General features: G+C 72.0%; 50 protein-coding genes, 1 tRNA gene and 2 pseudogenes (1 of these 53 running past the window's edge). 37 read left to right on the top strand and 16 right to left on the bottom strand.

What is annotated here, in order from left to right; all coding sequences use genetic code 11:
* From KM933_RS40370 to KM933_RS28500, 3 genes are all read right to left on the bottom strand, one after another.
* On the bottom strand, positions 1-1,208 hold the 5' portion of the coding sequence (locus tag KM933_RS40370) for an acyl-CoA dehydrogenase family protein (protein ID WP_308013569.1). It extends 571 nt beyond the left edge of the window; 1,208 of the gene's 1,779 nt are visible here — the first part of the coding sequence; it begins with the start codon at positions 1,206-1,208; its stop codon lies beyond the left edge, outside the window.
* Positions 1,209-1,437: 229 nt separating this feature from the next.
* Complete coding sequence (locus KM933_RS28505; RefSeq protein ID WP_221357427.1) at positions 1,438-1,869, bottom strand: cupin domain-containing protein; 432 nt, start codon at positions 1,867-1,869, stop codon at positions 1,438-1,440.
* Positions 1,870-1,935: 66 nt separating this feature from the next.
* Positions 1,936-3,303 carry an MFS transporter gene (locus KM933_RS28500; protein ID WP_221357426.1) on the bottom strand — a complete coding sequence of 456 codons (1,368 nt, stop codon included), beginning with the start codon at positions 3,301-3,303 and terminating at the stop codon, positions 1,936-1,938.
* An 83-nt stretch (positions 3,304-3,386) separates the two neighbouring features.
* Between KM933_RS28500 and KM933_RS28495 the strand changes: the two genes are divergently transcribed.
* The 6 genes from KM933_RS28495 to KM933_RS28470 all read left to right on the top strand — a co-directional run bounded on the left by KM933_RS28495 (position 3,387) and on the right by KM933_RS28470 (position 11,553).
* Positions 3,387-4,358 carry a LysR family transcriptional regulator gene (locus KM933_RS28495; RefSeq protein WP_221357424.1) on the top strand — a complete coding sequence of 324 codons (972 nt, stop codon included), beginning with the start codon at positions 3,387-3,389 and terminating at the stop codon, positions 4,356-4,358.
* 501 nt (positions 4,359-4,859) lie between these two features.
* Entirely contained in the window at positions 4,860-6,035 is a 1,176-nt protein-coding gene (locus KM933_RS28490; RefSeq protein ID WP_221357422.1) for a hypothetical protein, read from the top strand.
* Positions 6,035-8,221 (top strand): bifunctional polysaccharide deacetylase/glycosyltransferase family 2 protein, encoded by a 2,187-nt coding sequence (locus KM933_RS28485; RefSeq protein WP_221357419.1) that lies wholly within the window; start codon positions 6,035-6,037, stop codon positions 8,219-8,221. The genes KM933_RS28490 and KM933_RS28485 overlap by 1 nt, the downstream gene beginning before the upstream one ends.
* Positions 8,218-9,645 (top strand): acyltransferase family protein, encoded by a 1,428-nt coding sequence (locus tag KM933_RS28480; protein ID WP_260334271.1) that lies wholly within the window; start codon positions 8,218-8,220, stop codon positions 9,643-9,645. The genes KM933_RS28485 and KM933_RS28480 overlap by 4 nt, the downstream gene beginning before the upstream one ends.
* A gap of 208 nt (positions 9,646-9,853) precedes the next feature.
* Entirely contained in the window at positions 9,854-10,516 is a 663-nt protein-coding gene (locus KM933_RS28475) for a hypothetical protein (RefSeq protein WP_221357418.1), read from the top strand.
* Entirely contained in the window at positions 10,504-11,553 is a 1,050-nt protein-coding gene (locus KM933_RS28470; protein ID WP_221357417.1) for a hypothetical protein, read from the top strand. The genes KM933_RS28475 and KM933_RS28470 overlap by 13 nt, the downstream gene beginning before the upstream one ends.
* A gap of 106 nt (positions 11,554-11,659) precedes the next feature.
* Here KM933_RS28470 and KM933_RS28465 read toward each other — a convergent pair whose 3' ends face one another.
* A complete protein-coding gene (locus KM933_RS28465; protein ID WP_221357416.1) occupies positions 11,660-12,481 on the bottom strand; it encodes a MerR family transcriptional regulator in 822 nt (273 codons plus the stop codon).
* Between the two features lie 229 nt (positions 12,482-12,710).
* On the opposite strand from KM933_RS28465, the gene KM933_RS28460 reads away from it, so the two are divergent.
* Positions 12,711-13,376: a hypothetical protein gene (locus tag KM933_RS28460; RefSeq protein WP_221357415.1), complete on the top strand. Its 666-nt coding sequence runs from the start codon at positions 12,711-12,713 to the stop codon at positions 13,374-13,376.
* Complete coding sequence (locus KM933_RS28455; protein WP_221357413.1) at positions 13,364-14,404, top strand: hypothetical protein; 1,041 nt, start codon at positions 13,364-13,366, stop codon at positions 14,402-14,404. Before KM933_RS28460 ends, KM933_RS28455 begins: the two co-directional genes overlap by 13 nt.
* 125 nt (positions 14,405-14,529) lie before the next feature.
* Here KM933_RS28455 and KM933_RS28450 read toward each other — a convergent pair whose 3' ends face one another.
* Positions 14,530-14,898, bottom strand: coding sequence for a VOC family protein (locus tag KM933_RS28450; protein ID WP_221357411.1), 369 nt, complete (start codon positions 14,896-14,898; stop codon positions 14,530-14,532).
* Positions 14,899-14,961: 63 nt separating this feature from the next.
* On the opposite strand from KM933_RS28450, the gene KM933_RS28445 reads away from it, so the two are divergent.
* Positions 14,962-15,420 carry a MarR family winged helix-turn-helix transcriptional regulator gene (locus KM933_RS28445; protein ID WP_221357404.1) on the top strand — a complete coding sequence of 153 codons (459 nt, stop codon included), beginning with the start codon at positions 14,962-14,964 and terminating at the stop codon, positions 15,418-15,420.
* Between the two features lie 97 nt (positions 15,421-15,517).
* Positions 15,518-15,952, top strand: coding sequence for a VOC family protein (locus tag KM933_RS28440; RefSeq protein ID WP_221357402.1), 435 nt, complete (start codon positions 15,518-15,520; stop codon positions 15,950-15,952).
* A gap of 83 nt (positions 15,953-16,035) precedes the next feature.
* Here the strand turns inward: KM933_RS28440 and KM933_RS28435 are convergent.
* From KM933_RS28435 to KM933_RS28425, 3 genes and pseudogenes are all read right to left on the bottom strand, one after another.
* Positions 16,036-16,554 (bottom strand): annotated as a pseudogene (locus KM933_RS28435) (pyridoxamine 5'-phosphate oxidase family protein).
* Positions 16,555-16,670: 116 nt separating this feature from the next.
* Positions 16,671-16,865 carry a DUF397 domain-containing protein gene (locus tag KM933_RS28430; protein ID WP_221357400.1) on the bottom strand — a complete coding sequence of 65 codons (195 nt, stop codon included), beginning with the start codon at positions 16,863-16,865 and terminating at the stop codon, positions 16,671-16,673.
* 12 nt (positions 16,866-16,877) lie between these two features.
* A pseudogene (locus tag KM933_RS28425) lies at positions 16,878-17,102 on the bottom strand (Scr1 family TA system antitoxin-like transcriptional regulator); the annotation flags it as partial.
* An 18-nt stretch (positions 17,103-17,120) separates the two neighbouring features.
* On the opposite strand from KM933_RS28425, the gene KM933_RS28420 reads away from it, so the two are divergent.
* From KM933_RS28420 to KM933_RS28380, 9 genes are all read left to right on the top strand, one after another.
* A complete protein-coding gene (locus KM933_RS28420; RefSeq protein WP_221357399.1) occupies positions 17,121-17,474 on the top strand; it encodes an ATP-binding protein in 354 nt (117 codons plus the stop codon).
* Positions 17,475-17,620: 146 nt separating this feature from the next.
* Entirely contained in the window at positions 17,621-19,003 is a 1,383-nt protein-coding gene (locus KM933_RS28415; protein WP_221357397.1) for a nitrate/nitrite transporter, read from the top strand.
* Positions 19,004-19,209: 206 nt separating this feature from the next.
* On the top strand, positions 19,210-20,469 hold the full coding sequence (locus tag KM933_RS28410) for a uroporphyrinogen-III synthase (protein ID WP_221357387.1): 1,260 nt from the start codon (positions 19,210-19,212) through the stop codon (positions 20,467-20,469).
* A 435-nt stretch (positions 20,470-20,904) separates the two neighbouring features.
* Positions 20,905-21,498 carry a CGNR zinc finger domain-containing protein gene (locus KM933_RS28405; RefSeq protein ID WP_221357384.1) on the top strand — a complete coding sequence of 198 codons (594 nt, stop codon included), beginning with the start codon at positions 20,905-20,907 and terminating at the stop codon, positions 21,496-21,498.
* Between the two features lie 217 nt (positions 21,499-21,715).
* A complete protein-coding gene (locus KM933_RS28400) occupies positions 21,716-22,237 on the top strand; it encodes a sigma-70 family RNA polymerase sigma factor (protein ID WP_221357382.1) in 522 nt (173 codons plus the stop codon).
* Between the two features lie 38 nt (positions 22,238-22,275).
* Positions 22,276-23,046: a zf-HC2 domain-containing protein gene (locus KM933_RS28395; RefSeq protein ID WP_221357380.1), complete on the top strand. Its 771-nt coding sequence runs from the start codon at positions 22,276-22,278 to the stop codon at positions 23,044-23,046.
* Positions 23,047-23,162: 116 nt separating this feature from the next.
* The gene (locus KM933_RS28390) at positions 23,163-25,688 is read left to right on the top strand and encodes a HelD family protein (RefSeq protein WP_221357378.1); all 2,526 of its coding nucleotides are present in this window, start codon (positions 23,163-23,165) and stop codon (positions 25,686-25,688) included.
* A 458-nt stretch (positions 25,689-26,146) separates the two neighbouring features.
* On the top strand, positions 26,147-27,562 hold the full coding sequence (locus KM933_RS28385) for an NAD-dependent malic enzyme (protein WP_221357376.1): 1,416 nt from the start codon (positions 26,147-26,149) through the stop codon (positions 27,560-27,562).
* Positions 27,563-28,087: 525 nt separating this feature from the next.
* The gene (locus KM933_RS28380; RefSeq protein WP_007382399.1) at positions 28,088-28,369 is read left to right on the top strand and encodes an HU family DNA-binding protein; all 282 of its coding nucleotides are present in this window, start codon (positions 28,088-28,090) and stop codon (positions 28,367-28,369) included.
* A gap of 190 nt (positions 28,370-28,559) precedes the next feature.
* Here the strand turns inward: KM933_RS28380 and murA are convergent, their stop codons facing one another.
* Complete coding sequence (murA, locus tag KM933_RS28375) at positions 28,560-29,906, bottom strand: UDP-N-acetylglucosamine 1-carboxyvinyltransferase (RefSeq protein WP_221357374.1); 1,347 nt, start codon at positions 29,904-29,906, stop codon at positions 28,560-28,562.
* A gap of 253 nt (positions 29,907-30,159) precedes the next feature.
* On the opposite strand from murA, the gene KM933_RS28370 reads away from it, so the two are divergent.
* The 11 genes from KM933_RS28370 to KM933_RS28320 all read left to right on the top strand — a co-directional run bounded on the left by KM933_RS28370 (position 30,160) and on the right by KM933_RS28320 (position 43,898).
* Positions 30,160-30,732, top strand: coding sequence for a YqgE/AlgH family protein (locus KM933_RS28370; RefSeq protein WP_221357457.1), 573 nt, complete (start codon positions 30,160-30,162; stop codon positions 30,730-30,732).
* 29 nt (positions 30,733-30,761) lie between these two features.
* On the top strand, positions 30,762-31,058 hold the full coding sequence (locus KM933_RS28365; protein ID WP_221357372.1) for a DUF3039 domain-containing protein: 297 nt from the start codon (positions 30,762-30,764) through the stop codon (positions 31,056-31,058).
* A 345-nt stretch (positions 31,059-31,403) separates the two neighbouring features.
* On the top strand, positions 31,404-32,717 hold the full coding sequence (locus tag KM933_RS28360) for an extracellular solute-binding protein (protein ID WP_221357370.1): 1,314 nt from the start codon (positions 31,404-31,406) through the stop codon (positions 32,715-32,717).
* A 5-nt stretch (positions 32,718-32,722) separates the two neighbouring features.
* On the top strand, positions 32,723-33,874 hold the full coding sequence (locus KM933_RS28355) for a carbohydrate ABC transporter permease (RefSeq protein ID WP_260334270.1): 1,152 nt from the start codon (positions 32,723-32,725) through the stop codon (positions 33,872-33,874).
* Positions 33,875-33,975: 101 nt separating this feature from the next.
* Positions 33,976-34,824: a carbohydrate ABC transporter permease gene (locus tag KM933_RS28350; RefSeq protein WP_221357368.1), complete on the top strand. Its 849-nt coding sequence runs from the start codon at positions 33,976-33,978 to the stop codon at positions 34,822-34,824.
* An 82-nt stretch (positions 34,825-34,906) separates the two neighbouring features.
* A complete protein-coding gene (locus KM933_RS28345; RefSeq protein WP_221357455.1) occupies positions 34,907-36,595 on the top strand; it encodes a beta-N-acetylhexosaminidase in 1,689 nt (562 codons plus the stop codon).
* A 287-nt stretch (positions 36,596-36,882) separates the two neighbouring features.
* Positions 36,883-37,776 (top strand): FAD binding domain-containing protein, encoded by an 894-nt coding sequence (locus tag KM933_RS28340; RefSeq protein ID WP_221357365.1) that lies wholly within the window; start codon positions 36,883-36,885, stop codon positions 37,774-37,776.
* Entirely contained in the window at positions 37,773-39,524 is a 1,752-nt protein-coding gene (locus KM933_RS28335) for a 2Fe-2S iron-sulfur cluster-binding protein (protein WP_221357363.1), read from the top strand. The genes KM933_RS28340 and KM933_RS28335 overlap by 4 nt, the downstream gene beginning before the upstream one ends.
* Positions 39,521-41,830: a xanthine dehydrogenase family protein molybdopterin-binding subunit gene (locus KM933_RS28330; protein ID WP_221357362.1), complete on the top strand. Its 2,310-nt coding sequence runs from the start codon at positions 39,521-39,523 to the stop codon at positions 41,828-41,830. Before KM933_RS28335 ends, KM933_RS28330 begins: the two co-directional genes overlap by 4 nt.
* A gap of 52 nt (positions 41,831-41,882) precedes the next feature.
* Positions 41,883-42,416 (top strand): AAA family ATPase, encoded by a 534-nt coding sequence (locus KM933_RS28325; protein ID WP_221357360.1) that lies wholly within the window; start codon positions 41,883-41,885, stop codon positions 42,414-42,416.
* A 291-nt stretch (positions 42,417-42,707) separates the two neighbouring features.
* A complete protein-coding gene (locus KM933_RS28320) occupies positions 42,708-43,898 on the top strand; it encodes an SUKH-4 family immunity protein (protein ID WP_221357453.1) in 1,191 nt (396 codons plus the stop codon).
* Between the two features lie 86 nt (positions 43,899-43,984).
* Here the strand turns inward: KM933_RS28320 and KM933_RS28315 are convergent.
* A tRNA-Cys gene (locus KM933_RS28315) sits at positions 43,985-44,056 on the bottom strand.
* A 166-nt stretch (positions 44,057-44,222) separates the two neighbouring features.
* On the opposite strand from KM933_RS28315, the gene KM933_RS28310 reads away from it, so the two are divergent.
* From KM933_RS28310 to KM933_RS28285, 6 genes are all read left to right on the top strand, one after another.
* On the top strand, positions 44,223-45,686 hold the full coding sequence (locus tag KM933_RS28310) for an MFS transporter (RefSeq protein WP_221357358.1): 1,464 nt from the start codon (positions 44,223-44,225) through the stop codon (positions 45,684-45,686).
* Positions 45,687-45,727: 41 nt separating this feature from the next.
* Positions 45,728-45,925, top strand: coding sequence for an Arc family DNA-binding protein (locus KM933_RS28305; RefSeq protein WP_221357451.1), 198 nt, complete (start codon positions 45,728-45,730; stop codon positions 45,923-45,925).
* Positions 45,926-46,312, top strand: coding sequence for a type II toxin-antitoxin system death-on-curing family toxin (locus KM933_RS28300; RefSeq protein WP_221357357.1), 387 nt, complete (start codon positions 45,926-45,928; stop codon positions 46,310-46,312). It abuts the gene before it with no gap.
* Between the two features lie 217 nt (positions 46,313-46,529).
* Positions 46,530-48,332 (top strand): DEAD/DEAH box helicase, encoded by a 1,803-nt coding sequence (locus tag KM933_RS28295; RefSeq protein ID WP_221357339.1) that lies wholly within the window; start codon positions 46,530-46,532, stop codon positions 48,330-48,332.
* 443 nt (positions 48,333-48,775) lie between these two features.
* The gene (locus KM933_RS28290) at positions 48,776-49,417 is read left to right on the top strand and encodes an IclR family transcriptional regulator (RefSeq protein ID WP_173894883.1); all 642 of its coding nucleotides are present in this window, start codon (positions 48,776-48,778) and stop codon (positions 49,415-49,417) included.
* A 418-nt stretch (positions 49,418-49,835) separates the two neighbouring features.
* A complete protein-coding gene (locus KM933_RS28285; protein WP_221357338.1) occupies positions 49,836-50,636 on the top strand; it encodes a S16 family serine protease in 801 nt (266 codons plus the stop codon).
* Positions 50,637-50,700: 64 nt separating this feature from the next.
* Here the strand turns inward: KM933_RS28285 and KM933_RS28280 are convergent, their stop codons facing one another.
* The 5 genes from KM933_RS28280 to KM933_RS28260 are packed head-to-tail and all read right to left on the bottom strand — an operon-like array spanning position 50,701 to position 55,010.
* Positions 50,701-51,702: a glycine betaine ABC transporter substrate-binding protein gene (locus KM933_RS28280; RefSeq protein WP_221357337.1), complete on the bottom strand. Its 1,002-nt coding sequence runs from the start codon at positions 51,700-51,702 to the stop codon at positions 50,701-50,703.
* Positions 51,699-52,559 (bottom strand): ABC transporter permease, encoded by an 861-nt coding sequence (locus tag KM933_RS28275; protein ID WP_221357336.1) that lies wholly within the window; start codon positions 52,557-52,559, stop codon positions 51,699-51,701. The genes KM933_RS28280 and KM933_RS28275 overlap by 4 nt, the downstream gene beginning before the upstream one ends.
* Entirely contained in the window at positions 52,556-53,854 is a 1,299-nt protein-coding gene (locus tag KM933_RS28270; protein ID WP_221357330.1) for a betaine/proline/choline family ABC transporter ATP-binding protein, read from the bottom strand. The genes KM933_RS28275 and KM933_RS28270 overlap by 4 nt, the downstream gene beginning before the upstream one ends.
* On the bottom strand, positions 53,847-54,494 hold the full coding sequence (locus KM933_RS28265; RefSeq protein WP_221357329.1) for an ABC transporter permease: 648 nt from the start codon (positions 54,492-54,494) through the stop codon (positions 53,847-53,849). Before KM933_RS28265 ends, KM933_RS28270 begins: the two co-directional genes overlap by 8 nt.
* Positions 54,495-54,509: 15 nt before the next feature.
* Positions 54,510-55,010, bottom strand: coding sequence for an Lrp/AsnC family transcriptional regulator (locus KM933_RS28260; protein ID WP_221357328.1), 501 nt, complete (start codon positions 55,008-55,010; stop codon positions 54,510-54,512).
* A gap of 121 nt (positions 55,011-55,131) precedes the next feature.
* On the opposite strand from KM933_RS28260, the gene hppD reads away from it, so the two are divergent.
* The gene (gene hppD, locus KM933_RS28255) at positions 55,132-56,277 is read left to right on the top strand and encodes a 4-hydroxyphenylpyruvate dioxygenase (RefSeq protein ID WP_221357327.1); all 1,146 of its coding nucleotides are present in this window, start codon (positions 55,132-55,134) and stop codon (positions 56,275-56,277) included.
* A 63-nt stretch (positions 56,278-56,340) separates the two neighbouring features.
* Here the strand turns inward: hppD and KM933_RS28250 are convergent.
* Positions 56,341-57,671 (bottom strand): tetratricopeptide repeat protein (locus tag KM933_RS28250; protein WP_221357326.1); only part of this gene is annotated, 1,331 nt, incomplete at its 5' end.

Genomic DNA, 57,671 nt, shown 5'->3' with positions numbered 1-57,671 from the left:
GCGGGGTACTCGGCCAGTCCGTTGACCGGGAACAGGGCACGGGCGCCGCAGCGTTCGCGGCACTCGATCGTGATCTCCCGTGCCTGCCAGGTGATCCAGCCTTTGGCGAGGGCCACGAGACGCTCGCTCGCCGCACGTTCCGCGGGCTCGTGGGTGATCCAGTGTTCGGTGACCGCCCGGTGGAGGAAGGTCATGGCGTAGGCGGTGGCCACTCGTTCCAGCAGGGGGGCGTGGTGGCTGCGGTGTGCGGCCAGGGGGACGCGTCGGCCGGCCACCGGGCCGGAGATGTGCCGGGTGTGCGCGTAGCGGACCGCGACCGCCAGTGCCGCCCGGCAGCCGCCCAGGGTGCTGGCGCTCATGCACAGCTTGCCGACCGTCACCCGGGCGATCGCGTGCAGGAACCTCCTGCGCGTGCTGCCCATGGTGCTGGTGAAGCTGCCGTCCGGCAGGAGCTGTCCGTGATCGCCCTGGACGAGTGCGGTCCGTGGCAGACGCACGTGGTCGAAGCCGGTGACGCAGTGGTCCACCGGGCTGCCCACGCGTTCGGGCAACACCGTCACGGTGATGCCCGGCAGGGTTCCGCGACGGTCGCTCAGCGGTACGAGGAACAGGAAGACACCCTGGTCCTGGTCGTCGACCAGCAGCCGGGCCGCCACCACCGCGCTTTTCGGCCCGCCGGCCGCACTGGTGTTGGGCATGTACTTCTGCGCACCCTCGTGCGGGGTGTGCAGCACGAACTCCTCGCGTTCACGGTCGTACCGGGCGCGGGTCTCCAGTGCGGAGGCGTCGTTGCCGTGAGCACGCTCGGTGCACAGGAACGTCCCCGTCCGGGCGAGCTTGCCGAAAGCGCTGAGGTCGCGCGGCGGTGAGAGGCGGTCGTCGAGCAGGCTTCCGAGGAAGAGGTTGTAGTGGATGCCGGCCACGGTCGCCGTCGCACCGTCCACCACAGCGCTCCACTCGTGCAGGGCGGCCAGCGCCCGCGGATCCTGCGCCAGACCCTCGGGCGAGAGGACTTCCTCGTTCAGGGCCCGCAGACGGTCGTAGGAGAGCTGCCGGCGCTCTTCGGTGCCGGCGTCGCCGGGGTGTCGGAACAGGTCGGTCGAGACCGCCTCGCGCCATACGGCGTGGACCTCGGCGCCCTCCGGGCCGTCAGCGAAGAGGGCTTCGGTGAGCTCGGCGCTGTCGGGACCCGGGTGAGGGCCGCTCACGGGACTGGTGTCGATCATCACGCCTGGAGCAACGACCCGGGGCAGCGAGCGGAAACCGCCCGGGAAACAGGAACCGATCAAGAACGACAGGTGGGGGACCGGACTCGCGCCACAGCAGGCACTGGCCACAGGAGGCACCGCTACGGGGACGGTTCACTGACGAAGGCGACCCGGGCGAGACCGCGCCGCACGCCGGGGCCGGAGCCGGTCCCTGGCGGAGGGGCGTCCCTCAGCCGTTCCCGACCGGCAGGGGGCCGATGCGCGTGGCCAGCCAGGCGGGCAGGTCCAGGAGGCGCACGCCTTCCTGTTCCTGGGGGTCGGTGCGGGCGACCAGGCAGGTCATGTCCTGCTCGCCCGTGTTGACCGGCAGGTGGGGGGTGTCGGCGGGGATGTGGATGTAGTCGCCGGCGCGTAGGAGGACGTGTTCGGTCAGGTCCTGGCCGTGCCAGACCTCGACCTGCCCGGACTGGATGAAGATGGCCGACTCGTGTGCCTCGTGCAGGTGCGGGCGGCCCCTGCTGCCGGCGGGCATCACCAGTTGGTGAAGGCACAGGGCCCGGGCGCCGGCGGACTGGGCGCTGATGCCGGTGGCGAAGGAGCCGCCCTGAACGCCTTGGTAGTGGCCGGTTCGTACGACGGTGCACTGTTTCTGATCTGTCACGTCCGCAGTACAGCAGCCGGCCCGCGGTGTTCGAGCGGTTCACGCCAGCCGCGCGGACCCGCGGGCTCACGACGACGCGCCGCCGCGAGACGATCGGCCGAGGCCGAGGCCGCGACCGCGCGGCGGCGGCGTTGTCGTCGCCGTCGCCGTCGTCGCCAGAGCGATCAGCAGAGCCATCGCGGCCGCAGCCGCGGGAACGGCGTAGCCCGCGGCAGCCGCCCCCCGCTCCACCACCCACCCGCCCAGCGCGGAACCGCAGGCGATCCCGCCCAGCAGCCCCGTCACCGCCAGTGTCATGCCCTCGTTCAGCCGCCCCTCGGGAGTCCGGTGCTGGAGCAGCGTCATGGCCGTGACCATCGTCGGCGCGGTGGCCATCCCGGCGAGCAGCAACGCCAGGCCGAGCGGCACGAGGGCGACCGGCACGAGGGCGCCGCCCAGCGTGGCGGCCAGGAGGGGCAGCCACATCAGGAGCGCCATCGCCGCGACGCTGACGAGGTACCTCCGGCCGACGGGCGCCGCCGGCCGCAGCGCCCCGTAGACGAGCCCCGCCGCACACGAGCCGGCCGCCTGGAGGCCGAGGACCACCCCGGCCGCCGCACGGTGTCCCTGCGCGTCCGCGAACGCGATCGTCACCACCTCCGTCGAACCGAACACCGCACCCGTGGCGAGGAACCCGACCAGCAGCGGCGGGATGCCGGGCGCCCGGAGCGGGGACGGGGCGCCGGCACCCGTACGGCCCCGGGCGGGCGGTTCCGTGGAGCGCTGGGCGCTGAACACCAGGACACCGGTCAGCAGCAGGACGACCGCGACGAGCGTGCCCGCCTCGGGGAAGAGCGTCGAGCACAGCAGCGCGGCCAGCACCGGACCGAACATGAAGCAGAACTCGTCCGCGGCCTGCTCGAAGGAGTTCGCGGTGTGCAGCCGGGCCGGGTCGCCCTTGAGGAGATGGGCCCAGCGCGCCCGCGACATGCCCCCGGTGTTGGGCGTGGTCGCCGTGGCGGCGTACGCGGCGAACAGCGTCCAGTCGGGCGCCCCCCGACGGACGCAGAGCAGCAGCGCGAGGGAGCCGAGCGCCGCGACCGCGGTCGCGGGGACGGCGATCCGGGCCTGTCCGTGACGGTCGACGAGCCGCGCGGTCCAGGGCGCGACGACCGCCGTCGCCGCGAGCCCGGCGGCGGTGACGGCGCCGGCGAGCGCGTACGAGCCCCGGGTCTGCGCGATCATGACGACGGCGCTCACGCTGAACATGCCCATGGGCAGCCGGGCGATCAGGTTCCCCGCGGTGAACGCTCTCGTGCCGGGTATCGCGAAGAGCTGCCGGTAGGGATTGCGCGACGGTGCCCGGACCTGTGACCGGACCTGTGCCCGGGGGTACGGCCGGGCACGCGGACGGGACGGCGGGCGGAAGCGCGGGCGACGGGTCAGGGGCGGCATCGGTCAACGTTCGCCCGGCGTCCCGCCAGGGGTCCAACACCTTCTCGGCGCCGATTCACGCGCCACCGTTGTAGGTTCACCCGGTGTCCGCCCACCTCGAACCCCGACTGCTGCGCGCCTTCCTCGCCGTCGCCGAGGACCTGCACTTCACCCGTGCGGCAGCCCGGCTGTACGTCGCCCAGCAGGCACTCAGCCGTGACATCCGGCGCCTGGAACGGGAACTGGGCGCCGAACTCTTCGTACGCACCACCCGGCAGGTGGCGCTCACCCCCGACGGGCAGCGGCTGCTGCCGTACGCGCGCCGGGCGCTGGAGGCGCAGGACGAGCTGCTCGCCGCCTTCGGGCGGGCGGACGCCGCGCGCCCCCTGCTGGTGGACGTGAACAGCCCGGGGCTAGCCTGCGGGCGGGTCCTGGCGCTGGCCCGCGAACTCGCTCCCGACTGCGAGTTGATGACCCGTTTCGAGAGTGGCCTCACCGGCGCGGCGGGCGAACTGCTCGCCGGCCGGCTCGACGCGTCCTTCGGGCGGTTCGCGGGCCTCGACCCGGCGGTGCGGGCCCGCCTGGAGCAGCAGCCCGTGCGGTACGAGCCGATGGCCGTCGTGCTGCCCGAGGGCCACCGGCTGGCCGCGCTGGACGCCGTACCGCTCGACGCGCTGGCGGGGGAACGGGTGTACGCCGGCGCGGGGAACCCCCGGACGCTCGAATGGACCGGGCTGGCCCGTCAGCTCTTCGAGGGACGCGGGATCGAGGTGGCGGCACCCGCGCCGCTCGCCGTCGGCACCGAGGAGTTCCGGAGGATCATGGCCAAGACGCGGACCCCCGTGCTCGCCGTAATAGATTTTCCGGCCATGCCCGGCTCGACACTCCACCCCCTCGTCGACCCGATTCCGCTGTCACCCGTGTCACTGGTGTGGCGGAAGGGTCTGGTGCATCGAGGAGTTGACGCCCTGAGGGAAGCAGCGGCACGGTTGGCGGCGGACGAGGGGTGGCTGGAGCGGCCTGCCGGAGGATGGATTCCGGCCATGGATGCGCTCGTCATGAAGAGCCAGATCTGACACGGAACCCTCACGCATGGCTACGTGCGCTACATTCGTGGCCCGGGTGAAGTGTGCTAAGGGGGGCGCTCGGACCGGATGGGGGTCCGGTCCGGACGACGACGTGCGAGTACTCGGGTCGCACGCGCCACCCAGAACGAGTCCCGTGGGGGGATGTACGTGCGCGCGAAAGATTGGCCAGAAGACGCCCAACCCGGACGGAATGATTCCGGTCAGGTCGGCGAGGGCGGAGTCGACCGGCCGACCCGCGACGAAGTGAACCGGTCGGTTCGAAACAGGCTTGATCGGCCCTTCCGTAAAGGTTCAGACGGTGTTGGTGATCCGGACGCGCCCGATGCCACCTCCGTCCTCGAAAGGCCCGACATGAACGACTCCTCCGGCGGTCCGGATGATTCCGGCGATTCTGGTTGTTCCGGCAGTGGTCCCACATCCGACGCGTCCGCTTCAGCCGGGGCGTCCGGCCCGTCCGACGGATGGTTCCGCCGGGAGGCCGCCGCGGCCGTGCCCCGGCGGAAGGACGCCCGCCCGACCGCCGAGCCGGATGACGAACGACCGGGCGGGGGGTCGCCGCACGGCGGTCCCCCGCCCGGCGGCTCTTCGCCCGGCGGTCCTTCGCGCGGCGGTCCTTCGCACGGCGGTCCGTTCGGCGGCAGCCGGAGGAACGACCACCGGCGAAGCGACGACCGGGCCGCGACCGGATTCGAAACCGGGCGAATAGTCTGGGGCACCACCGCGGCCACCGACTCCGCCCGTTCCGCCCGGCCCGCCCGTCCCGCACGTTCCACTCCGTCCGGAAACCCCTCGGGTGCCGCGGCCCCTTCCGGATTCGCCGGTAGCACAGGCAGCTCCGCCGCACGCGACGACGCCAGGCGTGACCCGGGGCACGACGCCGCAGACGGCTCCTGGAACGAGTCCGAGCACCCCGAGCACAGCCACGACCCGCACGAGGTCACGGTCCAGCTCGACGGCGTCGGACGGCAGACGGAGGACTGGCTCGTCCAGCAGGCCAAGGGAGCCCCCGGCGCCCGTACCCAGGAGGCCGCGGACCGCCCGGTCTTCGTCGACGAGACGGGTCGCCGCAGCCGCAGGTACCGCAGGATAGGCATGGCGGTCGGCCTCGCCTGCGCGGTCTACGCGATGGTCGTCCTCGCCACGCTCGTGTCGGGCAACTCCAGCGCGCCCTGGCTCCCCGAACTGGGGCAGAAGGGCGACACGCCGGCCGGTGAGGTCGACGCCCCGCCCCTGACGGCCGAGTCCGCGGAGCCGTCCGGCGAGGAGGTGAGCCCCACGGTGGGGACCACCCCGTCGGTCGAGGTCCCGCCGAGCCAGTTCCCGGGAGCGGGCGTCTCCTCCGTCCCGTCGGCGACCGCCACCGCCCCCGTGCAGAGCGCCGACCCCGAGCCCTCGGCCGACACCACCGAGCCGGCCGCCCCCGAGCCGACCGAGTCCGACACCCCCGACCCGGTCACCTCGTCCCCGGCCGCCCCGGAGCCGAGCGCCACCGAGACCGCGACGGAACCCTCGGACCCCTTGGACCCCCCGGCCGAGGACGACACCGGCACCGTCGCCGGCGGACCGCTCACCCCCGACCCGGTCCTTCAGCCACCGGGCCCGACCACCGCTCCCTCGTCTTCCCCGTACTCCTCGTCCCCGTCGTTCCCGGAGAACGTTCTCTGATGGCACCCCGCACCAACCGCCGTGGTGCAGAGCGGGGCGCCCTCCGGCGCCGGCGCCTGCCCATGCGCTACCTGCTGCCCCTGCTCGTCCTCGTCGCCCTGATGGCGATGCTGATGCTGCGCGGCTTCGTCCACAGCGAGATACTCGCCGACCACCGCGTCCAGTCACCGGCGGCGTCCGACCGCGTACCCGAGGAGATCCTGGAGGGCGGCCCGGTGATCGACACCCGGGACGGCCGCACCGACAGCCTGGAGATACCGGACCGCGAGCTGGTCCTGACCTTCGACGACGGCCCGGACCCCGAGTGGACGCCCAAGGTGCTGGAGGTCCTGAAGCGCTACGACGCGCACGGCGTCTTCTTCATCACCGGCTCCATGGCCTCGCGCCACCCGGACCTCGTCCGGCGCATGGTCGACGAGGGCCACGAGATCGGCCTGCACACCTTCAACCACCCCGACCTCTCGCTCCAGTCCAAGAGCCGCATCGACTGGGAGCTGTCCCAGAACCAGCTGGCGCTGGCGGGCGCGGCCGGTATCCGGACCTCGCTGTTCCGGCCGCCGTACTCGTCGTTCGCCCGCGAGATGGACAACAAGTCGTGGCCGGTGACCGAGTACGTCGGCAGCCGCGGCTACATCACGGTCGTCAACAACACCGACAGCCAGGACTGGCGCAGGCCCGGCGTCGAGCAGATCATCCGCAACGCCATGCCCAAGGACGGCAAGGGCGCCGTCGTGCTCATGCACGACTCCGGCGGCGACCGCTCGCAGACCGTGGCCGCGCTCGACCGTTTCATCTCCGGCCTCAAGGACGACGGCTACGACTTCGACACCCTCACCGCGGCCCTGAAGGCGCCCAGCGCCCACACCGAGGTCTCCGGCCTCGACCTGTGGAAGGGCAAGGCGTGGGTCCTCGCGGTCCGGGCGTCGGAGAACACGACGTCCGTCCTGGTCGTCGGCCTGGCCGTCGTCGGCGGCCTGGTCATCGCCCGCTTCGGGCTGATGCTGCTCCTCTCCGTCCTGCACGCCCGCAGGGTCCGCCGCCGCGGCTTCAGCTGGGGCAGGCCCATCACCGAACCGGTGTCGGTCCTCGTGCCCGCCTACAACGAGGCCAAGTGCATCGAGCAGACGGTCCACTCGCTCGTGGCGAGCGATCACCCCATCGAGGTGATCGTCGTCGACGACGGGTCGAGCGACGGCACCGCCCGCATCGTCGAGAACCTGAACCTGCCGAACGTACGCGTCGTGCGCCAGCTCAACGCCGGCAAGCCCGCCGCCCTCAACAGGGGCGTGGCCAACGCCCGGTACGACCTCATCGTGATGATGGACGGCGACACCGTCTTCGAACCGTCCACCGTGCGCGAGCTGGTCCAGCCCTTCGGCGACCCCCGCGTCGGCGCGGTCGCGGGCAACGCGAAGGTCGGCAACCGCGACTCGCTGATCGGCGCCTGGCAGCACATCGAGTACGTGATGGGCTTCAACCTCGACCGCCGTATGTACGACATGCTGAACTGCATGCCGACCATCCCGGGCGCGGTCGGCGCGTTCCGGCGCTCCGCGCTCAAGCGCGTGGGCGGCATGAGCGACGACACGCTCGCCGAGGACACCGACATCACCATCGCCATGCACCGCGACGGCTGGCGGGTCGTGTACGCGGAGAACGCGCGCGCGTGGACCGAGGCCCCGGAGTCCGTCCAGCAGCTGTGGTCCCAGCGCTACCGCTGGTCGTACGGCACGATGCAGGCCATCTGGAAGCACCGCAGGGCGGTGATCGAACGGGGCCCGTCGGGCCGCTTCGGCCGGGTCGGCATGCCCCTGGTCTCCCTCTTCATGATCCTGGCCCCGCTCCTGGCCCCCCTGATCGACGTGTTCCTGCTCTACGGGCTGGTGTTCGGCCCCACCGCGCAGACGATCGCCGCCTGGTTCGGCGTCCTGGTGGTCCAGGCGGTGTGCGCCGCGTACGCGTTCCGGCTCGACAAGGAACGCATGACGCACCTCGTCTCCCTCCCGCTCCAGCAGATCCTGTACCGCCAGCTCATGTACGTCGTCCTGCTCCAGTCCTGGATCACCGCCCTGACCGGCGGCCGGCTGCGCTGGCAGAAACTCCGCCGCACGGGTGCGGTGGGGCTTCCCGGCGCCGGGGGCCCGCCCGCGCAGCAGCCGGAGAGGGACCGGAGGCCCGTCGGATGAGCACATGGCCTCCCACCGGGCAGGACACCCCGATGCACGACTCGTACGGCGGGAACGCCCCCCTTCGGCCCCCGGTCCCGGGAGCGGCACCGATCGCGGCACCGGGCTTCGGACTCGGCCCGACGGCGACGGCGACGGCGGCGACCGGGGATCTCCCGGCGCCCGGGACCGCGGCGCCCTCGGGGACGGGGGCGCCCTCGGGGACAGAGGCACCGGTCAGGCGCGGCGGCCCGGTCCGCGACCGCTACTTCGATCTCCTCCGTGCGATCGCCCTCTTCCGGGTCGTCCTCTACCACCTCACCGGCTGGGCGTGGCTGCCCCTGGTGTTCCCGTCCATGGGCGTGATGTTCGCGCTGGCCGGCAACCTCATGGCGCGCTCGCTGAAGCGCCCGGCGCCCCAGGTCATCCGCAGCCGCGTCCGCCGTCTGGTCCCGCCGATCTGGCTCCTGGGCGCGATCGGCGTCACCGGCATGGTCCTCCAGGGCTGGGGACCCGACGAGGACGGCCACCCGGGCTGGTGGCTGCTCCACCTCACGTTCTGGATCCTCCCGGTCAGCGACCCGCCGTACGCGGAGGGACTGCCCGGCATCCACGGCTTCATCGGCGACAACTGGGCCTCGGACCTCGCGGGCCCGCTCTGGTACGTCCGCGCGTACCTCTGGTACGTCCTGCTGTCGCCCTTCCTGCTGCGGGCCCTGCGCGCGCTGCCGCTGGCGACGATCGCGGCGCCGATCCTGCTGTCGGCGGCGTTCCAGCTGGAGTACCTCTCCCTCCCGGGGGAGCGGATCCCCTCGGCGCTCACGGACTTCAGCACCTTCGGCGCCTGCTGGATCATCGGCATGGCCCACCAGGAGGGCATCCTGCAGCGCCTCCCGCGCTACGTGGTCCCCTCGGTGGCGCCGGCGATCGCACTGGTCGGCCTCTGGTACGCCACGAACCAGAACTTCTCCGAGGGTCACGACCTGGACAGCATCCCGCTGGCCCAGGCCCTCTGGTCCTGCGGAACCGTGCTGCTCCTGCTGCACTTCAGCCCGTCGTGGTCGGAATGGCCGCGCCGGCTGCGCCGCTGGGACAAGCCGGTCACGCTGCTCAACTCCCGTGCCGTGACGATCTACCTCTGGCACAACACGTGCATCCTCGTCGCGGCGACGCAGTGGGACCGGCTGTGGAGCATCGACGCGCTGTCGGAGAACCACGCCTGGCTGCTGGAGAGCCCCTGGCCGGTCCTGGTCCTCACCTGGATCCTGATCGCGGCCTGCGTCCTCGCCTTCGGCTGGGCGGAGGACCTGGCGGCGAAGCGGCGTCCACAACTGTGGCCGACGGGTGCGAGGAAGCGCCCTCGTCCGGGCGCCGACACGGACCGGGGTTCCAGCTCGGGCCCCGGCTCCGGCACTCGCTCCCGACCACGGGCCAGGGCGCGGTAGTTCCGCGGAGGTTGACTGTGTTCGCGCGGGCCAGGTCGATGACCCGGCCCGCGCTCTGCCACGCCCGTTCCGACGACCGGGCGTACGGCCCCGTGGGTTTCGGTGACCGTTTCGTCGTCACCCTGCGACAATTCGCCCTGGTGTCGTCCCCCGCCCTCTCGGTAGCGTGGCTGCGCTCATGACCCCCTCGCCCCACCGGGAGCCGTCCGTGAACCGCCGCCCCACTCTCCTCGCAGCGATCACGCTGACCGCCGCTGCGGCCCTGACGCTGTCCGCCTGCGGTGGCGGCGACAGCACGAAGGACAGGAACAAGGACAGCGACAAGATCGCGGGCGCTGACACGGGCACGGAGAAGCCGGCTTCGCCGAGCGCGCCGGAGGCGGCTGCGGGTCGACCGAAGATCGAGCTTCCGTCGGATCTCACGTACACCTTCGAGTGGCCCAAGACGGGCGACAAGGAGAAGGACGCGGTCCTGGCCGACAGCCAGCAATTCATCAAAGCCGTGGATATGGCCATCGCTGAACAGGATCCGCTGCACAAGGCATACCTTTTCTACTCCGAGGGAGAGGCGGCGGCAGGCAGCGAGAACTTCATCCGGGAATTCGTTGAGTACAAAGACCGCATTACTGGGGCCAAGCGGTACTACAACTCCAATGTGAAGATCAGTGATGACGGGACGGCTGGATTCGCTTACTGTGAAGATCAAAACAAAGCGTACAACAAGAGTCTGAAGTCCGGTAAAGTCGCTGTGACCGAGAAAACGAAAGACAACTACGTTCTTTACAACAGTCGGCTTCGGGTCAACGAAGAAGGCATCTGGGTCACCGAGAAGCTGACGTCGCAGCGTGGGAGCGCCGCATGCCAGTCCTGAAGTTCAGAAGTCCAGCAGTAGTCGCCTTCGTGACCACCGCAGCTCTGGTGTTGTGCCCAGCGCAGGCATTCGCAGGGTACGGGCACGGTGGTAGCACCAACGGTGGCTCTGACACCACGGCATCAGGAAATGCTGGCGGTGATGGCAGCGTCAGCGCAGTAGCCGGGGCCGTGGTCTACGACCGTGGCAACAACGGTTCCGGTGATTCAGTCGGGCCGGTCACTTCCGCGGCGTCGAACTGGACTCCACCCGCCTGCTACTACGCGCCGAAGTACACCCCGGAGCAGCTTGAGAAGTACATGAAGAAGCTCTGGGCGGCGGAGTCGACGGGCTACCAGTGGGACGCCCAGCGGCGTGAGAAGTTCGAGGGCGGCGGGTCGTACAAGGACTTCAACAAGGACAAGGCCGGCGAGGGCTATTTCTGGGACTCCTACGTGACCGAGGGCCGGGAGGGTGACCCGGGCGCGCTGGACTGCACGAAGGACATCTTCTGGGTGGACACGGGTGACGCCCCGCCGCCCGACATCCCGCAGGCGATCACCCCCGAGATGCTGGCCCAGCTCGCGTACGCGGAGATCCGTGTGCCCTCGACCAGGGTCGAGCTGGCGCCGGAGGGCACGACGAAGGTGAACCTGCCGACGTGGGCGTGGCTGGACGCGGCGAAGTTCAAGCCGGTCTCCGTGACGGCGTCCGTCCCCCTGTTGCAGGTTCAGGCGACGACCACGGCGGAGCCGCTGTCCCTGAGGATCGAGCCGGGCACGCCCGACGCGACGACGTACCCGGCGTCCGGCGTGTGCGAACTGAACGGCGACCGGATCGGCGAGCCCTATGCGAGGGGCAAGTCCGACCGGACCCCGCCGTGCGGTGTGAGGTACCTGCGTTCGTCGGGCGACAACTCGTACCCGCTGAGGGCCACGGTCACCTGGAAGATCAGCTGGACCGGCACCGGCGTGAACGGCGCCCAGCCGCTCCCCGACGGCGAGTTCGGCGCCGGCCAGGACGTGATCGTCCAGGAGATCCAGTCCGTCAACCGCTGACCGGAAGATCATCGACGCCGCCTCACCGCCCGGTTCGGGCAGCGGGACACCGTGGCGGTCTCGCGCTGCCCGAACGTGATCACCGGCCGGACCGGGGCGTGACGGATCAGCCCCGGGCCACCGGTGCCTGCAGTTCCGTCACCCAGTCATCACGATTTTCCGGGCACTCCAGGCTGATCTCGCGGGGGTATCCGGTCGACCGGTAGCCGTTGGCGTCGATCCAGCGGGCCAGGGCCTGGGCGGTGGGGAGCACGGCGTCCATCGAACCGCGGTGCACGATGGTCGCCGCCTGGCCGAGGGACGGCAGGTCGAAGATCCGGAAGGTGCCGTCCCGAGGAGGGGCGGAGACCTGGACGGCGGCGTGGACGCTGATCCTGCCACCGCCCTCCGGAACGTCCTCGTAGTACGCGACGCCCGGGCCCGTAGGCGTGATACCCGCCGAGTCCAGGCACCGGAACAGCTCGTCGTAGAGCGGCCCTATCACCGGGCCGATGTCCGCGGGCTCGAAACTCGCGGCCGTTGCGGTCAGCTCCGCCACCCGGACGGAGGGAACGCTCTTGATGACGACGTCGTTCGTGGGCATGTGCCCCTCACTCTCGATCGCTCGGAGCCTCGCCTCGACCTGGACCAGCCGTGCTCCCGCGGCAGCCATGGCGGTCTCCAGTTCGGCCCGCCGCAGCCGCAACATGCCGCGTAGTTCCTCGGCGCCGACCTTCTCGTCCACGATGTCCTGGACCTGCTGGAGGGTGAATCCGAGGTCCTTGAGCGCGATGATCCGGTTGAGGCGGGCGAGCTGGGCAGCGGTGTAGTAGCGATAGCTGCTGGCCGGGTCGACGTGGGCCGGGCGCAGGAGTCCGGTCGCGTCGTAGTGACGCAGCATCCGGACCGAGACGCGGCCGTGCCGGGCGAAGTCTCCGATGGTGAACATGATGTCTCCGAGCTGACCGCCTGACACGGTGTGAGGGTCAAGAAGCTGCGTGACGGCCGGGGGACGGCGAAAAGCCGGAGCCTCATCGGTGCCGCTGAAGAGGCTCAGTGCTTCTGTCGTCCCAGTCCTGCAACGAGCATCGCCCTGCCGGAGTTCGCGCTGGTGTCGTCTCCCGCGCCCTCGGTAGCGTGGCTGCCCTCAAAACGCCTTCGCCTCAGGGGAGACAACTGTGAACCGCCGTCCCACTCTGCTCGCAGCGGTCACGCTGACCGCCGCTGCGGCTCTGTCGCTGTCCGCCTGCGGTGGCGGCGACAGCGCGAAGGACAGGAACAAGGACAGCGACAAGATCGCGGGCGCGGACACGGGCACGGGGAAGCCGGCGTCGCCGAGCGCGGACGCGGTGGACTCCACCGACCGGCCCAAGATCACGCTTCCGCCGGACCTGAAGCTCACCTTCGAAACGACGAAGACCGGAGATGCGGTCAAGGATGCCGTCCTCGCCGACAACGCCGAGCGGATGCGCGCCGTGGACGCCGCGATCACAGGAACGGATCCCGAGGGAGAGGCCCTTGCTTACTACAACACGGGCAAGGCGCGAGAGGCTGCGCTGACCTGGGTCCAGCAGTTCAAAGATGCCAATTCCTCCCTGACGGGAGAAGCGCGCTACTACGACCGAAACGTGACGCTGAAGAACAAGACCACAGCCCTGCTCAGCTTCTGCGCGGACGAGAGCAAGGGATTCAGCAAGGACAAGAAGACCGGCAAAGCCGACAAGACGCCTGTCACGAAGAACAGCTATGTCCTTTACAACACGCGGTTGGAAAGGAACGGCGCAGGAATCTGGCAGACGTCTCAGATCATCTCTACGAGGGGGGCGGCGCAATGCCAGCCGTAGGGCGAATCGCCGTGGGTGCGACTGTGATCGCCGCTGTCGCGGTGCTCGCCGGAGGGCCTGCTGCTCGGGCGGACTTTGTGCCGGGCGGCAACGGGACGGGTTCCGAGACGCAGGCGGAGGGCGGTCGGCAGGGCCAGAAACTGACCTCCACGGCCGGGGCCGTGGTCTTCGACCGTGACAAGAACGGGTCTGGAGGGTCGGTCGGGCCGGTCACCTCCGCGGCGTCGAACTGGACTCCGCCCGCCTGCTACTACGCGCCGAAGTACACCCCGGAGCAGTTGGAGAAGTACCTGACGCCGATCTGGGAAGCGGGTTCCACGGGCTACGAGTGGGACGCGGAGCGGCGTGAGAAGTTCGAGGGCGGCGGGTCGTACAAGGACTTCAACAAGGACAAGGCCGGCGAGGGTTACTTCTGGGATTCCTACGTGACCGAGGGCCGGGAGGGTGACCCGGGCGCGCTGGACTGCACGAAGGACATCTTCTGGGTGGACACGGGTGACGCCCCGCCGCCCGACATCCCGCAGGCGATCACCCCCGAGATGCTGGCCCAGCTCGCGTACGCCGAGATCAGGGTCCCCGGCACCAGGGTCGAGCTGGCGCCGGAGGGCACGATGAAGGTGAACCTGCCGACGTGGGCATGGCTGGACGCGGCGAGGTTCAAGCCGGTCTCCGTGACGGCGTCCGTCCCGCTGTTGCAGGTGGAGGCGACGACCACGGCGGAACCCCTGTCGCTGAGGATCGAGCCGGGTACGCCGGATGCGGCGACGTATCCCGCGTCGGGTGTGTGTGAGCTGAACGGCGACCGGATCGGTGAGCCCTACGTGAAGGGTGGGTCCGACGAGACCCCGCCGTGCGGTGTGAGGTACCTGCGTTCGTCGGGCGACGGCTCGTACCCGCTGAGGGCCACGGTCACGTGGAAGATCAGCTGGACCGGCACCGGCGTGGACGGTGCCCAGCCACTGCCCGACGGCGAGTTCGGGGCCGGCCAGGACGTGATCGTCCAGGAGATCCAGTCCGTCAACCGCTGACGGGGAGGGGAGAAGGGGCGGCGCTTCCCGCCTCGGTCCCGGCGGCGTGACGAATCCGGCAGGGCCGGATGGGTCACCGCCGCGGTCTTTCGGGGACCGGCGATCGTCCGGTGGCGTCGGGCGTGTCAGGCGCGGTCGTGGAGCGTGATCTGGTAGCCGTCGGGGTCGGCGAAGGTGAACGTCCGGCCGAAGGGGCCGTCGATCGGCGCGGAGACGATGGTGTGACCGTCGGCGGCGAGAGCGTCGTGGATGGCCTGGACGTCGGTGGCGTGGAGCCAGATCGCGGCACCGATGCCGGGCTGGGCGACGGATGCGAGATCGGTGCCGGGAACGACGTCGCGGAGTGCGAACGCGATCGGCTTCGTCTCGAAGACGACGGCGTGCGGAGGCCCGGCCTGCGAGCGGACGAGGCCGAGGTACTGCTCGTAGAACGCCTGCGAAGCGTCGAGGTCGCGCGCCTGGAGCGAGATGAAGTCGGGGCCGGTGACGGGCATGATGGTGCTCCTTCTCTTCGTGTCAGCTTCCTGACACGGATCAATGTATGTCAGAATCCTGACATGAGTCAAAAAGCTGTCGGCGTCGACCTGGACAAATCACTGGGCTACCTGCTGAAAGAGGCGTCGAGCGCCCTGCGCGTGGCCATGGAGGAGGTGCTGCGGCCGCTCGGGATGAGCGTGACGCACTACGCCTGCCTCGAACTGCTGGCTCAGCGGCCGGGCTTGTCGAACTCCGAGCTCGCGCGGGGCGCGTTCGTGACACGGCAGTCGATGAACGTGTTGCTCCAGACCCTGGAACGAGAGGGCCAGGTGACCCGGCCCGCGGAGGCGCCCGTCGGGAAGGCTCTTCCCGCGCGGCTCACGCCGCACGGTCGGCGGAGCCTGGAGAAGGCGACCGTGGCGGTCCGGTCGGTCGAGGACAGAATGCTGGCCGGCATGACCGAGGCCGAGCAGTCGGGCGCGTTCCGGATCCTGGAGAGCATGATCCATTCCCTGCGCAAGGGTGATGACGGCGCATAACGCGTTCCGCGGCGCACGTCTCGCCGCGCCCTGACGGGAGTGCGGCCGCCTGGGAAATGAGCGGCAGGGTCTCCCCGGCGCGCGGTACGGTGCGCCGATGTCAGCGATCAGGAACTTCCAAGTCACCTTCGACTGCGCAGAACCCGAGCGCCTCGCCCGCTTCTGGTGTGAAGTGCTGGGGTACGTCGCACCGGCGCCGCCGGAGGGGTTCGCCACCTGGGACGATTTCAACCGCACCCTGCCCCCTGAGAAGAGGGGGGCGTGGTTCGCCTGCAGTGATCCCTCGGGAGTGGGCCCACGCCTGTACTTCCAGCGCGTCCCCGAGGGGAAGGCCGTCAAGAATCGGGTACATCTCGACGTCCGGGTCGGCACCGGGCTGGTGGGGGACGAGCGCCTCGCCGCGCTCGAAGCGGAGTGCGCGCGGCTGGTCGCGCTCGGTGCGACACACGTGCAGACGCTGTACGCCGATGAGGAGAACGAGTCGTGCATCCCGATGCTGGACATCGAGGGCAACGAGTTCTGTATCGACTGAACACTCTCCGAACCGGGAGAGCAGGAGAAGGTGGAGGGAGACCTTCCCCGGACCTCTGGTCTCGTACTCGTAGGAGACCGGTTCTAGCGTTCCGGCCGCGGAGCGTGATCCGGGAGAGACGCGTCGGAGGGGGCCGGCCGTTGTTCCAGCCACACCCCGTCGCGCATGATGACCCTCCCGCGCAGCTCCGGCTCGCCACGCCAAGCGCGCACAGTCCCCGGGACCACGCGTACGTAGAGAAAAGAGCCCTCTTCCGCGCGTGGGTCCCACCCGAACTTTTCCGCGAACGCCTCCGCCGCGCCTCCAGGCACTTCCTGCTACGGGAAGCACTCCGCCTCACCCTGGAGGAGCACCACGTCGAAGGTGTCCGGCAACGCCAGGCGCACGCGTGGCTCTTCGCGGACGTTCCGTGCGGTCGCGGAGGTGGCGCCGGTGCACACCCACACCGCTCGCCCGTCCCACAGGAACCACAGCGGCACCTGGTGCGGCCCGTGATCGGGATGAGCCGTCGACACCCATACGTCCCGCTCGGTGGCGAGCCGCTCCAGAGCGTCGCGCGTACGCTCCGCCGTCCGGCGACGAACGATTCCCGTGGTCTCCATGAGGACCGACCCTAGCCAGCGGGTGCGCGGCGCGCCTGGGGCGCGGGACCTGCTCCTGGCGACCGATGAGCCCCTCGGCCCGTGGCTCGGGTGCGCAGAGTCGTTCAGTCGTTGGTTCAGGTGGTGCGCGGGGGCGAGGACGCCTTCAGGGTTCGTATCAGATCGTGCAGGCCGGGGCGGGTCGTTGCGAGGACGGTGTCGGGGTCGTCGCTCTCGCGGAGGTGGACCCGGCCCGAAGGGGCGGCTGACACGTAGACGCAGTTCGAGCTGTCACCGCTGTACGTGGATTTCTGCCAATGGGGTGTGGGCATGTTTGATCTCTTTCAGATGTCCCGGATGAGGCGGTGGACGAAGTCGCGTGACTTGGCGGGGCTGAGCGAGCAGGACTCCATGTGATCCAGCACGGAACGGTATTTGCTCAACTGTGCTTCTGCGTCGAGAAATCCGCAGCCTCCGTGGTGCGTGTCCAACTGGACGGTGTCGAGCTGCGGAACCGGGCCCTCAAGGTAATCGAATGACTGACCTGTGCTCGGGAAGTGATCCGCGCCTCCCTCCCGGAGGCACTCATGGTCACCGCAGCCCCGCCCGACACCTGGACGTACGCCCTTCGGCTGCCGCACGACCCCCGCGCCGCACGCGTCGCACGTATGACCGTGCGGGCCGCCCTCAGCGGGCACGGGATGGCTCAAGCCCTCGACCCCGTCGAGCTGTTGACGTCCGAGTTGGTCACCAACGCGTACCGGCACACCGACGGGCCCGCCTCACTGCGGCTCACCGCGTCGGGGGACGGGCGGTTGCGCGTCGGGGTGTGGGACAGCAGCCCGCACGTCCCGGCACCCTTCGACCAGCCTCCCGGCGTCCCGCGGAACGGACCGGACCGGGGTGCCGGCAAGTTGTTGTGGTTCGAGGTCCAGGTCTGAGGACGTCACGCCTGGTGAGAACCCTCACCGTGCCCCCCGCCCCCGCGTGAGAGCGAAGTTCCCCGGTGGTCACCCACAGCCACAGGGCGGAAACGCGTCGTCCCTACCTTCGGGAGCACCACCCGGAGACATCGTGGAGGCGCGAGATGACAGCCCCGAGCAGCAGCACCGCACCGCGCAAGGGGGGCCGCTGGATCGAGCAGTGGGACCCGGAGGACGAGGCGTTCTGGAAGGAGACGGGGGAGAGGGTCGCCCACCGCAATCTCTTCTTCTCCGTCCTCTCCGAGCACATCGGGTTCTCGATCTGGACCCTCTGGTCGGTCATGGTGCTCTTCATGGGGCCCGAGTACGGGCTGACCCCCGCCGACAAGTTCTTCATCATCTCGATGGCCACGCTGGTCGGCGCCGTCGTACGCGTGCCGTACACCTTCGCGGTCGCCCGGTTCGGGGGCCGGAACTGGACCATCATCGCGGCGAGCATGCTCCTCGTCCCGACGATCGCGGCCTTCGTGGTGATGGAGCCCGGGACGTCGTTCGGGACCTTCCTCGCGTGCGCCATGCTCGCCGGTGTGGGAGGGGGGAACTTCGCCTCCTCCATGACCAACATCAACTCCTTCTTCCCGCTGCGGAGGAAGGGCTGGGCCCTCGGGCTCAACGCCGGCGGCGGCAACATCGGCGTGCCCGTCGTGCAGCTCATCGGGCTCGCCGTCATCGGGGCGGGCGGCGGACCGCGTCTGCTGCTCGGCATCTACATCCCGCTCATCGTCGTCGCGGCCGTCCTCGGCGCCCTCCACATGGACAACATCGCCTCCGTGAAGAACGACACCGGCGCCGCCAGGGAGGCCGTCAGGGACCCGCACACCTGGATCATGTCCCTCCTCTACATCGGGACGTTCGGGTCGTTCATCGGGTACAGCTTCGCGTTCGGTCTCGTCCTGCAGACGCAGTTCGGGCGTACGCCGCTGGAGTCGGCCTACGTCACCTTCGTCGGGCCGCTGCTCGGCTCGCTCATCCGGCCCGTGGGCGGCTGGCTCGCGGACAAGTACGGCGGGGCCCGCATCACCCTGGGGAACTTCGTCGGCATGGGCGCCGCGACCGCCGTCATCGTGGTCGCCTCCATGCGGGAGTCGCTGGCCCTGTTCACCGCCGCGTTCATCGTGCTCTTCGTGCTGACCGGGCTCGGCAACGGCTCCACGTACAAGATGATCCCCGGCATCTTCCAGGCCAAGGCCACGGCCCTCGGGCTGACCGGGGAGGAGGCCGCCTCGTACGGGCGGCGGCTGTCGGGGGCCTCGATGGGGCTCATCGGGGCCGTGGGGGCCGTCGGCGGGCTCGGGATCAACCTCGCCTTTCGCCAGTCGTTCCTGAGCGTAGGTTCCGGCACCGGGGCCTTCGTCGCCTTCCTCGCCTTCTACGCGGTCTGCTTCCTGGTCACCTGGGCCGTATACCTTCGCCGCCCGGCCGCCGCCGAGTCGCCCGCCACGGCCTCGTCGGAGGCGAAGCCGCAGCTCAGCTATGCCGAGGTGTGACACGAACAGGGCGCGGCACAGGGTGCGGCGCGGGGCGCGGCACGGGACGTAACACGGGTGACATCGAGCGGAACCGAGTCCGTCACGCATGATTGACAGGCTCGGTCGTCCGCCACGGGGCGGGGCGGACGGGGCGCGCGGAGGACGCCCCGGCCCAGCGGGTGACGCGGACGACGAACACCACTCGAACGGGACGAGAGCCATCCATGTACGAGCAACCGCAGCAGCCGGCGGAGCAGCAGCCGCCGCAGCAACAGCCGCAGCAGTCGACGGAACGGCAGCCGGAACAGCGGCCGGAACAGCGGCCGGAACAGGACGTGGGGCGGTCCGGCCGGCCGGAGCACGGGCCCCTCGCCGGGTTCACCGTCGGGGTGACCGCCGCCCGCCGTGCCGACGAGCTCGGCGCCCTGCTCCAGCGGCGCGGCGCCGCCGTCCTGCACGCCCCCGCCCTGCGCATCGTGCCCCTCGCCGACGACAGCGAACTGCTCGCGGCGACCAAGCAGCTGCTCGACCAGGCCCCGGACGTCGTGGTCGCGACCACCGCGATCGGCTTCCGCGGCTGGATCGAGGCCGCCGACGGGTGGGGGCTGGGGGAGCACCTGCTCGGCGTGTTGCGCGGTGTCGAACTGCTCGCCCGTGGACCCAAGGTCAAGGGCGCCGTACGCGCACAGGGGCTGACCGAGGAGTGGTCGCCGTCCTCCGAATCCATGGCCGAGGTGCTCGACCGGCTGCTGGACGAGGGGGTGGACGGGCGCCGGATCGCGGTCCAGCTGCACGGCGAGCCGCTGCCCGGCTTCGTCGAGTCGCTGCGGGCGGCGGGCGCGGAGGTCGTCGGCGTCCCGGTGTACCGGTGGCTGCCCCCCGAGGACATCGGTCCTGTGGACCGGCTGCTCGACGCCACGGTCGCCCGCGGCGTCGACGCGCTGACCTTCACCAGCGCCCCGGCCGCCGCCTCGCTGCTGGGCCGCGCCGAGGACCGCGGGCTGCTGCCCGAGCTGCTCGCCGCTCTCGACCACGACGTGCTGCCCGCCTGCGTCGGCCCGGTCACCGCGCTGCCGTTGCAGGCCAAGGGCGTCGACACGGTCCAGCCGGAGCGCTTCCGGCTCGGCCCCCTCGTGCAGGTGCTGTGCCGGGAACTGCCGTCCCGGGCGCGGACCCTGCCGGTCGCCGGGCACCGGGTGGAGATCCGCGGGCACGCGGTGCTGGTGGACGACGCGCTGCGGCCCGTACCGCCCGCCGGCATGGCACTGATGCGCGCGCTGGCCCGGCGGCCCGGCTGGGTGGTGGCACGCGCCGAGCTGCTGCGGGCGCTGCCCGGCGCCGGCAAGGACGAGCACGCCGTGGAGACCGCGATGGCCCGGCTGCGTACGGCGCTGGGCGCGCCCAGGCTCATCCAGACCGTCGTCAAGCGCGGCTACCGGCTGGCCCTCGACCCGGCCGCCGACGCGAAGTACGCCGACGCCTGACCCGCCGACGCCGTCCCCTTCCCGGAGGGCCTCCGCCCGGCAGCCGCGACCCGCCCGGCAGCCGCGACCGGCACGGCAGCCGCCGTGACGGCGACGGCCGTGACGGCCGCCATGGTCGTACGTCATCGGCATCGGCATCGGCATCGGCATCGGCACCCGCGCCAAGAGGCCGGGGGCGGACGCGGACACGGTGCGACCGGTGAGCGTGGCGCGACCACTGGGCGCGGCGCGACCGCTCAGCAGGGCGCGTCCGAGCGGAGCGTCCGGGCGGCGCGGGCCGGTACGGGGCGGCGCGCGGGGCTTCCCGCCGCGCGCGGGGGAGGGCACTGTAGGGGGACGGGCCCCGCACGGCCCCTCCAGGTCCCCCTCTCCGCTCCGCGCACCCTCACCGACCCCCCTCCCTCCTGGCGGCAACCCCTAGGCGGTGACAGGCACATGGCATCGGGTACGGCCACGTCCCCGTACGAGCTGCGGTTCGACTCCGGGCGGATCTGTCTCGACCTCCTGGCGACCACGCACCCCGAGGAACGGATCGGCTCGGCCGCTCCGTTGCGGGCCTGGATCACCGGATCCGGGCTCGTCCCGGCGGACACGCCCCTCACGTCGGCCGACTCCTCCTGGATCGTGGGCTTTCGCGAACTGAGGCACCACATCGGCCAGTTGGTGCGCGGTGAGCCGGACCGGGACTCCGAGCCCTTCGGCGCCGCGCTGGCCCGGGTCAACGAACTCGCCCGCGCCGCACCGCCCGTACCGTCGGCGGTGTGGGACGACGACGGCTCGCTCGTCCGCGTGCTGCGCTCCCCGCCCACCTGCTCCGCGCTCCTCGCGGCGGTGGCCCGTGACACCGTGGAACTCCTCACGGACCCGGCGGCCCGCGCGAGCATCCGCCAGTGTGAGGGAGACAACTGCCCGATCGTGTACCTGGACACGTCAAGAGGACGTCGTCGCAGGTGGTGCTCCAGTGAGGTGTGCGGAAACCGCGAACGGGTGGCCAGGCACCGGCGCAGAGCAGCCCTCGCACGGGCTTAGGATCCTCCGTGGATCCCCCGTGAACGACTTGTGGAGCAGATGGGAAGGCGTAGGAATCACGTTTCCCGCAAAGAAATCCATTCACTTTGAACAGCGCAACGTCCGCGCCCGTATCCGGAGATGAGCGACCGACTGGGGGATCCCCCGGACACCGGAGGTAGGCGTGCGCAAGGATTCCGCCGTGGCCGATGAACGATCGCCGAGGGCCCGACATCGCATGTCCCAGCCCTCGGAACCGGACGAGGAGCTGATGCGTGCGCTGTACCGGGAGCACGCGGGGCCCCTGCTCGCCTATGTGCTGCGGCTGGTGGCCGGAGACCGGCAGCGGGCGGAGGACGTCGTGCAGGAGACGCTCATCCGCGCCTGGAAGAACGCCGGTCAGCTCAACCGGGCGACCGGCTCGGTACGCCCCTGGCTGGTGACGGTCGCCCGGCGCATCGTCATCGACGGGCACCGCAGCCGGCAGGCCCGGCCGCAGGAGGTGGACCCGTCGCCGCTGGAGGTCATTCCCGCCGAGGACGAGATCGACAAGGCGTTGTGGCTGATGACACTCTCTGACGCGCTCGAAGACCTGACCCCCGCCCACCGGGAGGTACTGGTCGAGACGTACTTCAAGGGGCGTACCGTGAACGAGGCAGCCGAAACCCTGGGGATACCCAGCGGCACGGTGCGCTCACGGGTGTTCTATGCCCTGCGTTCGATGAAGCTCGCACTGGAGGAGCGGGGGGTGACGGCATGAGCACATACGGGGGATACGGAACGGGTAGTCCTGGATCCATGCAAAGTTCGCAGGGGCAGGGCGATCTGCACGAGACGGTGGGTGCCTACGCGCTGGGCATCCTCGACGACGCCGAGGCGACGGAGTTCGAGGCGCACCTCGCGACCTGCGAGTGGTGCGGGCAGCAGCTCGACGAGCTCGCGGGCATGGAACCGATGCTCGCCGCCCTGGCGGACCTGCCGGGTACCCGCGGTACACCGGCCATCGGTGAGACGCTCGCCGCCCGACCGAGCCCACAGCTCTCGGACCGGCTGGTCGGCGAGGTCGTCGAGCGCCGGGTCCGCGCCAGGAAGAGCCGGCGTCTCTTCTTCGGGCTCGCGGCCTCGCTGATCATCGGCGGCCCCATCGCCGCGATCGTGGCCACCGGCGGCGAGACGACCCAGGAGGCGCGCCCCGCGCAGACGGTCAGCACCGCCAAGCAGGTCTTCACCGGCATGCCGGACAAGGTCCAGCGCACGGACGCGGCCACCCAGGTCAGTGCCGCGGTCGGCATGGAGAGCAAGCCCTTCGGCACCTCGCTGGCCCTGGAGCTGAAGAACGTCAAGGGCCCGCAGAAGTGCTCCCTCATCGCCGTCAGCAAGAACGGCGAACGGGAGACGGCGACCACCTGGACCGTCCCGAAGTGGGGCTACGGCATCAAGGACGCCCCCACCGAGCTGGCCCGCAACCCGCTCTACCTCCAGGGCGCCGTGGCGATGAACCAGGCCGACATCGACCACTTCGAGGTCGTGACCTTCGACGGCGACAAGCTGACCGAGGTCGACGTGTAGGCGGATCAGGAACGGATCAAGAACGGATCAGGAGCGGATCAGGAGCGGAAACGTAGCCCGCCGGGCTCCCCTTCGCGTACGGTTGACGGCTGCCATGCACGTCAGAAGGGGGCCCGGTGGCCGCTCAGGTTCAGCAGGAAACGGCGTTCGATCCGGTGGGCGACTCCGTGCGCGACCGCGAGATCGGCGTCGAACAGGAACACCTGGACCGGGTGTACCGGCGCCTTGAGGAAAAGATCCACGAGGCGGAGTTCCTGATGAACGACGCCGCCCAGCGCGGCCAGGTCGGTACGCCCGGGGCGCTCGCGGAGCGTGACGCGCAGGTGTTCCGGGCGGGGATCCACCTCAACCGCCTGAACAACGAGTTCGAGGACTTCCTCTTCGGGCGGATCGACCTCCTCCGCGGCAAGGACGGCAAGAAGGGCCCGGACGGCGCCTACACGGCCGTCGAACCCGCCGAGGGGGCCGTCGGCCCCGACAACACCGCCGAGATCGCGGAGACCCTCCACATCGGCCGTATCGGTGTCCTGGACGCGGAGTACGCGCCGCTGGTCATCGACTGGCGGGCCCCGGCGGCCGCGCCGTTCTACCGCTCCACGCCGGTCGACCCCGGCCGGGTGGTGCGCCGCCGGGTCATCCGCTCCAAGGGCCGCAAGGTCCTGGGGGTCGAGGACGACCTGATGCGCCCGGAGCTGACGGCCACGCTCGCCGGGAACGAACTGGCGGTGATCGGCGACGGCGCCCTGATGGCCGCGCTGGGCCAGGCCCGCAGCCACACCATGCGGGACATCGTCGCCTCCATCCAGGCCGAGCAGGACCTGGTCATCCGGGCACCCGCCGCGTCCGTCACCTACGTGGAGGGCGGCCCCGGCACGGGCAAGACGGCGGTCGCCCTGCACCGGGCCGCCTATCTGCTCTACCAGGACCGCAGACGGTACGCGGGCGGCATCCTGATCGTCTCGCCCACTCCGCTGCTGGTCGCGTACACCGAGGGCGTCCTGCCGTCGCTCGGCGAGGAGGGCCAGGTCGCCATCCGCGCGGTCGGCTCCCTGGTCGACGGCGCCGAGGCCACGCAGTACGACACACCGGCGGTGGCCCGGACCAAGGGGTCCTACCGGATGCTGAAGGTGCTGCGGAAGGCGGCGCGCGGGGCGCTGGAGACACCGGAGCCCTCCGGCCACCGGTCCGCCTCCGGCCGGGCCGCGTCCGCCCCCTCCGGACAGCTCGCGTTCGGTGACGAGGGTGAGGAGGGTGCCGAGAGCGAGGAGGGCGCCGGAAGCGGTCCGGACCGGCCGGACGGCGACGCCGCGCCGCGGGGCCCGGTGGCCACGCCCACCCGCTTGCGGGTCGTCGCCTTCGGACGCCGGCTGGAACTGGAGGCGTCCGAGCTGGAGAGCATCCGGCAGAGCGCGCTCTCCGGGACCGCGCCCGTCAACCTGCTGCGCCCGCGTGCCCGCAAACTGCTGCTCGACGCCCTCTGGTCGCGGTCCGGCGCCGGCAGCCGGCACACCGACCCGGAGCTGGCCGCCGAGCTGCGCTCGTCGTTCGACGAGGACGTCAGCTCCGAGGACGCCTTCCTCGCGTTCCTGGACGCCTGGTGGCCCGAGCTGACCCCGCGCGCCGTGCTGGCGGCCATGTCCGACGAGCGGCGGCTGGGGCGCTGGGCGCGGCGGATCCTCAACCCCGGCGAGGTACGGCGGGTGGCGCGCTCCCTCAAGCGGGACGGGCTCTCCGTGCACGACGTGGCCATGCTCGACGAGCTCCAGGCGATCCTCGGCACTCCGGCCCGCCCCCGCAGGAAGCGCGATCTCGACCCGCTCGACCAGCTGACGGGCCTGGAGGAGCTGATGCCCGTACGCGAGGAGACGCAGCGCGAGCGGGCCGAGCGGCTGGCCCAGGAGCGTACGGAGTATGCGCACGTCATCGTCGACGAGGCGCAGGACCTCACGCCCATGCAGTGGCGCATGATCGGCCGCCGCGGCCGGCACGCCACCTGGACGGTGGTCGGCGACCCCGCCCAGTCGTCCTGGTCGGACCCGGACGAGGCCGCCGAGGCCCGTGACGAGGCTCTCGGCAGCCGTCCGCGCCGCCGCTTCACGCTCACCGTGAACTACCGCAACCCGGCCGAGATCGCCGAGCTCGCCGCCAGGGTCCTGGCCCTCGCCATGCCCGGCTCGCAGTCCCCGACCGCGGTCCGCTCCACGGGCGTACGGCCCCGGTTCGTGACCTCGGCGGGCGGACCGGGCGGACCGAACGGACCGGGGGAGCGGGGCGGGAGGGCCGGGCAGGGCGCCGGTGCGCGGGACGCCCTGGCGAAGACCGTGCGGGAGGAGGCCGCCCGGCTGCTCGACCAGGTCGACGGCACGGTCGGCGTCGTCGTCGCCATGAACCGCCGGGCCGAGGCCGCACGGTGGCTCGCCGGGCTCGGGGACCGCGTGGTGGCCCTCGGCAGCCTGGAGGCGAAGGGCCTGGAGTACGACGCCACGGTGGTCGTCTCGCCCGCGGAGATCGCCGACGAGTCGCCGGCCGGGCTGCGCGTGCTGTACGTGGCGCTGACCCGGGCGACGCAGCAGCTCACCATCGTCTCGGCCGCCCGGGACGAGCCGGACGCGGACGGCGTACCGGACCTCCTGAGGGACTGACCGGCCGCCGGTCCGGGGCGGTGAACCGGCGGGCCCCCGCCGGTGAACCGGGGGCCCCGTCCGCGTAAAACCTCGCCGTGACGCGTAAAGCTTCGCTGTGAACCCCGGTACGGGAATTGCCTTACGGGGATCGTTTGTTACCTTGGATGTGACACCGGCCCGATCCAAGCCCCCGGGCCCAACCTTCGTCGCCACGAGCGACCACTTGCCGCGAGGCGAGCATGGCGGGTCGGTGTCACTGACCAACCGCCGCGGGTGCCCGCACCCGCGGCGGCACGGAAGAGGCCCGCGTCACCTGGTGACGCGGGCCTCTTCCGTCGTTCCCATGAACAAAAGGTTCGCAACCCGGGGCGGCTACCACGTACTCCGCGGTAGGTGCGACGATCGGACGGCAAACCCGCGAACCAGCGGTGTTCGCAGCACTCGCAGTAGTTCGGTGAAAGCAGAGGAAGTCGGCCATGGCAACGGCGCCCAGCGTCTCCTACTCGATCACGGTCCGGTTGGAGGTGCCCGCGAGCGGAACCGCGGTCTCCCAGATCACCAACGCCGTGGAGTCCAGCGGAGGCTCGGTGACCGGCCTCGACGTGACGGCCTCCGGCCACGAGAAGCTCCGGATCGACGTCACCATCGCGGCGTCGTCCACGAAGCACTCGGAAGAGATCGTCGAGCGGCTGCGCGGCATCGAGGACGTCACGCTGGGCAAGGTCTCCGACCGTACGTTCCTGATGCACCTCGGCGGCAAGATCGAGATGGCGTCCAAGCACCCCATCCGCAACCGTGACGACCTCTCGATGATCTACACGCCCGGAGTGGCCCGGGTGTGCATGGCCATCGCCGAGAACCCCGAGGACGCCCGGCGCCTCACCATCAAGCGCAACTCCGTCGCGGTCGTCACCGACGGCTCGGCCGTGCTCGGCCTCGGCAACATCGGTCCGAAGGCCGCCCTGCCGGTCATGGAGGGCAAGGCCGCCCTCTTCAAGCGCTTCGCGGGCATCGACGCCTGGCCGCTGTGCCTGGACACGCAGGACACCGACGCGATCGTGGAGATCGTCAAGGCCATCGCCCCCGGCTTCGCGGGCATCAACCTGGAGGACATCTCGGCGCCGCGCTGCTTCGAGATCGAGGCGCGCCTGCGCGAGGCCCTCGACATCCCCGTCTTCCACGACGACCAGCACGGCACCGCCATCGTCGTGCTCGCGGCGCTCAAGAACGCGCTGCGGGTGACCGGCCGGGCGATCGGCGACATCCGCGTCGTCATGTCGGGCGCGGGGGCGGCCGGTACGGCCATCCTCAAGCTGCTGATCGCCGCGGGCGTCAAGCACGCCGTCGTGGCCGACATCCACGGCGTGGTGCACGCGGGCCGCGAGGACCTGGTGGAGGCCGCCGCCGGCTCGCCGCTGCGGTGGATCGCCGACAACACCAACCCCGAGGGCGTCACGGGGACCCTGAAGCAGGCCGTGCGCGGCGCCGACGTCTTCATCGGCGTCTCGGCCCCGAACGTGCTGGACGGCGACGACGTGGCCGCCATGGCCGACGACGCGATCGTCTTCGCGCTCGCCAACCCCGACCCCGAGGTCGACCCGGCGATCGCCCGGCAAACGGCGGCGGTCGTGGCCACCGGCCGCTCCGACTTCCCGAACCAGATCAACAACGTGCTGGTCTTCCCGGGCGTCTTCCGCGGCCTGCTGGACGCCCAGTCCCGCACCGTCAACACGGAGATGATGCTCGCGGCGGCGACGGCGCTGGCGGACGTGGTGACGGAGGACGAGCTCAACCCGAACTACATCATCCCCAGCGTCTTCAACGACAAGGTCGCGGGCGCGGTGGCGGGGGCGGTCCGCAACGCCGCGAAGGCGGCGGGCGTCACGGTCTGACACCGCCCCGGCGCCGGGAGGGGACGGGAGCTCCCGCCCCTCCTGCCTCTCCCGCCCGCCCGTCCCGTCACTCCGGGGTCGTCCGGGACGCCGCTCCCGAGATGGGACGCGTAAGGGCGGCAAGGCGGGGAAAGCGCTCCAATGGGTGGCAACTGTGACGGTTGCCACCCGCCCTCCGTACCGGCGCGTCGCCGGACACCGGGCCTCGGGCCGCCTCTAGGGTGGCGGCCATGGCTCAGTCCCTGCGGGCCCACCAGGCCATCACTGGCTTCGCGGTCCGCTGCCGGGAGTGGACGGAGCGTCACCATTTCGAGGCCGTGGCGCTTTTCGTGTGACTCCCAGGGGTACCGGATTGGCTTTCCCGCCGCAGGTGGGGGCAGGATGCGTCTTCGGGCGCGAGGGTCCGGCCACGGACCCGGGTCCGGGGACCGTCGAGGACCCTGGCAGCATCGGCTTCGACGTGCCCGAGATGCGGCTCCGCCGCGTGGCACGCCTCAACGGCAAGAAGAACACGGGAGTAACAACATGAACCGCAGTGAGCTGGTGGCCGCGCTGGCCGACCGTGCCGAGGTGACCCGCAAGGACGCCGACGCCGTTCTGGCCGCGTTCGCCGAGACCGTCGGCGAGATCGTCGCCAAGGGCGACGAGAAGGTCACCATCCCCGGCTTCCTGACCTTCGAGCGCACCCACCGTGCCGCTCGCACCGCTCGCAACCCGCAGACCGGCGACCCGATCCAGATCCCGGCCGGCTACAGCGTGAAGGTCTCCGCGGGCAGCAAGCTCAAGGAAGCCGCCAAGGGCAAGTAGCCCCTCCGTACGTCCCGCGAGGACGTACAGGGCTCCACAGACGCCGATGGGGCGGTCACCCGGATTCCGGGTGACCGCCCCATCGCGTACGCGTGTCCGCGCCTACGTGCCGCCGCCGGCCGGGCGCCCCGCCCCGGCCGGATGCCCTGCCCGGCCCGGCCGGATGTCCACCCCGGCCGGATGCCAGGCCCTAGCCGAGCGCCTTGCCCGGCAGCTCGACCTTCGCGCCCAGCTCCACCAGCTTCTCCATGAAGTTCTCGTAGCCGCGGTTGATCAGGTCGATGCCGTGGACCCGGGACGTGCCCTGGGCCGCCAGCGCCGCGATGAGGTACGAGAAGCCGCCGCGCAGGTCGGGGATGACCAGGTCGGCGCCCTGGAGCTTCGTCGGGCCCGACACGACCGCCGAGTGCAGGAAGTTCCGCTGGCCGAAGCGGCAGCGCGAACCGCCCAGGCACTCCCGGTAGAGCTGGATGTGCGCGCCCATCTGGTTGAGCGCCGACGTGAAGCCGAGCCGGGACTCGTACACCGTCTCGTGGACGATGGAGAGGCCGGTGGCCTGGGTGAGGGCGACGACCAGCGGCTGCTGCCAGTCCGTCTGGAAGCCCGGGTGGACGTCCGTCTCCAGCGCGATCGACTTGAGCTCGCCGCCGGGGTGCCAGAAGCGGATACCCTCGTCGTCGATCTCGAAGGCGCCGCCCACCTTGCGGTAGGTGTTCAGGAAGGTCATCATCGAGCGCTGCTGGGCGCCGCGGACGTAGATGTTGCCCTCGGTGGCCAGCGCCGCGGACGCCCACGAGGCGGCCTCCAGGCGGTCCGGCAGGGCCGCGTGGGTGTAGCCGCCGAGCGTGTCGACGCCCGTGACGCGGATGGTGCGGTCGGTGTCCATCGCGATGATCGCGCCCATTTTCTGCAGGACGCAGATCAGGTCCTCGATCTCCGGCTCGACCGCCGCGTTCGAGAGCTCCGTGACGCCTTCCGCGAGGACGGCCGTCAGCAGCACCTGCTCGGTCGCGCCGACGGACGGGTACGGCAGCTGGATCTTCGTGCCGCGCAGCCGCTGCGGCGCCTCCAGGTACTGCCCGTCCGCACGCTTCTCGATCGTCGCGCCGAACTGGCGCAGCACCTCGAAGTGGAAGTCGATCGGCCGGCCGCCGATGTCGCAGCCGCCCAGGCCCGGGATGAACGCGTGCCCGAGGCGGTGCAGCAGCGGGCCGCACAGGAGGATCGGGATGCGCGACGAACCGGCGTGCGCGTCGATGTCCGCGACGTTGGCGCTCTCCACGTGCGACGGGTCCATGACGAGCTCGCCCGGCTCCTCACCCGGACGGACCGTCACCCCGTGCAGCTGCAGCAGGCCGCGTACGACCCGCACGTCACGGATGTCCGGGACATTGCGCAGCCGGCTCGGAGCACTGCCGAGCAGCGCGGCGACCATGGCCTTCGGTACGAGGTTCTTCGCACCGCGGACACGGATCTCGCCCTCCAGCGGGGTTCCGCCGTGGACAAGGAGTACGTCGTCTGAGCCGTTGACGGTCATGTGTCTCGCGTTCCGGTTGGTGGGGAAGGTGGCGAAGAAGCAAGCGTAATGGCCGCCCACCCCCCTTGAGTAAGCCCAGGAGGCCCTCAGGGACGTCATGGCTTCGCCACAACACGAAACGTGCCCGGCCGGGCACGCCGGGTCACCGGTGGGGGCCGTGCGCTCCACCTGCTCCCGTGAGCCCTGAGCTGCATTCACCCCGGTGCGGGCATTGGCTCCCCCCGCGCGGGGAAGATGCGGGATCATGTCAGGCATGACGGAGGTGTCCTCGCTCACAGGGCGGCTGCTCGTGGCCACTCCCGCCCTGGCGGACCCCAATTTCGACCGCGCGGTGGTGCTGCTCCTCGACCACGACGAGGAGGGTTCCCTGGGTGTCGTCCTCAACCGCCCCACACCGGTGGACGTGGGGGACATCCTCGCGAACTGGGCCGAGCTGGCCGGGGAGCCCGGAGTGGTGTTCCAGGGCGGGCCGGTCTCGCTGGACTCGGCGCTCGGGGTGGCGGTGATCCCGGGCGGCACCTCCGGGGAGCGCACGCCGCTCGGCTGGCGCCGCGTGCACGGCGCGATCGGGCTCGTGGACCTGGAGGCCCCGCCGGAGCTGCTCGCCTCGGCGCTCGGCTCGCTCAGGATCTTCGCGGGGTACGCGGGCTGGGGGCCCGGACAACTGGAGGACGAACTGGGCGAGGGCGCCTGGTACGTCGTGGAGTCCGAACCCGGCGACGTCTCCTCGCCCGCTCCGGAACGGCTGTGGCGCGAAGTGCTGCGCCGCCAGCGCAACGAGCTGGCGATGGTGGCCACGTATCCGGACGACCCTTCGCTGAACTGATGGCTCAAACCTTCAGTACTCTTGCCGTCATGAGCACTCTTGAGCCTGAGACCCAGCCCCAGCGAGGCACTGGGACGGGAACCCTCGTGGAGCCGACGCCGCAGACGTCGCACGGCGACGGGGACCACGAGCGCTTCGCCCACTACGTCCAGAAGGACAAGATCATGGCGAGCGCGCTCGACGGGACGCCCGTCGTCGCGCTCTGCGGCAAGGTGTGGGTCCCGGGCCGGGACCCGAAGAAGTACCCCGTGTGCCCCATGTGCAAGGAGATCTACGAGTCCATGGGCTCGGGCGACGACGGCAAGGGCAAGGGCGGCGACAAGTAGGGCCCCTGCGGCCCGGCGGGCCGGCCCTTCGCGCCCCGTGAGGTGGCGGGGCACGGTGTGCGGTGCGCCGTGCCGCGTGAACGGAGTACGGCCGCGGCGCCCCTCGACGGGGCGCCGCGGCCGAGTCGTGACCCGGGCCCTCCGGCTCGGCGCCGCCCCCCCGCGTGCGCTCTCGGCGTATCCGGGGCCTTTGTCCCGTCCCTCCGTTGCATGGAGTGCTTCCGCCGGTCACAGAGTGGTGGAGACCTCTTGTGGGCACGTTCATGTACTCCATAGCCTCCCGGGTGTTGTGCAGCGCAAAACCGCCATTGCACATGTTGCAACGCGCCCCCGGAGGACGCCCTCATGAAGTTCGCGCACCTCTTTGCCCGTACGGCCGCCCCGATCGCCGCGCTCGTCGTGGCCGGGCTCACGGCGACCGCCTGCGCCCCGGAGTCCTCCGACAACTCCGGCGGCAAGGACGAGAAGAGCGGCACGCTGCGCGTGTGGCTCTTCCAGGAGGTCACCAACGCGCCGAAGGAGAAGGTCGTCGACAGTGTCGTCACCGCCTTCGAGAAGGCCCACGAGGGCACGGAGGTCGACGTCCAGTACATCCCCGTCGAGACCCGCGCCGAGAAGATCAAGGCCGCCTTCAACGACCCGGAGAGCGCGCCCGACCTCATCGAGTACGGCAACACGGACACCGCCGGATACGTCAAGGACGGCGGCCTCGCGGACGTCACGGAGGAGTTCACGGACTGGAGCGAGTCCAAGGACACCGACCCGACCGCCAAGCAGTCCGTCACGGTCGACGGGAAGATCTACGGCGCCCCGTACTTCGTCGGGGTGCGTGCGCTCTACTACCGCACCGACGTCTTCGAGGAGCTGGGCCTCGGCGTACCGAGGACCCAGGACGAACTGATCGGCACCGCCAGGAAGATCCGGCAGGCGAAGCCGGAGCTGTACGGCCTCGCGGTCGGCGGCGCGTACACGTACGGCGCGATGCCGTTCATCTGGGCCAACGGCGGCGAGATCGCCGAGGGCAAGGGCGGGTCGTACGCCTCCACGATCGACAGCGCGCAGGCCCGGAAGGGCATCAAGGCGTACACCTCGCTCTTCGGCGACGACAACTGCCCGGCCGCCAAGTGCGCGGGCATGGGCGGCAACGACACCGTCACGGCGTTCGCCTCCGGCAAGGCCGGCATGGCCATCGGCGGCGACTTCAGCCACGCGGCGATCGAGGCGGGGAAGGTCAAGGGCAAGTACGCGGTCGTCCCGCTGCCCGGTGTGGAGTCCGGTGACATCGCCCCCGCGTTCGCGGGCGGCAACAACCTCGGCGTCCTGAACAGCACCTCGCACCGCACGCTCGCCGTCGACCTGATGGAACAGCTCGCGTCGAAGAGGACGCAGGGCGCGCTCTTCGACGCGATGGGCTTCCTGCCGACGTTCACGGACGTGCGCCAGGACGTCGCGAAGCGCGAGCCGTTCGTCGAGCCCTTCGTGAAGACCCTCGGCGCCGGTGCCAAGTTCGTCCCGGCCTCGCCCGCCTGGTCCCAGATCGACGCGTCCCTGGTGCTGCCGACGATGTTCCAGGAGATCGTCAGCGGACGTAAGGACGTGGAGGCCGCCTCCGCGGACGCGGCGAAGAAGATGAACACCGCGTTCAGCTCCGCGGGATGAGCCGGATGACGAACCGTCCGCTCCCGGATTCCGTCCCGTCGCCCGGCGGCGGGCGGACGCCGAAGGAGCCCGCCGGACCGGCGGCGGCACCGGCACCGGTACCGGCCGGGCTCCCCGGGGCCGCGCCGGGACCCGTCCCCGGCCCGGCTTCCCCGGCCTCCCCGGCCGCGACAGCGGTCCGCCCGGCCGCCGGCCCCGGACCGGTGGGGAGCCCGTCGTCCGGGGCCGCCCGCCGGGGGACCCGGCCGGGACGCGGCGGGCCGGGACGCAGGTCCCCGCTCGCGCGCGGTGGCTGGACGCCCTGGCTCTATCTCGCCCCCGCCCTCGTGGTCATCGGCGGGCTGCTCGTCTACCCCGTCTACCAGCTCGGGCTGATCTCGTTCCTGGAGTACACGCAGGCCCAGGTCAGCGGCGGGCAGCCGACGACCTTCCAGGGCCTGGGCAACTACGCGGCGCTCTTCCGCGACGAGCAGTTCTGGCAGGTGCTGCTGGCCACCGTGGTCTTCGCGGCGGCGTGCGTCGTGTCGACCCTGGCGGTCGGCTGTGCGCTGGCCGTCCTCCTGACACGTGTCCGTGCCGTGCCGCGGCTCGCCCTGATGCTGGCCGCGCTCGGCGCCTGGGCGACCCCCGCGGTCACCGGGTCGACGGTGTGGCTGCTCCTGTTCGACCCCGACTTCGGGCCGGTCAACCGCGTTCTCGGACTCGGCGACCACTCGTGGACGTACGACCGCTACAGCGCCTTCGCCCTCGTCCTGCTCGAGGTGGTCTGGTGCTCCTTCCCGTTCGTGATGGTCACGGTGTACGCCGGGATCCGCGCCGTGCCCTCCGAGGTCCTGGAGGCCGCGTCCCTCGACGGGGCCTCCCAGTGGCGGATCTGGCGCTCGGTGCTGGCGCCGATGCTCCGCCCGATCCTCGTGGTCGTCACCATCCAGTCGGTCATCTGGGACTTCAAGGTCTTCACGCAGATCTACGTCATGACGAACGGCGGCGGCATCGCCGGCCAGAACCTCGTCCTGAACGTGTACGCCTACCAGAAGGCCTTCGCGTCCTCCCAGTACAGCCTCGGGTCGGCGATCGGAGTGGTGATGCTGCTGATCCTGCTGGCGGTCACGCTCGTTTATCTGAGGCTGCTGCGAAGGCAGGGGGAAGAGCTGTGAGTTCCGTGACGTCCGGGCATTCCGTACCGGCGGCGACTTCACCGGAAACACGAAATTCCGTACGGCCCCCGGGGTCCGCGAAGAATCCCGTACGCCGGTCCGTGCGGAATCTCGTACGCCGGTCCGTGCGGCGGCCGTGGCGGCTGGCCGCCGAGGTCTCGGCACTGCTGATCGCGGCCGTGGTCGCATTTCCCCTCTACTGGATGGTGCTCAGCGCCTTCAAACCGGCCGGGGAGATCGAGTCGACCCGGCCGCGGCCCTGGACGCTCTCCCCGACCCTGGATTCCTTCCGGCGCGTCTTCGAACAGCAGGAATTCGGCCGGTACTTCCTCAACAGCCTCGTCGTGGCCGTCTCCGTGGTCGTCGCCTCGGCGCTCGTCGCGTTTCTCGCGGCGACCGCCGTGACACGGTTCCGCTTCCGGTTCCGGACCACCCTGCTGATCATGTTCCTGATCGCACAGATGGTGCCCATCGAGGCCCTGACGATCCCCCTCTTCTTCCAGATGCGGGACTTGGGCCAGCTCAACACGCTGGGCGCGCTGATCCTGCCGCACATCGCCTTCTCGCTGCCCTTCGCGATCTGGATGCTGCGGGGCTTCGTGAAGGCCGTCCCCGAGGCGCTGGAGGAGGCCGCGTACATCGACGGGGCGAGCAGGACGCGGTTCCTGTGGCAGATCCTCTTCCCGCTGGTCCTGCCGGGGCTCGTCGCCACCAGCGTGTTCTCCTTCATCTCCGCCTGGAACGACTTCCTGTTCGCCAAGTCCTTCATCATCAGTGACACCTCGCAGTCCACACTGCCGATGGCCCTCCTCGTCTTCTACAAGCCCGACGACCCGGACTGGGGCGGCGTCATGGCCGGTTCCACGGTGATGACGATCCCGGTGCTGATCTTCTTCGTACTCGTACAGCGGCGCCTGGTCTCCGGTCTGGGCGGCGCGGTGAAGGACTGACGTGACTTCGAACGACGTGACCCCGAACGACGCGACCCCGAACGACGCGACGGCAAACGGTGCGGCGCCGAGCGGCCGGGGGGTGGGGGACCCGGGGCCGGACACCCCGGTCCCGCCCGGGGTGATCCCGGCACCCCGCTCCGTACGGGAGTCCGCGGGCCGGGGCGTCCCGCTCGACGCGGGCACCACCCTGTGGGCCGGGCCCGGCACGGCCGGCACCGAGCGCTGGCTGCGGTCGACCCTCGGTGCCGCGCTGGGACTCCCGCTGCCGCCGGGCACCGGGACGGCCCCCGGCGCGGGGGACGCCCCGGGGGCGGAGGACGGCCCGAACAGCGTGCGGTTGCGAATCGACGAGACCCTGGGACCGGAGGCGTACGTGCTCGACGCCCACACCCGGCGGGGCGTCGACCTCCGGGGCGGCGACCCCGCCGGAGTGTTCTGGGGCGCCCAGACACTGCGCCAGCTCCTCGGCCCGGACGCCTTCCGGCGCGCCCCCGTCCGCCCCGGAGCCACGTACGTCGTCCCGCGGGGGACCGTCGAGGACGCCCCGCGCTTCCGCTGGCGCGGCTGCATGCTCGACGTCTCGCGGCACTTCATGCCGAAGGACGGCGTCCTGCGCCACCTCGACCTGATGGCCGCGCACAAGCTGAACGTCTTCCACTTCCACCTCACGGACGACCAGGGCTGGCGTATCGAGATCAAGCGGTACCCGAAGCTCACGGAGACCGGGGCGTGGCGGGCACGCACCAAATTCGGCCACCGCGCCTCACCGCACTGGGAGGAGAAGCCGCACGGCGGTTTCTACACCCAGGACGACATCCGCGAGATCGTCGCGTACGCCGCCGAGCGGCATATCTCCGTCGTCCCGGAAATCGACATCCCGGGGCACTCGCAGGCCGCCGTCGCGGCATATCCGGAACTCGGCAACACCGATGTCGTCGACACGCGCTCCCTCTCCGTCTGGGACACCTGGGGCATCTCCGAGAACGTACTCGCCCCCACCGACAACACCCTGCGCTTCTACGAGGGCGTCTTCGAGGAACTCCTCGCCCTGTTCCCCTCGGAGTTCATCCACGTCGGCGGCGACGAGTGCGCGAAGGACCAGTGGAAGGCGTCCCCGGCCGCACAGGCGCGGATCGCGGAACTGGGCCTCGCGGACGAGGACGCGCTGCAGTCCTGGTTCATCCGCCACTTCGACGGCTGGCTGGGCGCGCGGGGGCGCCGGCTGATCGGCTGGGACGAGATCCTGGAGGGCGGGCTCGCACCGGGTGCCGCCGTCTCCTCGTGGCGCGGCTACCGGGGCGGCATCACGGCCGCGCGGGCGGGCCACGACGTCGTCATGTGCCCCGAGCAGCAGGTCTACCTGGACCACCGGCAGGCCGACGGGCCGGACGAGCCGGTGCCCATCGGCTTCGTGCGCACCCTGCAGGACGTCTACCGCTTCGAGCCCGTACCGCCGGAGCTGACCCCCGATCAGGCGCGGCACGTCCTGGGTACCCAGGCCAACCTGTGGACCGAGGTGATGGAGGACCGGGACCGCGTGGACTACCAGGCGTTCCCGCGGCTCGCGGCCTTCGCCGAGGTCGCCTGGAGCGCCCTGCCGCCCCCCGCGGAACGCGACTTCGCGGACTTCGAGCGGCGGATGACCGCCCACTACGCGCGACTTGACGCCCTGGGGGTCGCCTACCGGCCGCCCACCGGGCCGTTGCCGTGGCAGCGGCGGCCCGGCGTGCCCGGCCGCCCGATCGAGGGACCGCCCCCGAACGTGTGAGGCACCCGGGGAGGGGCGTCACCCGCGCGCCCGCCCCGGGACGGTGACACCGGACGGTGACACCGGGAAAAGACGGTCGAGGAGTGCCGAAAACCGTCAATTCGTGCTGACGGGTGATGTGGTGTGAAAACGGACCATCCGCTGGTGGCGGGCAGGAATGCCTCCTAGCGGACCCCCGCGTCGGAGGACGGGGAAGATGTGCCAGAGTTGCCACGTCCGCCCTGTCAGCACGTACCGTACGGCAACACAGGTGGGACCAGGTGGGGCAGCGGGAAGGGGCAGCCGGTTTGACCACGCACGCACCGCAGGCGGCGCAGGCCGTGACCCTGCCCGCCTCTCTGGACGAGGCCGTGGCGGCGCTCGCCGCCATGCCCGCCGCCGTTCCCGTGGCCGGCGGCACCGATCTCATGGCCGCCGTCAACTCCGGGCAGCTGAGGCCCGCCGCGCTCGTCGGGCTCGGCCGGATCAGCGAGATCCGCGGCTGGCAGTACCAGGACGGCCACGCGCTCCTCGGCGCGGGCCTCACCCACGCCCGTATGGGGCGCCCGGACTTCGCCGCCCTCATCCCCGCCCTCGCGGCCGCCGCCAGGGCCGCGGGGCCGCCCCAGATCCGCAACGCGGGCACCCTGGGCGGCAACATCGCCTCCGCGTCGCCCACCGGGGACGCGCTTCCCGTGCTGGCCGCGCTGGAGGCGACCCTCGTCGTCGCGGGCCCGGGCGGCGCCCGCCGCGAGATCCCCGTCTCGCACCTGCTCGCGGGCATGGAGATGCTCCGCGGCGGCGAACTCATCGGGTACGTGCGCGTGCCGCTGCTGCACGCGCCGCAGGTCTTCCTGAAGGCGACCGGACGGACCGGCCCCGGGCGCGCCATCGCGTCCGTGTCGCTCGTCCTCGACCCCGCCCGGCGCGGGGTGCGGTGCGCCGTGGGGGCCATAGCGCCGATGCCGCTGCGGCCCCTGGACGCCGAGCAGTGGGTCGCCTCGCTCATCGACTGGGACAACAACCGCGCGATCGTGCCCGAGGCGCTGGCCGCCTTCGGGGAGTACGTCGCCGCGGCCTGCATCCCCGATCCGGCCCCGGCCGAGGACGGTTCCGTACCGCCGCTGCCGCCCGCCGTACTGCACCTGCGGCGCACCGTCGCCGCGCTGGCCCGACGAGCACTGGGGAGGGCGCTGTCGTGACCGACGACCAGCACGGAGAGGGCGCGCCCCGGCCGGGCAGCCGCTGGGACCCGCTGCCCCAGGGCGACTACGACGACAGCGCCACCGCCTTCGTCGAGCTCCCCGAAGGCGGCATCGACGCCCTCCTCGCCGACTCACCGCTCGCCGCGCCCGGCCACGGCTACGTGCCGCCGCCGATAACGGCCGCGCCCGGCCCGGGCCCCGACCCGGCGTCCACCGGCTCCTGGGACGCACCGCAGGAGGCGGCCGGCCCGGGGCGGCACTCCGGGCAGCACTCCGGGCAGCACGAGGACGCGCGGTGGCCCGACCCGAACGCCCTGCCCGAGGAGCACCGGCAACCCGCCCAGGACCCCTACGCGTACCACCCCGGGACCACCGGCCAGTGGACCTTCGACCAGCCCCCCCAGGGCGGCCAGGACGGTCGGGGCGGCCAGGACGGCCGGAACGACCAGGGCGGGCCCGGCCACGACGTGACCGGCCAGTGGTCCATTCCGGTCGCCGACGGGGACCTGCCCGACGAGTCCGGTGAGTTCAACACGTCCTCGCTGGTCGAGCAGTGGGGCGGCAACGCGCCCGCCACGCTGCCCGGCGGGGCGGCCGCGCCCTGGGCCGACGAGCCCTGGGCCCGGCAGCCCGCCGACGGGAACGCGCCCCAGGAGGAGCACGGCGGCCACGGGCAGGGCCTCGCCGGGCACGGAGCCGCCGAGATCATCGACGTCTCCGGGGCACACGCCGACGAGATCGCCGTCCCCGTGGAGCGCGAGCCGGAACACGAGCCCGGGCACGGCACCGGGTACGAAACCGGGCGCGACGCCGGGTACGACACGGGACGCGGGGAACCGTCCGCGGCCCGGCACGACCACCAGGACGGTCAGGACGGCCGGGGCGACCCGGACGGTCAGGACGGTCAGGGCCACCCGGACCGCCCGGAGTTCGCGGACGGATCCGCCACCGGGCCGGGGACGGCCGCCGCGGAGCCGGTCTCCACCGAGACGGCCTCCACGGAGGCGGCCCCGGCCGGGGAACCCGGCGAGCAGCCCGCGGACGCGGCCGGGGAGGCCGCGGCCGACGTCCCGCAGGGCCCGCCCCCGCACGACGACCACCCCCTGGCCGCGTACGTCCTGCGGGTGAACGGCGTCGAGCGGCCCGTGGCCGACGCCTGGATCGGCGAATCGCTGCTGTACGTACTGCGCGAGCGGCTCGGCCTCGCGGGCGCCAAGGACGGCTGCTCGCAGGGCGAGTGCGGGGCCTGCAACGTGCAGGTGGACGGACGGCTCGTGGCCTCCTGCCTGGTGCCCGCCGTGACCGCCGCCGGGAGCGAGGTGCGCACCGTCGAGGGCCTCGCCGCCGACGGGCAGCCCTCGGACGTCCAGCGGGCGCTCGCCCGGTGCGGTGCCGTCCAGTGCGGTTTCTGCGTGCCGGGCATGGCGATGACCGTGCACGACCTCCTGGAGGGCAACCCGGCACCGACCGAGCTGGAGACCCGCCAGGCGCTGTGCGGCAACCTGTGCCGCTGCTCCGGCTACCGGGGCGTCCTGGACGCCGTACGGGACGTCGTGGCCGAGCGCCGGGCCCACGCGGTCACGGAGGGCCCCGCGGACGGCGACGAGGCCCGTATCCCGCACCAGGCGGGTCCCGGCGCCGGCGGCGTCAGCCCGTCCGCGTTCGAGCCCCACCAGCCCCATCAGTCCCACGAGCCCCACGAGCCCCACGAGCAGCCGTACGGCCAGGACGGAGGCCAGGCGTGAGCAACGACACCGCCACCGCGACCCCCGCGGAGCCCGGTACCGCCCCGGAACCGCCGCCGCACGGCCTCGGCGTCTCCCTGCCCTCCGTGGAGGCCCGCGCCAAGACGGAAGGAACCTTCCCGTACGCGGCGGACCTGTGGGCCGAGGGCCTGCTGTGGGCGGCCGTCCTGAGATCGCCGCACCCGCACGCGCGCATCCTGTCCGTCGACACCACCCACGCGCGCGAGATGCCCGGCGTGCGCGCCGTCATCACCCACGAGGACGTGCCCGGTACGGCGCTGCTCGGCCGCGGCAGGGCGGACCGCCCGGTGTTCGCCTCCGAGGTCGTACGCCACCACGGGGAGGCCATCGCGGCCGTCGCCGCGGACCACCCCGACACCGCGCGCATGGCAGCCGCCGCCATCATCGTCGAGTACGAGGTGCTCGACCCGGTGACCGACCCGGAGCAGGCGTTCGAGGCCGAGCCCCTGCACCCCGACGGCAACCTCATCCGCCACATCCCGCTGCGCCACGGCGACCCGGACGCCGCCGGTGACATCGTCGTCGAGGGCCTGTACCGCATCGGCCGCCAGGACCCGGCCCCGATCGGCGCCGAGGCCGGCCTCGCCGTGCCCCGCCCCGACGGCGGGGTCGAGCTCTACGTGGCGTCCACCGACCCGCACACCGACCGGGACACCGCCGCCGCCTGCTACGGGCTGGAGCCGGAGCGCGTGAAGGTCGTCGTCACCGGTGTGCCCGGTGCCACCGCCGACCGCGAGGACCAGGGCTTCCAGCTCCCCCTCGGGCTGCTCGCCCTGCGGACGGGCTGCCCGGTCAAGCTGACCGCGACGCGCGAAGAATCCTTCCTCGGGCACGTCCACCGGCACCCCACGCTGCTGCGCTACCGCCACCACGCGGACGCCGAGGGCAGGCTGGTGAAGGTCGAGGCGCAGATCCTCCTCGACGCGGGCGCGTACGCGGACACCTCGTCGGAGGCCCTCGCCGCCGCCGTCTCCTTCGCCTGCGGCCCCTACGTCGTCCCGAACGCCTTCATCGAGGGCTGGGCCGTGCGCACCAACAACCCGCCCTCCGGGCACGTGCGCGGCGAGGGCGCCATGCAGGTGTGCGCCGCCTACGAGGCCCAGATGGACAAGCTGGCGAAGAAGCTGGGCGTCGACCCGGCCGAACTGCGCCTGCGCAACGTGCTGGCCACCGGGGACGTGCTGCCGACCGGCCAGACGGTCACCTGCCCGGCGCCCGTGGCCGAACTGCTCCAGGCCGTCCAGGAGTTCCCGCTGCCCGCGCTCCCCAAGGACACGCCCGAGGACGAGTGGCTGCTGCCGGGCGGCCCCGAGGGCGCCGGTGAACCCGGTGCCGTGCGGCGCGGCGTCGGCTACGCCCTGGGCATGGTCCACATGCTCGGCGCCGAGGGCACCGACGAGGTCTCGACGGCCACCGTGAAGGTCCACGACGGCGTCGCCACCGTGCTCTGCGCGGCCGTGGAGACCGGCCAGGGCTTCACCACGCTGGCCCGGCAGATCGTCCAGGAGACGCTCGGCATCGAAGAGGTCCACGTGGCCTCCGTGGACACCGACCAGCCCACCGCGGGGCCCAGCGCCCGCGGCCGCCACACCTGGGTGTCCGGCGGGGCCGTCGAACGGGCCGCCAAGATGGTCCGTACGCAGCTGCTGCAGCCCCTCGCGCACAAGTTCGGGATGTCCACGGAGCTGCTCCAGATCACCGACGGCAAGATCACCTCGTACGACGGCGTGCTGTCGACGACCGTCACCGAGGCGATGGACGGCAAGGAGCTGTGGGCGACCGCGCAGTGCCGCCCGCACCCCACCGAGCCGCTGGACGGCGACGGCCAGGGCGACGCCTTCGTCGGCCTCGCCTTCTGCGCGATCCGCGCGGTGGTGGACGTCGACATCGAACTCGGCTCGGTGCGCGTGGTCGAACTGGCGCTCGCCCAGGACGTGGGGCGCGTGCTGAACCCCGCGCAGCTCGCCGCCCGTATCGAGGCCGGCGTCACGCAGGGCGTCGGCGCCGCCCTCACGGAGAACCTGCGCAGCGCGCGCGGACTGGTGCGCCACCCCGACCTCACCGGGTACTCGCTGCCGACCGCCCTCGACGCCCCGGACATCCGCATCGTCAAACTCGTCGAGGAGCGCGACGTGGTCGCGCCCTTCGGGGCGAAGGCCGTCAGCGCGGTACCGGTCGTCACGTCCCCCGCCGCGATCGCGTCCGCGGTGCGGGCGGCCACGGGGCGCCCCGTCAACCGGCTGCCCATAAGGCCGCAGGCGGCCGTGGTGACGGCGACGCAGTGACCCGTGCCGGTCCGCCTCGGCCCGAAGGCCCGGCCGGCGGGGAGGGCGGGCGATGGACGGCGTGGTCCTGATCACCGGCATCATGGCGGCCGGGAAGTCCACGGTCGCGCAGGCGCTCGCCGAGAGGCTCCCGCGGGCCGCGCACGTACGCGGTGACGTGTTCCGGCGGATGGTCGTCAGCGGGCGCGCGGAGTACGGGCCCGGAGCGGCGCCGGGGAGCGAGGCGGAGGCGCAGCTCCGGTTGCGGTACCGCCTCTCGGCGGCGACGGCGGACGCGTACGCGCGGGCCGGCTTCACCGCGGTCGTCCAGGACGTGGTCCTGGGCGGGAACCTGACGGAGTACACCGGACTCGTACGGACCCGCCCCCTGTACGTCGTCGTGCTGGCGCCGCGCGCCGAGGCGGTGGCGGAGCGGGAGGCCGGGCGGGCCAAGACGGGCTACGGCGCGTGGACCGTCGGGGAGCTCGACCGCGGTCTGCGCGCGGACACCCCGCGCGTCGGGCTGTGGCTGGACACCTCCGGGCAGACCGTGGAGCAGACGGTGGACGCGATCGTGGCGGGGCGGGAACAGGCCAGGATCCGCTGAAGAAGCGCTGGTCACGGCGGTTCCGGGGCGTTGTCGGTGGTGCCCGCTAGTGTTCTCGGCAGTGGGGGAGGACCGCCGGGCGGCGGGCCGGTTTCTTCAGTGTGCCGCGGTGTCGTGGCGGTCTCCTGTGCGCATGCCGCCCGGTCCGGTCCTGCCGGGGGACTGTGAACGACGATCCACGGGGGAACGATGATCACGACGGACACCGGCACCGGCACGAGCACCGCGTCCGGGACGAGCACCGTCTCCGGCGCGAGCGCTGCCTCCGGCGCGACGGTCGGGGCCGGCACGATGACGGGGTCCGGCGCGGTGACCGGATCCGGCACGATCATCCTGCCCGAGGACGCTCTGGACCCGTACGTCACGCACCCGCCGACGCGCCGCCTGCTGACGGGACCGGGCCTGCCGGCCGACAGCGACCTGCTGACCTTCGGGGCACTGCGCGCGGGCGGGCCGCGCACCGTGGCGGAGGTGACCGGCGACCCGGTGTTCCTCCCGGCGGACCTGCGCGACCAGTTGGTGATCGGTGCGCTGCGGAACCCCGCGGGCCCGGAGACCGAGTCGGTCCTGCTGGACGGGGCGACGGGCGAGGTGTCCACCGCGTGCCTCCTCCCCGGCCGGACCGCCCCGGCGGACCGCCTCCCGCTCGCCCCCTCGCTGCGGACGCTCACGGACTTCGTGGCGGCGACGCACGAGATGGCCGGAAGACGGGGCCGGTTCGCGTCCTACGAGGGCCGGTTCGGGCCGAAGGCGGTCACCGGGATGTCCCAGCGGCTCCTCGCGCTCTTCGAGGAGTCCGCCGGCGGCGAGGTCCCGCCCTTCTGGAGGACGGTCGCGCTGGTCCGCCCGCTGGCCCTCGTCGCGGGCCCGCCCGCCGACGCGGCGCTGACGCTCGACCTGCCGGGCCGTCTGCTGGACCAGGAGTTCGGTCAGGGGCGGGTGATGCGCTTCGAGGACGTCGACTTCCCCGCGGCGCTCGCGCACGGGCCGACCCGGCGCTTCCTGCGGGAGACGGGCCTGCCCGAGGACGGCCCGCTCTTCCACCTGGACACGGACGTGCCGCTGCCGACGCTCGCCGAGTACTACGAGGACGAGCGCCCGTACGTCCTCACGCCCGACCAGCTCCCCGCGGACGCCGACCGCCTGATACGCCTCGGCGGCCTCGCCGGGGACGACAGCCTGGTCGTCGACGGCACGACGGGCGCGATCCTGGAGTGGAGCGAGCCGGACGCCAGGCTGTACGCCCTGAACACGGACGTCTCCACGCTGGCCTTCACCCTGTGGCTGTTCCACCGCGAGCGCACGATCGCCGAGTCCCTGCCCCGTGAACCGGCCGGGGAGGCCCGCGGCCACCTGCCCACGACGACGACCCGGACCCTCACTGCGGTGGACCCGACGGGCCTCACCCGGAAGGACGGCCACCACTACTGGACCCGGACCCTGACGCGGGCGCTCCGGCGCGAGACGGCCGCCGCGCTCTGACCCCTCGTGACTCCTCCGACCCCTGCGCGTCCCGCACACGCCCCGGGGCCGGCCACCCGAAGGCGGCCGGCCCCGGGCCGGACCGGAGGCCGTGGCGGGAATCGAACCCACGTGCCTCGCTTTGCAGGCGAGTCCCTAAGCCACTCGGGCACACGGCCGGACGTCGGGTCCGAGGTTCCGGGCCCGATGTGTCGACCGTAGGCCCGGAGCGGGGCGGGGCCAAGGGAACCGCCGGGGCCGCAACGGGACTGCCATGCCGCGTTCACAAAGGGGGTGGAGGGGGGACAGGGGTCAATGTCGGGCTTGCCCCTTACGCTGGCGGGTATGACCTTTCCCGAACCGGGCGACACCGGTGTCGCCGCCGCTCCGAGCGCACCGACCGAAGCCCCTGCCCCGGACGGCGTCCTCGGCCGTCCGTACCGGGCGCTGAGCATCGGGATCGTCTCCGTGGTGCTGCTCATCGCCTTCGAGGCCACGGCCGTCGGGACGGCGATGCCCGTCGCGGCACGGGAGCTCGACGGGATCCCGCTGTACGCGTTCGCGTTCTCCGGGTACTTCACGACGAGCCTGTTCGGCATGGTGCTCGCCGGGCAGTGGTCGGACCGGGCGGGCCCGCTGGGGTCGCTCACCGCGGGGATCGGGGCGTTCGCGGCGGGGCTGCTGCTCTCCGGGACGGCCGGGGCGATGTGGCTGTTCATCCTCGGCCGGGCCGTCCAGGGGTTCGGCGGTGGCCTGGTGATCGTCGCGCTGTACGTGGTCGTGGGACGCGCCTATCCGGAGCGGCTGCGGCCCGCGATCATGGCGGCGTTCGCGGCGAGCTGGGTGGTGCCGTCCGTCGTCGGTCCCCTCGCCGCCGGCGCGGTGACCGAGCACCTCGGCTGGCGCTGGGTCTTCGTCGGCGTGCCGGTGCTGGTCGTCCTGCCGCTGGCGCTCGCGCTGCCGCAGATACGGCGGCGGGCGTCCGGGCCCGAGGAGGGGACCCCCGTGGCGCCCTTCGACCGGCGGCGCATCCGGCTGGCCCTCGCCATCTCCGCGGGCGCCGGTCTGCTCCAGTACGCCGCCCAGGACCTGCGGTGGCTGTCCGTGGTCCCGGGCGTGGCGGGAGCGGCCCTGCTGGTCCCGGCGGTGCTCGGACTGCTGCCCCGCGGCACCTACCGGGCGGCGCGCGGACTGCCGTCCGTGGTGCTGCTGCGCGGGGTGGCGGCCGGGTCCTTCATCGCGGCCGAGTCGTTCGTGCCGCTGATGCTGGTCACCGAGCGGGGGCTGTCGCCGACGATGGCCGGGTTCTCGCTGGCGGCGGGCGGCGCCACCTGGGCGCTGGGCTCCTTCGTCCAGGCGCGGGCGCGCGTGGAGCCGTACCGGGAGCGGCTGATGACGCTGGGCATGGTGCTGACCGCGGCCGCCATCGCCGCCGCGCCGAGCGTGCTGATCGACGGGGTGCCGGTCTGGACGGTGGCGGTGGCATGGGGGTTCGGCTGCTTCGGCATGGGGCTGGTGATCTCCTCCAGCAGCGTCCTGCTGCTGAAGCTCTCCGACCCGGGCGAGGCGGGCAAGAACTCCGCCGCCCTCCAGATATCCGACGGCCTCGCCAACGTCGTCCTCCTCGCCGCGGGCGGAGCGGCCTTCGCGGCACTGGGCGGCGGCACGGTCGCCCACGCGGCCACCCAAGCCTCGGGCGGCCACCCGACCGCCTTCGTGGCGGTGTTCCTGCCGATGGCGGGAGTGGCACTGGTGGGAGCCTGGGTGACGACACGGCTGCGGACCGCACAGCCTGCGCGGAGCGGGTAGTACCACCATGGCCCCACTTTCCGTACCATGACGGTATGGCCATGAACCTTCGTCTGCGCGACGACCAGCAGGAGGCGCTCAAGCTGCGTGCCGAGGAGGAGGGGCGCAGCATGCACGCCGTAGTGCTCCAGGCGATCGACCGGTACCTGGAGCAGGAGACGGACCGGGCGACCGTCCGCCGGCTGGGGGCCAAGTACGCGACGGGCCACGCCGACCTGCTGCGGAGGCTGGGGGAGTAGGTGAAGTACCTCACGGCCCAGGAGGTCCTGGAGCTGGCGGAACTGGCCTGCGGGGAGCGGACGCGGGTGGCCGTGCGCGACCTCGGCCTGCTCGCCTCGGCCGTTCACCGCCCCCGGTCGCGGATGTTCGGCGTCGAGGCGTACCCGGACCTCTTCGAGAAGGCGGCGGCACTGCTCCAGTCGCTGGCCGTGAACCATCCCCTGGTGGACGGCAACAAGCGCATGGCGTGGCTGTCGACGGTGGTCTTCCTCGACTTCAACGGCACCGAGATGCTCGACGTCGACCAGGACGAGGCGTACGAACTCGTGATCGAGGTGTCCTCCGGGAAGCTGGAGGACGTGCGGATGCTCGCCGCGCGGCTGAGGGGACTGCACTCGGCGATGTGACCTGGGTCGCATCCGGCGCCGTCCCCGCATCGTCTGCGCGTCGACGTTCGCGGGCCGCCGGTAGGGTGGCCCGGTTGTCATACCCGGCTGTGCCGTCCGTCGTCCGCCATCACCCCGTCCGGCGTGGCGCGCACGGCCCCTTGTCCTCGACCACCCTCCGGAGACCGTGACTACCGCCCGCCCGTCGCCCACCGACATCCTCACTGGAGGGCCCTCCGTGCCCGCCTCTTCCGTCGCCGGTGCCTCCTCCTCGCACCACCTGTCGCCCGCGTTCCCCGGGCGGGCCCCCTGGGGCACCGCCAACAAGCTGCGCGCCTGGCAGCAGGGGGCGATGGAGCGGTACCTCCAGGAGCAGCCGCGCGACTTCCTCGCCGTCGCCACGCCCGGCGCCGGCAAGACGACCTTCGCGCTGACGCTCGCGTCGTGGCTGCTGCACCACCACGTCGTGCAGCAGGTGACCGTGGTCGCGCCGACCGAGCACCTGAAGAAGCAGTGGGCGGACGCGGCCGCGCGGATCGGGATCAAACTCGATCCCGAGTACAGCGCGGGCCCGCTGAGCAAGGAGTACCAGGGCGTCGCCGTGACCTACGCGGGTGTCGGCGTACGGCCCATGCTGCACCGCAACCGCTGCGAGCAGCGCAAGACCCTCGTCATCCTCGACGAGATCCACCACGCCGGCGACTCCAAGTCCTGGGGCGAGGCGTGCCTGGAGGCGTTCGAGCCCGCCACCCGCCGGCTCGCCCTCACCGGTACGCCCTTCAGGTCCGACACCAACCCCATCCCCTTCGTCGCGTACGAGGAGGGCAACGACGGGATCCGCCGCTCCGCCGCCGACTACACCTACGGGTACGGCTCCGCCCTCGGCGACGGCGTCGTGCGGCCCGTCATCTTCCTCTCCTACAGCGGCAACATGCGGTGGCGCACGAAGGCCGGGGACGAGATCGCCGCCCGGCTCGGCGAGCCGATGACCAAGGACGCCGTCAGCCAGGCATGGCGCACCGCCCTCGACCCGCGCGGCGAGTGGATGCCCAGCGTGCTGCGCGCCGCCGACCAGCGGCTGACCGAGGTCCGCAAGGGCATCCCGGACGCCGGCGCCCTCGTCATCGCCTCCGACCAGGACTCGGCCCGCGCCTACGCCAAGCTCATCCGCGAGATAACCGGCACCAAGGCCACCCTCGTCCTCTCCGACGACACGGGCGCCTCCAAGCGGATCGACGAGTTCAGCCACAGCGACGACCGCTGGATGGTCGCGGTCCGCATGGTGTCCGAGGGCGTCGACGTGCCCCGCCTCGCGGTGGGCGTGTACGCGACCACCATCTCCACCCCGCTCTTCTTCGCGCAGGCCGTCGGCCGTTTCGTACGGTCCCGGCGGCGCGGCGAGACCGCCTCCGTCTTCCTGCCGACCGTCCCCGACCTCCTCACCTTCGCCAACGAGATGGAGGTCGAGCGCGACCACGCCCTCGACAAGCCCAAGAAGGAGGGCGAGGAGGACCCGTACGCCGAGTCCGAGAAGGAGATGGAGGAGGCGAACAAGGAGGAGGACGAGGACACCGGCGAGCAGGAGCAGTTCGCCTTCGAGGCGCTGGAGTCCGAGGCCGTCTTCGACCGGGTCCTCTACGACGGCGCCGAGTTCGGCATGCAGGCCCACCCGGGGAGCGAGGAGGAGCAGGACTACCTGGGCATCCCGGGGCTGCTGGAGCCCGACCAGGTGCAGCTCCTGCTCCAGAAGCGGCAGGCCCGGCAGATCGCGCACAGCCGCAGGAAGCCGGACGACGAGGCGGACCTGCTCGAACTGCCCGCCGAGCGCCGCCCCGTGGTCTCCCACAAGGAGATGATGGAACTGCGGAAGAAGCTCAACACCATGGTCGGCGCGTACGTCCACCAGAGCGGCAAGCCGCACGGCGTGATCCACACCGAGCTGCGCCGCGTGTGCGGGGGACCGCCGAGCGCGGAGGCGACCGCCGGGCAGCTGCGCCAGCGGATCGCCAAGGTCCAGGAGTGGGCCACCCGCATGCGGTGACCTCCGTCGGCATGCCCTGCGCGGGGACGTCCGCGCGGGTACGGCCTGCGCGGGTACGCCTTCACGAGCGCCGGTGCCGTTCTGGCACCGGCGCTCGCGCGTGTCCTGGCGCCGGGCGCCCGTTCGCGTGCGCGCTCCGCACCGGTCCGGTGCGCGCCGCCCACATCCGGCGATAAGTGGATCAAACCATGAGTAACCGAGGGCGGTCCGTACCTGCGCCTGACCGGATTCTGGACGGAGCCTTCCGCTGAGCGAACCGGCTCGCTACTGTCCCGCTACGCACACGCCCCGTGGCAGCGCCGCCGCGGAGCGCAGCCGGTGCCCGCCCGGGAGTGCCCGGGACGCTGCCGACCGGCGGCCTCTGACGCGCGTCGCCGACGGGACCGGCGACGTATCCGCCGCGTAGGGGGGCCGCCGACTCTCACCACTAAGGAGTGGGCGTCGTGACCGCGGAGACCTCCCAGACGCTCGACCGGGGACTGCGCGTCCTCAAGCTGCTCGCCGACACCGACCACGGGCTGACCGTCACCGAGCTGTCCAACAAACTCGGAGTCAACCGGACCGTCGTGTACCGGCTGCTCGCCACGCTGGAACAGCACGCCCTCGTGCGCCGCGACCTCGGCGGCCGGGCCCGGGTCGGGCTCGGGGTGCTGCGGCTCGGCCGGCAGGTGCACCCGCTGGTCCGCGAGGCCGCGCTGCCCGCGCTGCGGTCGCTGGCGGAGGACATCGGAGCGACCGCCCACCTCACGCTGGTCGACGGTACGGAGGCGCTCGCCGTCGCCGTGGTCGAGCCGACGTGGACGGACTACCACGTGGCCTACCGGGCCGGGTTCCGGCACCCACTGGAGCGGGGGGCCGCCGGCAAGGCGATCCTCGCCGCCCGGGCCGGGGCCCCGGACGGGCCCGGCTACACCCTCACGCACGGGGAGCTGGAGGCCGGGGCGAGCGGGGCCGCGGCGGCGCTGATCGGGGTGACGGGGGTCGAGGGGAGTGTGGGGGTGGTGATGCTGGCGGACGCCGTGCCGGAGCGGGTGGGGCCGCGGGTCGTCGACGCGGCCCGGGAGGTGGCCGACGCGCTGCGGTGACCCTGGTGGGTGCCTTGGCGGGCGACTTGGCAGGTGCCTTGGCGGTTGCCCCGGCGAGCGGCCCGGGGTGGTGTGCCGGGTGGGGGTCGGAGGTGGCTGGTCGCGCGGTTCCCCGCGCCCCTGAGGGTGTCGGTCGTGGCCGGTGTTTGAAGAGGGCGGGTCGGATGGGGCTGGTCGCGCGGTTCCCCGCGCCCCTGAGGGTGTCGGTCGTGGCCGGTGTTTGAAGAGGGCGGGTCGGATGGGGCTGGTCGCGCGGTTCCCCGCGCCCCTGAGGGTGTCGGTCGTGGCCGGTGTTTGAAGAGGGCGGGTCGGATGGGGCTGGTCGCGCGGTTCCCCGCGCCCCTGAGGGTGTCGGTCGTGGCCGGTGTTTGAAGAGGGCGGCCCCTGGCGGGGGACGGTCTCGCGTTAGATTGATTCCGTGCTTTCTCGCCTCCCGCGCCTTTCTCGCCTTCGGGCCGTTGCCGTCTGTGCCGTTCCCGTGGTGGTTCTGGTCGGTGCGGCGGCGTTCGTGCCGTTGCCGTTCTCGCTGGCCCAGCCCGGTATGACGGCGGACGTCCTCGGTGAGAACAAGGGCGAGCCGGTGATCACGATCTCCGGCGCGAAGAGCCGCGGGACGAGCGGGCAGCTGCGGATGACGACCATCGAGGCGACGGGCCCGGACGCGCACATCGGCCTCGGTGACGTGCTCGACGGCTGGTTCCGCACGGACCGTGCGGTCATGCCGCGCGACGCGGTCTACCCCAACGGGGACAGCGTCAAGGAGATCGAGGAGTACAACGCCGAGGAGATGCGCGAGTCCCAGGACACCGCCACCGAGGCGGCCCTGGACCACCTGGGCGAGCGGTCGGACGACATCGAGGTCGCCCTGGAACTCGCCGACGTGGGCGGCCCGAGCGCCGGCCTGCTCTTCTCCCTCGGCATCGTCGACAAACTGGACGGCGACGGCAGCGGCGGCGACCTCACGGGCGGCCGGGTGATCGCGGGTACGGGGACGATCGACGCCGACGGGAAGGTCGGCGCGGTCGGCGGGGTGGCCCTCAAGACCCAGGCCGCCCGCCGCGACGGCGCGACGGTCTTCCTGGTCCCGAAGGCGGAGTGCGCGGACGCGCAGTCCGAGCTGCCGGAAGGGCTCCGCCTCATCCCGGTGACGACACTGAAGGGCGCCGTGGACTCCCTGGTGGCGCTGGAGAGGGGACGGGGCTCCGTCCCCTCCTGCTAGCTGCCCCTCCTCCCGGCTCCCCCGACTCCCCCCGGCCCCCTGACTCCTCCTGGTCTTCCTCCTCCTAGCCCTCCTTCACGAAGCCCTCCGTCTTCATCCAGTCCAGCGCCACCGCGTGCGGGTCCTCGCCGTCGACGTCCACCCTGGCGTTCAGCTCCCGTGCCACCTCGTTGTCCAGGCGCTCGGTGACCGGGGCGAGGACCTCGGCGATCTGCGGATACTTCTCCAGGGTCCTGGAGTTGATCTGGGGAGCCGCGTTGTAGTGGGGGAAGAACCCCCTGTCGTCCGCCATCACCACGAGCCCCATGGACTTGATGCGCCCGTCGGTGGTGAAGACCTCCCCGTAGGTGCAACTCCCCTTGGACACCTGGGTGTAGATGATCCCGGTGTCCATCTGCGTGACGTTCCCGGCGGGCAGTCCCATCCCGTACGTCCGCTGCAGACCGGGCAGCCCGTCCGCCCGGTTGGCGAACTCGCCCTCCACGCAGACCGTGACGGCCCCGGGGTCCGACTCCGCGAGGTCGGCGACGTCGGAGAGCGTCCTCGTGCCGTACTTCTCGGCGGCGGCCCGGTTCATGGCCAGCGCGTACGTGTTGTTCAGCGCCGACGGCGCCAGCCAGGTCAGCCCGTTCCTCCGGTCGGCGTCGCGCACGGCCTCCCACTGCCGGTCCGGTTCCGGGAGGGGATCGCTGTTGCCCAGGTAGGTGATCCAGGCGGTGCCCGTGTACTCGTACGAGGCGTCCGCGTCCCCGCCCCTGACCGCCTCCCGGGAGCCGACGGACCCCTGGATGCCCGTGCGGTCCAGGACCTCGGCGCCGGCCGCCTGGAAGGCGATGCCCATGATCGCGCCGAGCACGAGCTGCTCGGTGAACTCCTTCGACGTCACGGTGAGCTCGGCGCCCTTCAGCGGCTGCCCCCGCCCGACCGACCCCGGCCGCACGTCGTCGACCATGGGCGAACCGCTGGTCAGCCCGCACCCGGAGACCGCCGCCAGCAGCGCCCCGGCCGCCACCAGAGCCGTACGCCGCCGTCCCGTGCACCACCCCGTACGCCGTCCCGTGCTCATGCGCCCGCCTCCAGGCCGCGCGGACCGAGCAGCAGTTCCGCCAGCGACGCCAGCCAGTCGACCAGCAGTGCCAGCGCGACGGTCAGGATCGAGCCGAGGAGCAGCACCGGCATCCGCTGACTGGTGATCCCGGTCGTGATCAGCACGCCGAGCCCGCCGCCCCCGCCGAAGGTGGCGAGCGTCGCCGTGCCCACGTTCAGGACGAGCGCGGTCCGCACCCCCGCGAGGATCAGCGGTACGGCGAGCGGGAGCTCGATCCGGCCCAGCACGCCCAGCGGTGACATGCCGATGCCCCGTGCGGCCTCCAGGAGCGTCGGGTCGTTGGCCTTCAGCCCGGCGATCGTGTTCGACAGGACCGGCAGGACGGCGTACGCGATGATGCCGATCAGAGCCGCCCGGCGCCCGATGCCCAGCCAGATCACCAGCAGGGCCAGCAGACCGATCGCGGGCGTCGCCTGTCCGGTGTTGGCGAGGGCCGTCACCACCGGGGCCGCCCCGCGGAAGGCCCCGCGCGTCAGCAGGACGCCCAGCGGGATCGCGATGACCAGCACGAAGAACGTGGAGATCACGGTCAGCTCGACGTGCTGGCGCAGCGCCTTCCAGACCTGGCCGTTCGAGAGCGCGTTCTCGGAGAGCGGGTCCAGGTCCGCCTGCCGGAACCAGAGCCAGGTGGCGAACAGCCCCGCCACCAGAACGGCGGGCAGGAAGGTCAGCTTCCGCCACCCGATGCGGGGCACGTACGCCCCGGCGGGCCCCTCGCCGAACACGGCCTCCCGCCCGGCCTCCCGCCCGGCCTCCGGAGCGGCCTCCCGCCCGGCCCCCGGACCCGCGTGCCCCGGGCCGACCCCGCCGCTCACGCTCCCGCCTCCCCGCGGGCCGCGCCCTCCTGCGCGTGGCGGGTCTGCTCGCCGCGCGCCTCCTCCAGTTCGTGCCGGTGCTCCACCGCGTCGAGCCGGTCGGCCTCCAGCAGTTCGCGCACGGAGTTCATCAGCGTCTCCATGTCGACCACGCCGGTGTACTCCCCGCGCCGCCCGGTCACCACGACCCGCCCCGCGTTGTCCGTGAGCACGGCCTCCAGCGCGTCCCGCAGCGTCGCGTCCCGGGTGACCGTGTCGTTCACCGGCGTGCCGGCCCGGGCCAGCGAGCCCCGGGCGCGCATCAGGTCCCCGCGCCGCAGCCACTTGTGGGGCCGCCCGTGCCGGTCGAGCAGCAGGATCTCGTTCGTACCGCTCGCCCTGACCCTGTTGAAGATCTCCTGAAGCGGGTCGTCGACGGTCACGGTCGGGTAGCCGGTGATCTCCACGTCCCGTACGCGGGTCAGGTTCAGCCGCTTCAGTGCGGCGCCGGCGCCCACGAACCCGGACACGAAGTCGTCGGCGGGGTTGGTGAGGATCGCCTCCGGGGTGTCGAACTGCGCGATGTGCGATCGCTCCCGCAGCACCGCGATCCGGTCACCCAGCTTGATGGCCTCGTCGAAGTCGTGCGTGACGAACACGATGGTCTTGTGCAGCTCGTGCTGGAGCCGGATCAGCTCGTCCTGGAGGTGGTCGCGCGTGATGGGGTCGACGGCACCGAACGGCTCGTCCATCAGCAGCACGGGAGGGTCGGCGGCCAGCGCCCGCGCCACCCCCACCCGTTGCTGCTGGCCGCCCGACAACTGGCGCGGGTAGCGTCCGTGGAACTCACCGGCGTCGAGGCCGACGAGGTCCAGCATCTCCTCGACCCGGTCCGCGATGCGCGCCTTCGACCAGCCCGTCATCCTCGGTACGAGGGCGATGTTCTGGGCGACCGTCATATGCGGGAAGAGTCCCGAGGACTGGATGGCGTACCCGATCTTGCGCCGCAGCTTCACGGGATCCATGTGGGTGACGTCCTCGCCGCCGATCCGGATCCGCCCGCCCGTGGGCTCGATCAGCCGGTTGATCATCTTCAGCGTGGTGGACTTCCCGCACCCCGAGGGGCCCACGAGGACGACGAGCTCACCCGCGTCGATCTGCATGGTGACGCCGTCCACCGCGGGGGCGGGGTTCCCGGGATACCGCTTGCTGAGGTCCTCCAGCCGGATGGTGGCCCCGGTGGCCCCGGCGTCCCCGGTGGCTCCGGCGACTTCTGTGGCTCCTGTGGTCCCGGCGGTCCGGGCCGTCTCAGACACGGATCCCCCTGGGGACGGTCAGCCGCCCGACGACGACGTACGCGGCGTCGAACAGCAGCGCGAGGACAATGATCCCGAGCGTGCCCGCGAGCACCTGGTTGAGCGCGTTCCTGCTGCCCAGGGAGGCGATGCCGCGGAAGATCTCGTTGCCGAGCCCGGGACCGGAGGCGTACGCGGCGATGGCGGCGATGCCCATCAGCATCTGCGTGGAGACCCGGATCCCGGTCAGGATCGGCGGCCAGGCCAGCGGCAACTCGACCCGTACGAGCCGGGCCGGGCGCGACATCCCGATCCCGGTCGCCGCGTCCACCAGCGAGGGGTCGACCCCGCGCAGCCCGACGATCGCGTTGCGGACGATCGGCAGCAGCCCGTACAGGGTCAGGGCGATGACCGTGGGCGGGACTCCGAGCCCCACGACCGGGATCAGCAGACCGATCATGGCGAGCGAGGGGATCGTCAGCAGGGTCGTGGTCGCCGTCGTGGCCAGGGTCCCCGCCCAGTCGCTGCGGTAGGTGAGCACCCCGATCGCGACGCCCAGGACGGTCGCGACGACCATGCACTGGAGGACGGCACTGGCGTGCTGGTAGGCGTCGGCGAGGAGCTGCTGATGGCGACTGCCGAGGTAGTCCCAGAAGTTCACCCGCAGTCACCCCGCTCACTCGCTCGCTCGCCTGCCCGTCCAGTGGTCGTCGTCCCTCGCGGCCTGCTCCACCAGCGGGATGATCCGCAGCGGGACCGGGTTCTCCATGACGATCGCCGTGGAGGCCCGGACGATGCCATCAAAACCGACGACCCGGTCGATCACCCGCTGAAGATCGGCGTTGGACCGGGCCACGAGCCGGCACAGCATGTCCCCGCCGCCCGTGGTCGTGTGCAGCTCCAGCACCTCGGGCACGGTCGCCAAGTGCGCGCGCACGTCCGCTCCTTGACCCTGCCGGATCTCCAGGGTCGCGAACGCGGTGACGGGGTAGCCGAGGGCTCCGGGATCCACCTGCGGCCCGAACCCCCGGATGACTCCGTTCGACTGAAGCCGGTCCAGCCGCGCCTGCACGGTCCCGCGCGCGACCCCGAGCCGGCGGGACATCTCCAGCACACCGATCCGCGGCTCCCGGGCCAGCAGCACGATGAGCCGCCCGTCCAGACGATCGATCGCCACAGGACCTCCACGATGGTCATCATGTACACAACGCACGGTCGGTGAACCCATCCACTGCACAAGTTGCCCAGTGATTCCACAAACTATTGCGCACCTTGTGGAACAGGGGGAACCTGCGGCCATGACTCAGACAACCCACCACACCCCCGACACCGCGCGGCAGGCAGACCCCTTCCCGGTCAAGGGAATGGACGCGGTCGTCTTCGCCGTGGGCAACGCCAAGCAGGCGGCGCACTACTACTCCACGGCCTTCGGCATGAAGCTCGTCGCCTACTCCGGACCGGAGAACGGCAGCCGGGAGACCGCGAGCTACGTGCTGGAGAACGGCTCCGCCCGGTTCGTGTTCACCTCGGTCATCAAGCCCGCCACCCCCTGGGGCCACTTCCTCGCCGAGCACGTGGCCGAACACGGCGACGGCGTCGTGGACCTGGCGATCGAGGTGCCGGACGCCCGCACCGCGTTCGCGTACGCCGTCGAGCACGGGGCCCGCCCCCTCGCCGAGCCGTACGAGGTGAAGGACGAGCACGGCACGGTCGTCCTGGCCGCGATCGCCACGTACGGCAAGACCCGCCACACGCTGGTGGAGCGCACGGGCTACGAGGGCCCGTACCTCCCCGGTTACGCGGCCGCCGCGCCGATCGTCGAGCCGCCCGCGCAGCGCACCTTCCAGGCCGTCGACCACTGCGTGGGCAACGTCGAGCTGGGCCGGATGAACGAATGGGTCGGCTTCTACAACAAGGTCATGGGCTTCACGAACATGAAGGAGTTCGTGGGCGACGACATCGCCACCGAGTACAGCGCCCTGATGTCCAAGGTCGTCGCCGACGGCACGCTCAAGGTCAAGTTCCCGATCAACGAGCCCGCCGTCGCCAAGAAGAAGTCGCAGATCGACGAGTACCTGGAGTTCTACGGCGGCGCGGGCGTCCAGCACATCGCCCTGAACACCAACGACATCGTCGCCTCGGTCCGCGCGATGCGCGCCGCGGGCGTGCAGTTCCTGGACACCCCGGACTCCTACTACGACACCCTCGGCGAGTGGGCGGGCGAGACCCGCGTCCCCGTGGAGACCCTGCGCGAACTGAAGATCCTGGTCGACCGCGACGAGGACGGCTATCTGCTCCAGATATTCACCAAGCCGGTCCAGGACCGTCCGACCGTCTTCTTCGAGATGATCGAACGCCACGGCTCGATGGGCTTCGGCAAGGGCAACTTCAAGGCCCTCTTCGAGGCGATCGAACGAGAGCAGGAACGCCGGGGCAACCTCTGATCACCCCTTGCCCCTGAGCCACCCCCTGCGGCCCCGCGACCCCCACCGCGGGGCCGCCCCCCGTCACCCTCCCGCTCCCGCGGGGGCCGTACGAACGGGAGCGGGCCGTGCCGGTACGTCGCAGTCCGCCGCGAGGTCACACGCGTCGAGTTCGCGCAACACCTTCGAGGCGACCGGCGCGAGAACGGGCGAGAACGCCGGATCGATCCGCAACGCCTCCTCGAGATGCCGCCGGGCCGCCCCGAGCGCCCCCGTCTCCCGCTCGGCCATCCCCCGGTGGAACGAGTACAGGGCGACCCGCGCCGCGCCCCCGCGCCGCCGGTCCGTCGCCCGCCGGGCGAGGACGAGCGCCTCCTCGTCCTCCCCGGCCCGGTGCAACGCCCACCCCAACGCGTCCGCCACCGCCGCGGAAGGATGCCGCGCCCACTCCGCCCGCAACCGCCGCACGGCCTCCCGCGCGCCCCTCGGACCCCCGTGGTCCGCCTCGAACAGCCCGAGCAGCAGCTCCTCGCTCACCCCTCCCGCACGCCCCTCCCGCACCCGCGCCCGCACCACGTCGTACTGGGCCCGCGCGGCCCCGCTCATCCCCAGCGACTCGTACAGCTCGCCGAGCTCCAGCGCGTACCGCGGCAACGGCCGTGTCACCATCGCCCACTGATACGCCCGCAGCGCCTCCGAGTGCCGCCCCAGCGCGGCCAGCGCCCGGCCCCGCCCGGCCCGCGCCGCGTGCTCACCGGGCTCGGCCCGCAGCGCGGCGTCGAAGGCGCGCAACGCCTCGGCGGGCTCCCCGCGCTCCTGGGCCAGCTCCCCGATCCGCACGAGACAGCCGGCCCGCTCGGCCGGAGTGGAGGCGAGCGCCGCCGCGTCGGACAGCGCGGCGGCGGAGTCCTCGACCCGCCCCCGGTCCCGGTGCACGAGCCCGGAGACGGTCAGCACACGCACCCTGGGCGCCCGGCCTCCCGGCGGGAGCCCGGCGAGCCGGGTCAGCGCCTTGCGCGCGGCCTTGTGGTCGCCTAGTCCCCGGTACGCGTCGATGAGCGGCGGGTACGCGGTCCACCGCCCGGGCGAGGCGGCCACCGCGGCCTCGCCCCACTTCCGCGCGGCCCGGAAGTCGTGCCGGGCGTTGGCGAGCACGGCGAGCCCCCGCAGCGCCTCGGTGTTCGCCTTCGGCCGGCCCTTCAGCGACCTGCGCAGCGCCGTCTCGGCCTTCGGGTAGTACCCGGGCTCGGCGGTCCGCCCGCCCCGCTCCACGTACGCCGTGCCGAGCTCGGCCCAGGACCGCGCGTCACCCGGTCGGGCCCGCAGGCGCGCCTCGCGGTCGGCGATGAGCGCGGCCAGGTCGGGCAGCGAGGCGGGCGCCCCGGTCCCGACCGCGCCGGCGGCGCGCGCGACGG

Origin of the sequence: Streptomyces beigongshangae (assembly GCF_019710745.1) — a bacterium.
Classification (GTDB): Bacteria; Actinomycetota; Actinomycetes; order Streptomycetales; family Streptomycetaceae; genus Streptomyces; species Streptomyces beigongshangae.
Note: the sequence above shows the minus strand (reverse complement) of the source record. Positions and strands in the feature narration are given on the sequence as shown.

What these genes read in the sequence shown, in the direction of transcription:
- KM933_RS28500 (WP_221357426.1), bottom strand. Translation starts at nt 3,303, where the DNA reads ATGCCGCCCCTGACCCGTCGCCCGCGCTTCCGCCCGCCGTCCCGTCCG.
- KM933_RS28485 (WP_221357419.1), top strand. Translation starts at nt 6,035, where the DNA reads ATGGCACCCCGCACCAACCGCCGTGGTGCAGAGCGGGGCGCCCTCCGG.
- KM933_RS28480 (WP_260334271.1), top strand. Translation starts at nt 8,218, where the DNA reads ATGAGCACATGGCCTCCCACCGGGCAGGACACCCCGATGCACGACTCG.
- KM933_RS28470 (WP_221357417.1), top strand. Translation starts at nt 10,504, where the DNA reads ATGCCAGTCCTGAAGTTCAGAAGTCCAGCAGTAGTCGCCTTCGTGACC.
- KM933_RS28465 (WP_221357416.1), bottom strand. Translation starts at nt 12,481, where the DNA reads ATGTTCACCATCGGAGACTTCGCCCGGCACGGCCGCGTCTCGGTCCGG.
- KM933_RS28455 (WP_221357413.1), top strand. Translation starts at nt 13,364, where the DNA reads ATGCCAGCCGTAGGGCGAATCGCCGTGGGTGCGACTGTGATCGCCGCT.
- KM933_RS28450 (WP_221357411.1), bottom strand. Translation starts at nt 14,898, where the DNA reads ATGCCCGTCACCGGCCCCGACTTCATCTCGCTCCAGGCGCGCGACCTC.
- KM933_RS28445 (WP_221357404.1), top strand. Translation starts at nt 14,962, where the DNA reads ATGAGTCAAAAAGCTGTCGGCGTCGACCTGGACAAATCACTGGGCTAC.
- KM933_RS28440 (WP_221357402.1), top strand. Translation starts at nt 15,518, where the DNA reads ATGTCAGCGATCAGGAACTTCCAAGTCACCTTCGACTGCGCAGAACCC.
- KM933_RS28430 (WP_221357400.1), bottom strand. Translation starts at nt 16,865, where the DNA reads ATGCCCACACCCCATTGGCAGAAATCCACGTACAGCGGTGACAGCTCG.
- KM933_RS28420 (WP_221357399.1), top strand. Translation starts at nt 17,121, where the DNA reads ATGGTCACCGCAGCCCCGCCCGACACCTGGACGTACGCCCTTCGGCTG.
- KM933_RS28415 (WP_221357397.1), top strand. Translation starts at nt 17,621, where the DNA reads ATGACAGCCCCGAGCAGCAGCACCGCACCGCGCAAGGGGGGCCGCTGG.
- KM933_RS28410 (WP_221357387.1), top strand. Translation starts at nt 19,210, where the DNA reads ATGTACGAGCAACCGCAGCAGCCGGCGGAGCAGCAGCCGCCGCAGCAA.
- KM933_RS28405 (WP_221357384.1), top strand. Translation starts at nt 20,905, where the DNA reads ATGGCATCGGGTACGGCCACGTCCCCGTACGAGCTGCGGTTCGACTCC.
- KM933_RS28400 (WP_221357382.1), top strand. Translation starts at nt 21,716, where the DNA reads ATGTCCCAGCCCTCGGAACCGGACGAGGAGCTGATGCGTGCGCTGTAC.
- KM933_RS28395 (WP_221357380.1), top strand. Translation starts at nt 22,276, where the DNA reads ATGCAAAGTTCGCAGGGGCAGGGCGATCTGCACGAGACGGTGGGTGCC.
- KM933_RS28385 (WP_221357376.1), top strand. Translation starts at nt 26,147, where the DNA reads ATGGCAACGGCGCCCAGCGTCTCCTACTCGATCACGGTCCGGTTGGAG.
- KM933_RS28380 (WP_007382399.1), top strand. Translation starts at nt 28,088, where the DNA reads ATGAACCGCAGTGAGCTGGTGGCCGCGCTGGCCGACCGTGCCGAGGTG.
- murA (WP_221357374.1), bottom strand. Translation starts at nt 29,906, where the DNA reads ATGACCGTCAACGGCTCAGACGACGTACTCCTTGTCCACGGCGGAACC.
- KM933_RS28370 (WP_221357457.1), top strand. Translation starts at nt 30,160, where the DNA reads ATGACGGAGGTGTCCTCGCTCACAGGGCGGCTGCTCGTGGCCACTCCC.
- KM933_RS28365 (WP_221357372.1), top strand. Translation starts at nt 30,762, where the DNA reads ATGAGCACTCTTGAGCCTGAGACCCAGCCCCAGCGAGGCACTGGGACG.
- KM933_RS28360 (WP_221357370.1), top strand. Translation starts at nt 31,404, where the DNA reads ATGAAGTTCGCGCACCTCTTTGCCCGTACGGCCGCCCCGATCGCCGCG.
- KM933_RS28355 (WP_260334270.1), top strand. Translation starts at nt 32,723, where the DNA reads ATGACGAACCGTCCGCTCCCGGATTCCGTCCCGTCGCCCGGCGGCGGG.
- KM933_RS28325 (WP_221357360.1), top strand. Translation starts at nt 41,883, where the DNA reads ATGGACGGCGTGGTCCTGATCACCGGCATCATGGCGGCCGGGAAGTCC.
- KM933_RS28320 (WP_221357453.1), top strand. Translation starts at nt 42,708, where the DNA reads ATGACGGGGTCCGGCGCGGTGACCGGATCCGGCACGATCATCCTGCCC.
- KM933_RS28310 (WP_221357358.1), top strand. Translation starts at nt 44,223, where the DNA reads ATGACCTTTCCCGAACCGGGCGACACCGGTGTCGCCGCCGCTCCGAGC.
- KM933_RS28305 (WP_221357451.1), top strand. Translation starts at nt 45,728, where the DNA reads ATGAACCTTCGTCTGCGCGACGACCAGCAGGAGGCGCTCAAGCTGCGT.
- KM933_RS28280 (WP_221357337.1), bottom strand. Translation starts at nt 51,702, where the DNA reads ATGAGCACGGGACGGCGTACGGGGTGGTGCACGGGACGGCGGCGTACG.
- hppD (WP_221357327.1), top strand. Translation starts at nt 55,132, where the DNA reads ATGACTCAGACAACCCACCACACCCCCGACACCGCGCGGCAGGCAGAC.